The organism is Olivibacter sp. XZL3, assembly GCF_004368405.1.
Taxonomy (GTDB): domain Bacteria; phylum Bacteroidota; class Bacteroidia; order Sphingobacteriales; family Sphingobacteriaceae; genus Olivibacter.
In genome coordinates this window covers 1-53,999 of record NZ_SBJH01000107.1, presented here as the reverse complement: position 1 = coordinate 53,999, position 53,999 = coordinate 1, and the positions used below count along the sequence as shown (strand labels likewise).

At 42.4% G+C, this 53,999-nt stretch carries 56 protein-coding genes, 1 tRNA gene and 1 pseudogene; 17 read left to right on the top strand and 41 right to left on the bottom strand.

Features of this window, described 5'->3' with window-relative positions; genetic code table 11:
- Nucleotides 1-310 precede the first annotated feature (310 nt).
- The 7 genes from EPX21_RS19960 to EPX21_RS19930 all read right to left on the bottom strand — a co-directional run bounded on the left by EPX21_RS19960 (nucleotide 311) and on the right by EPX21_RS19930 (nucleotide 7,256).
- Nucleotides 311-1,672, bottom strand: coding sequence for a pyridoxal-phosphate dependent enzyme (locus EPX21_RS19960; protein ID WP_134091422.1), 1,362 nt, complete (start codon nucleotides 1,670-1,672; stop codon nucleotides 311-313).
- 115 nt (nucleotides 1,673-1,787) lie between these two features.
- Nucleotides 1,788-2,606: an AMP nucleosidase gene (locus EPX21_RS19955; protein WP_134091421.1), complete on the bottom strand. Its 819-nt coding sequence runs from the start codon at nucleotides 2,604-2,606 to the stop codon at nucleotides 1,788-1,790.
- A gap of 275 nt (nucleotides 2,607-2,881) precedes the next feature.
- Nucleotides 2,882-4,126, bottom strand: a complete 1,245-nt coding sequence (gene clpX / locus EPX21_RS19950; RefSeq protein ID WP_134091420.1) for an ATP-dependent Clp protease ATP-binding subunit ClpX — start codon at nucleotides 4,124-4,126, stop codon at nucleotides 2,882-2,884.
- 1 nt (nucleotide 4,127) lies between these two features.
- Entirely contained in the window at nucleotides 4,128-4,823 is a 696-nt protein-coding gene (clpP, locus tag EPX21_RS19945) for an ATP-dependent Clp endopeptidase proteolytic subunit ClpP (RefSeq protein WP_134091419.1), read from the bottom strand.
- Nucleotides 4,824-5,076: 253 nt separating this feature from the next.
- A complete protein-coding gene (gene tig / locus EPX21_RS19940) occupies nucleotides 5,077-6,420 on the bottom strand; it encodes a trigger factor (protein WP_134091418.1) in 1,344 nt (447 codons plus the stop codon).
- Between the two features lie 61 nt (nucleotides 6,421-6,481).
- Nucleotides 6,482-6,563 (bottom strand) — tRNA-Leu (locus EPX21_RS19935).
- A 117-nt stretch (nucleotides 6,564-6,680) separates the two neighbouring features.
- Nucleotides 6,681-7,256 carry a chemotaxis protein CheB gene (locus EPX21_RS19930; RefSeq protein ID WP_134091417.1) on the bottom strand — a complete coding sequence of 192 codons (576 nt, stop codon included), beginning with the start codon at nucleotides 7,254-7,256 and terminating at the stop codon, nucleotides 6,681-6,683.
- Between the two features lie 874 nt (nucleotides 7,257-8,130).
- Here EPX21_RS19930 and EPX21_RS19925 point away from each other — a divergent pair.
- The 3 genes from EPX21_RS19925 (at nucleotide 8,131) to EPX21_RS19915 (ending at nucleotide 11,303) form a co-directional block, all read left to right on the top strand.
- The gene (locus tag EPX21_RS19925; RefSeq protein WP_134091416.1) at nucleotides 8,131-9,045 is read left to right on the top strand and encodes a hypothetical protein; all 915 of its coding nucleotides are present in this window, start codon (nucleotides 8,131-8,133) and stop codon (nucleotides 9,043-9,045) included.
- Between the two features lie 145 nt (nucleotides 9,046-9,190).
- Nucleotides 9,191-10,702, top strand: coding sequence for a catalase (locus EPX21_RS19920; RefSeq protein WP_134091415.1), 1,512 nt, complete (start codon nucleotides 9,191-9,193; stop codon nucleotides 10,700-10,702).
- Between the two features lie 58 nt (nucleotides 10,703-10,760).
- A complete protein-coding gene (locus EPX21_RS19915; RefSeq protein ID WP_206106117.1) occupies nucleotides 10,761-11,303 on the top strand; it encodes an ankyrin repeat domain-containing protein in 543 nt (180 codons plus the stop codon).
- Nucleotides 11,304-11,328: 25 nt separating this feature from the next.
- Here the strand turns inward: EPX21_RS19915 and EPX21_RS19910 are convergent, their stop codons facing one another.
- From EPX21_RS19910 to EPX21_RS19880, 7 genes are all read right to left on the bottom strand, one after another.
- Nucleotides 11,329-13,668, bottom strand: a complete 2,340-nt coding sequence (locus tag EPX21_RS19910) for a mechanosensitive ion channel domain-containing protein (RefSeq protein WP_134091414.1) — start codon at nucleotides 13,666-13,668, stop codon at nucleotides 11,329-11,331.
- Between the two features lie 154 nt (nucleotides 13,669-13,822).
- Complete coding sequence (locus EPX21_RS19905) at nucleotides 13,823-14,644, bottom strand: helix-turn-helix domain-containing protein (RefSeq protein ID WP_134091413.1); 822 nt, start codon at nucleotides 14,642-14,644, stop codon at nucleotides 13,823-13,825.
- A gap of 53 nt (nucleotides 14,645-14,697) precedes the next feature.
- Entirely contained in the window at nucleotides 14,698-14,874 is a 177-nt protein-coding gene (locus EPX21_RS19900; protein ID WP_134091412.1) for an SDR family NAD(P)-dependent oxidoreductase, read from the bottom strand.
- A 5-nt stretch (nucleotides 14,875-14,879) separates the two neighbouring features.
- Nucleotides 14,880-15,422, bottom strand: coding sequence for a hypothetical protein (locus EPX21_RS19895; RefSeq protein ID WP_166670834.1), 543 nt, complete (start codon nucleotides 15,420-15,422; stop codon nucleotides 14,880-14,882).
- 85 nt (nucleotides 15,423-15,507) lie between these two features.
- Nucleotides 15,508-16,503, bottom strand: a complete 996-nt coding sequence (locus EPX21_RS19890) for an SDR family NAD(P)-dependent oxidoreductase (protein WP_134091410.1) — start codon at nucleotides 16,501-16,503, stop codon at nucleotides 15,508-15,510.
- 257 nt (nucleotides 16,504-16,760) lie between these two features.
- Entirely contained in the window at nucleotides 16,761-17,282 is a 522-nt protein-coding gene (locus tag EPX21_RS19885) for a PD-(D/E)XK nuclease family transposase (RefSeq protein ID WP_166670833.1), read from the bottom strand.
- Nucleotides 17,270-17,743 carry a hypothetical protein gene (locus tag EPX21_RS19880; RefSeq protein WP_134091408.1) on the bottom strand — a complete coding sequence of 158 codons (474 nt, stop codon included), beginning with the start codon at nucleotides 17,741-17,743 and terminating at the stop codon, nucleotides 17,270-17,272. The genes EPX21_RS19885 and EPX21_RS19880 overlap by 13 nt, the downstream gene beginning before the upstream one ends.
- A 607-nt stretch (nucleotides 17,744-18,350) precedes the next feature.
- Between EPX21_RS19880 and EPX21_RS19875 the strand changes: the two genes are divergently transcribed.
- Both EPX21_RS19875 and EPX21_RS19870 read left to right on the top strand, forming a co-directional pair.
- Complete coding sequence (locus EPX21_RS19875) at nucleotides 18,351-18,767, top strand: helix-turn-helix domain-containing protein (protein WP_134091407.1); 417 nt, start codon at nucleotides 18,351-18,353, stop codon at nucleotides 18,765-18,767.
- A 196-nt stretch (nucleotides 18,768-18,963) separates the two neighbouring features.
- A complete protein-coding gene (locus EPX21_RS19870) occupies nucleotides 18,964-19,239 on the top strand; it encodes a helix-turn-helix transcriptional regulator (RefSeq protein ID WP_134091406.1) in 276 nt (91 codons plus the stop codon).
- 212 nt (nucleotides 19,240-19,451) lie between these two features.
- Here EPX21_RS19870 and EPX21_RS19865 read toward each other — a convergent pair whose 3' ends face one another.
- Nucleotides 19,452-20,462, bottom strand: coding sequence for a YhcG family protein (locus EPX21_RS19865; protein WP_134091405.1), 1,011 nt, complete (start codon nucleotides 20,460-20,462; stop codon nucleotides 19,452-19,454).
- Nucleotides 20,463-20,924: 462 nt separating this feature from the next.
- Nucleotides 20,925-21,263, bottom strand: coding sequence for a nucleotidyltransferase domain-containing protein (locus tag EPX21_RS19860; RefSeq protein WP_134091404.1), 339 nt, complete (start codon nucleotides 21,261-21,263; stop codon nucleotides 20,925-20,927).
- Nucleotides 21,264-21,483: 220 nt separating this feature from the next.
- On the opposite strand from EPX21_RS19860, the gene EPX21_RS19855 reads away from it, so the two are divergent.
- Complete coding sequence (locus tag EPX21_RS19855; protein ID WP_134091403.1) at nucleotides 21,484-21,678, top strand: hypothetical protein; 195 nt, start codon at nucleotides 21,484-21,486, stop codon at nucleotides 21,676-21,678.
- 22 nt (nucleotides 21,679-21,700) lie between these two features.
- Here EPX21_RS19855 and EPX21_RS19850 read toward each other — a convergent pair whose 3' ends face one another.
- The 3 genes from EPX21_RS19850 to EPX21_RS19840 form a co-directional block, all read right to left on the bottom strand.
- The gene (locus tag EPX21_RS19850) at nucleotides 21,701-23,080 is read right to left on the bottom strand and encodes an exonuclease domain-containing protein (protein WP_134091402.1); all 1,380 of its coding nucleotides are present in this window, start codon (nucleotides 23,078-23,080) and stop codon (nucleotides 21,701-21,703) included.
- A gap of 67 nt (nucleotides 23,081-23,147) precedes the next feature.
- Nucleotides 23,148-23,288, bottom strand: a complete 141-nt coding sequence (locus tag EPX21_RS19845) for a hypothetical protein (RefSeq protein ID WP_206106116.1) — start codon at nucleotides 23,286-23,288, stop codon at nucleotides 23,148-23,150.
- Between the two features lie 158 nt (nucleotides 23,289-23,446).
- A complete protein-coding gene (locus EPX21_RS19840) occupies nucleotides 23,447-23,998 on the bottom strand; it encodes an AAA family ATPase (protein WP_134091401.1) in 552 nt (183 codons plus the stop codon).
- 388 nt (nucleotides 23,999-24,386) lie between these two features.
- Here EPX21_RS19840 and EPX21_RS19835 point away from each other — a divergent pair, with 388 nt between their 5' ends.
- The gene (locus tag EPX21_RS19835) at nucleotides 24,387-24,812 is read left to right on the top strand and encodes a DUF1810 domain-containing protein (protein WP_134091400.1); all 426 of its coding nucleotides are present in this window, start codon (nucleotides 24,387-24,389) and stop codon (nucleotides 24,810-24,812) included.
- Between the two features lie 123 nt (nucleotides 24,813-24,935).
- Here the strand turns inward: EPX21_RS19835 and EPX21_RS19830 are convergent.
- The 6 genes and pseudogenes from EPX21_RS19830 to EPX21_RS19805 all read right to left on the bottom strand — a co-directional run bounded on the left by EPX21_RS19830 (nucleotide 24,936) and on the right by EPX21_RS19805 (nucleotide 28,706).
- Nucleotides 24,936-25,208, bottom strand: a pseudogene (locus tag EPX21_RS19830) (type II toxin-antitoxin system YafQ family toxin).
- Nucleotides 25,208-25,402, bottom strand: coding sequence for a hypothetical protein (locus tag EPX21_RS19825; protein WP_134091399.1), 195 nt, complete (start codon nucleotides 25,400-25,402; stop codon nucleotides 25,208-25,210). Before EPX21_RS19825 ends, EPX21_RS19830 begins: the two are co-directional and overlap by 1 nt.
- 34 nt (nucleotides 25,403-25,436) lie before the next feature.
- Nucleotides 25,437-25,709: an RteC domain-containing protein gene (locus EPX21_RS19820; protein WP_134091398.1), complete on the bottom strand. Its 273-nt coding sequence runs from the start codon at nucleotides 25,707-25,709 to the stop codon at nucleotides 25,437-25,439.
- Nucleotides 25,710-25,838: 129 nt separating this feature from the next.
- Nucleotides 25,839-26,681, bottom strand: a complete 843-nt coding sequence (locus EPX21_RS19815) for a serine hydrolase (protein ID WP_166670832.1) — start codon at nucleotides 26,679-26,681, stop codon at nucleotides 25,839-25,841.
- A gap of 581 nt (nucleotides 26,682-27,262) precedes the next feature.
- Nucleotides 27,263-28,147 (bottom strand): hypothetical protein, encoded by an 885-nt coding sequence (locus EPX21_RS19810; protein WP_134091396.1) that lies wholly within the window; start codon nucleotides 28,145-28,147, stop codon nucleotides 27,263-27,265.
- Between the two features lie 127 nt (nucleotides 28,148-28,274).
- Nucleotides 28,275-28,706, bottom strand: coding sequence for a hypothetical protein (locus EPX21_RS19805; RefSeq protein WP_134091395.1), 432 nt, complete (start codon nucleotides 28,704-28,706; stop codon nucleotides 28,275-28,277).
- Here EPX21_RS19805 and EPX21_RS19800 point away from each other — a divergent pair.
- Both EPX21_RS19800 and EPX21_RS22820 read left to right on the top strand, forming a co-directional pair.
- The gene (locus EPX21_RS19800; RefSeq protein WP_134091394.1) at nucleotides 28,699-30,804 is read left to right on the top strand and encodes an ABC transporter permease; all 2,106 of its coding nucleotides are present in this window, start codon (nucleotides 28,699-28,701) and stop codon (nucleotides 30,802-30,804) included. The genes EPX21_RS19805 and EPX21_RS19800 overlap by 8 nt on opposite strands.
- 3 nt (nucleotides 30,805-30,807) lie before the next feature.
- A complete protein-coding gene (locus EPX21_RS22820) occupies nucleotides 30,808-30,969 on the top strand; it encodes a hypothetical protein (RefSeq protein ID WP_166670829.1) in 162 nt (53 codons plus the stop codon).
- Nucleotides 30,970-31,647: 678 nt separating this feature from the next.
- Here EPX21_RS22820 and EPX21_RS19795 read toward each other — a convergent pair.
- Genes EPX21_RS19795 through EPX21_RS19785 form a run of 4 tightly spaced genes read right to left on the bottom strand, consistent with a single transcriptional unit; the run spans nucleotide 31,648 to nucleotide 33,635 of the window.
- Nucleotides 31,648-31,971, bottom strand: a complete 324-nt coding sequence (locus EPX21_RS19795) for a nuclear transport factor 2 family protein (protein ID WP_134091393.1) — start codon at nucleotides 31,969-31,971, stop codon at nucleotides 31,648-31,650.
- Nucleotides 31,972-31,991: 20 nt separating this feature from the next.
- Complete coding sequence (locus tag EPX21_RS19790; RefSeq protein ID WP_255502242.1) at nucleotides 31,992-32,543, bottom strand: SDR family oxidoreductase; 552 nt, start codon at nucleotides 32,541-32,543, stop codon at nucleotides 31,992-31,994.
- Nucleotides 32,528-32,785 (bottom strand): SDR family NAD(P)-dependent oxidoreductase, encoded by a 258-nt coding sequence (locus EPX21_RS23330; RefSeq protein ID WP_255502241.1) that lies wholly within the window; start codon nucleotides 32,783-32,785, stop codon nucleotides 32,528-32,530. Before EPX21_RS23330 ends, EPX21_RS19790 begins: the two co-directional genes overlap by 16 nt.
- Before the next feature lie 22 nt (nucleotides 32,786-32,807).
- Nucleotides 32,808-33,635, bottom strand: coding sequence for an SDR family oxidoreductase (locus EPX21_RS19785; RefSeq protein WP_134091392.1), 828 nt, complete (start codon nucleotides 33,633-33,635; stop codon nucleotides 32,808-32,810).
- Between the two features lie 145 nt (nucleotides 33,636-33,780).
- On the opposite strand from EPX21_RS19785, the gene EPX21_RS19780 reads away from it, so the two are divergent.
- A complete protein-coding gene (locus tag EPX21_RS19780) occupies nucleotides 33,781-34,161 on the top strand; it encodes a helix-turn-helix domain-containing protein (RefSeq protein ID WP_134091391.1) in 381 nt (126 codons plus the stop codon).
- Between the two features lie 628 nt (nucleotides 34,162-34,789).
- On the opposite strand, the gene EPX21_RS19775 is transcribed toward EPX21_RS19780, so the two are convergent.
- The gene (locus EPX21_RS19775) at nucleotides 34,790-34,972 is read right to left on the bottom strand and encodes a hypothetical protein (RefSeq protein WP_134091390.1); all 183 of its coding nucleotides are present in this window, start codon (nucleotides 34,970-34,972) and stop codon (nucleotides 34,790-34,792) included.
- Nucleotides 34,973-35,417: 445 nt separating this feature from the next.
- Between EPX21_RS19775 and EPX21_RS22815 the strand changes: the two genes are divergently transcribed.
- Nucleotides 35,418-35,609, top strand: a complete 192-nt coding sequence (locus tag EPX21_RS22815; protein WP_166670828.1) for a hypothetical protein — start codon at nucleotides 35,418-35,420, stop codon at nucleotides 35,607-35,609.
- A 266-nt stretch (nucleotides 35,610-35,875) separates the two neighbouring features.
- On the top strand, nucleotides 35,876-36,415 hold the full coding sequence (gene mog, locus EPX21_RS19765) for a molybdopterin adenylyltransferase (RefSeq protein ID WP_134091389.1): 540 nt from the start codon (nucleotides 35,876-35,878) through the stop codon (nucleotides 36,413-36,415).
- 334 nt (nucleotides 36,416-36,749) lie between these two features.
- On the opposite strand, the gene EPX21_RS23180 is transcribed toward mog, so the two are convergent.
- On the bottom strand, nucleotides 36,750-36,971 hold the full coding sequence (locus EPX21_RS23180) for a hypothetical protein (protein WP_240768745.1): 222 nt from the start codon (nucleotides 36,969-36,971) through the stop codon (nucleotides 36,750-36,752).
- A 134-nt stretch (nucleotides 36,972-37,105) separates the two neighbouring features.
- Between EPX21_RS23180 and EPX21_RS19755 the strand changes: the two genes are divergently transcribed.
- On the top strand, nucleotides 37,106-37,486 hold the full coding sequence (locus EPX21_RS19755) for a hypothetical protein (protein WP_134091388.1): 381 nt from the start codon (nucleotides 37,106-37,108) through the stop codon (nucleotides 37,484-37,486).
- Between the two features lie 95 nt (nucleotides 37,487-37,581).
- Entirely contained in the window at nucleotides 37,582-38,418 is an 837-nt protein-coding gene (locus EPX21_RS19750; RefSeq protein WP_134091387.1) for an HD domain-containing protein, read from the top strand.
- A 342-nt stretch (nucleotides 38,419-38,760) separates the two neighbouring features.
- Here the strand turns inward: EPX21_RS19750 and EPX21_RS23325 are convergent, their stop codons facing one another.
- Nucleotides 38,761-39,108 (bottom strand): SDR family oxidoreductase, encoded by a 348-nt coding sequence (locus tag EPX21_RS23325; protein WP_166670827.1) that lies wholly within the window; start codon nucleotides 39,106-39,108, stop codon nucleotides 38,761-38,763.
- 46 nt (nucleotides 39,109-39,154) lie between these two features.
- Complete coding sequence (locus tag EPX21_RS23320; RefSeq protein ID WP_166670826.1) at nucleotides 39,155-39,571, bottom strand: SDR family NAD(P)-dependent oxidoreductase; 417 nt, start codon at nucleotides 39,569-39,571, stop codon at nucleotides 39,155-39,157.
- A 1,201-nt stretch (nucleotides 39,572-40,772) separates the two neighbouring features.
- On the opposite strand from EPX21_RS23320, the gene atpG reads away from it, so the two are divergent.
- Nucleotides 40,773-41,669: an ATP synthase F1 subunit gamma gene (gene atpG, locus EPX21_RS19735; protein WP_134091384.1), complete on the top strand. Its 897-nt coding sequence runs from the start codon at nucleotides 40,773-40,775 to the stop codon at nucleotides 41,667-41,669.
- 132 nt (nucleotides 41,670-41,801) lie between these two features.
- On the opposite strand, the gene glgP is transcribed toward atpG, so the two are convergent.
- From glgP to EPX21_RS19705, 6 genes are all read right to left on the bottom strand, one after another.
- Entirely contained in the window at nucleotides 41,802-44,351 is a 2,550-nt protein-coding gene (glgP, locus tag EPX21_RS19730) for an alpha-glucan family phosphorylase (protein ID WP_134091383.1), read from the bottom strand.
- Nucleotides 44,352-44,385: 34 nt separating this feature from the next.
- Nucleotides 44,386-46,122 carry an alpha-amylase family protein gene (locus EPX21_RS19725; protein WP_166670825.1) on the bottom strand — a complete coding sequence of 579 codons (1,737 nt, stop codon included), beginning with the start codon at nucleotides 46,120-46,122 and terminating at the stop codon, nucleotides 44,386-44,388.
- 151 nt (nucleotides 46,123-46,273) lie between these two features.
- On the bottom strand, nucleotides 46,274-47,017 hold the full coding sequence (locus EPX21_RS19720) for an SDR family oxidoreductase (RefSeq protein WP_134091381.1): 744 nt from the start codon (nucleotides 47,015-47,017) through the stop codon (nucleotides 46,274-46,276).
- A 284-nt stretch (nucleotides 47,018-47,301) separates the two neighbouring features.
- Nucleotides 47,302-48,366, bottom strand: coding sequence for a DUF1269 domain-containing protein (locus tag EPX21_RS19715; RefSeq protein WP_134091380.1), 1,065 nt, complete (start codon nucleotides 48,364-48,366; stop codon nucleotides 47,302-47,304).
- 65 nt (nucleotides 48,367-48,431) lie between these two features.
- Nucleotides 48,432-48,995 (bottom strand): HdeD family acid-resistance protein, encoded by a 564-nt coding sequence (locus EPX21_RS19710; protein ID WP_134091379.1) that lies wholly within the window; start codon nucleotides 48,993-48,995, stop codon nucleotides 48,432-48,434.
- 75 nt (nucleotides 48,996-49,070) lie between these two features.
- Complete coding sequence (locus EPX21_RS19705; RefSeq protein ID WP_166670824.1) at nucleotides 49,071-49,403, bottom strand: MarR family winged helix-turn-helix transcriptional regulator; 333 nt, start codon at nucleotides 49,401-49,403, stop codon at nucleotides 49,071-49,073.
- Nucleotides 49,404-49,701: 298 nt separating this feature from the next.
- Between EPX21_RS19705 and EPX21_RS19700 the strand changes: the two genes are divergently transcribed.
- Both EPX21_RS19700 and EPX21_RS19695 read left to right on the top strand, forming a co-directional pair.
- Complete coding sequence (locus EPX21_RS19700; RefSeq protein ID WP_134091377.1) at nucleotides 49,702-50,568, top strand: phospholipase A; 867 nt, start codon at nucleotides 49,702-49,704, stop codon at nucleotides 50,566-50,568.
- A 339-nt stretch (nucleotides 50,569-50,907) separates the two neighbouring features.
- Nucleotides 50,908-52,713, top strand: a complete 1,806-nt coding sequence (locus EPX21_RS19695; RefSeq protein ID WP_134091376.1) for an SIR2 family protein — start codon at nucleotides 50,908-50,910, stop codon at nucleotides 52,711-52,713.
- 686 nt (nucleotides 52,714-53,399) lie between these two features.
- On the opposite strand, the gene EPX21_RS19690 is transcribed toward EPX21_RS19695, so the two are convergent.
- Both EPX21_RS19690 and EPX21_RS19685 read right to left on the bottom strand, forming a co-directional pair.
- Complete coding sequence (locus EPX21_RS19690) at nucleotides 53,400-53,615, bottom strand: hypothetical protein (RefSeq protein ID WP_206106115.1); 216 nt, start codon at nucleotides 53,613-53,615, stop codon at nucleotides 53,400-53,402.
- Nucleotides 53,612-53,977 carry a hypothetical protein gene (locus tag EPX21_RS19685; RefSeq protein ID WP_134091375.1) on the bottom strand — a complete coding sequence of 122 codons (366 nt, stop codon included), beginning with the start codon at nucleotides 53,975-53,977 and terminating at the stop codon, nucleotides 53,612-53,614. The genes EPX21_RS19690 and EPX21_RS19685 overlap by 4 nt, the downstream gene beginning before the upstream one ends.
- Nucleotides 53,978-53,999 lie beyond the last annotated feature (22 nt).

The window sequence follows — 53,999 nt, the reverse complement described above, 5'->3', positions numbered from 1 at the left end:
AAAACTCCTCTGGAGTTTCCCACATTCCAACATCTTAATCAACAACAATAAAAGTGTCTACTTTTTTTAGGACATGACATAACGCTTATAGCCTAATGCCTACATAAGATGTAAGGCTTAGGGGCACTGACAACGGGCAACTGACAACGGGCAACGAATAACAAACAAGGGCCTAGAGCTGGAGGGTATAAGATATAGGGGCTTAGGGGCACCGACAACGGGCAACTGACAACAGGCAACGAATAACAAACAAAGGCCTACAGCACGTATACGGTCCTTAAACCTTATGCCTCCCTGCCTTATACCTTCATCACGCCGAAATGGCGTTAATAATATCGTATTGCGTAATTATCTCCAGTTTTCCATCGGCATCCTCTACCAATACCGCATTGTTGTCTTTATTAATAAGCGAGGAAAGGCGATCGATCGACGTATTTAAATCGACAAAAGGAAAAGGTGCAGTCATAATCTGCTCTACCTTGCCTGATTTAACAACCGGATTTTCCAATAAGGCATTTAATATATCCGATTCCGTCACTTTACCCACAACCATTCCCTGTTGTGTTATGGGAATTTGCGATATATTAAGTGTTTTCATGGTATTAAAGGTTTCGATGACTGATTGCTCGCCGTCCACCGTTACGATTTCCTGCCGCCCTCTTTTTCTGAGAATGCGTTCTGCTGTGAGCTTTTCGTCTTTAAGAAAACCGCGTTCGCGCAGCCAGTCTTCATTAAACATTTTCCCCATATAACGGGAGCCATGATCATGAAAAATAATCACCATCAAATCTCCATCCTGCAAGCTATCCTTTAACTGCATTAATCCGGCAATTGCTGCGCCTGCGGAATTACCCACAAAAATACCCTCCTGCCGGGCAATCTCCCGTGTCATCAAGGCGGCGTCCTTATCGGTGACCTTTTCGAAATGATCGATTACGCCGAAATCTACATTTTTAGGTAGAAAATCCTCTCCAATCCCTTCGGTGATGTAAGGATAAATCTCGTTTTTGTCAAAGACGCCAGTCTCTTTGTACTTTTTAAATACAGAGCCATAGGTGTCAATTCCCCAAACCTTAATATTTGGATTCTTTTCTTTTAAGTACTTTCCCGCACCACTGATGGTTCCGCCCGTCCCCACTCCTACCAATAGGTGCGTGATCTTGCCTTCTGTTTGCTCCCATATTTCAGGGCCGGTTTGCTCGTAATGCGCCTGGCTATTTGATAAGTTATCGTATTGATTAGGTTTCCAAGCGTTGGGAATTTCCCGCTCGAGCCGACTCGACACCGAATAATAGGAACGCGGATCTTCTGGTTCTACGTTGGTTGGACATACAATAACTTCGGCACCAAACGCGCGCAAAGCGTCAATTTTTTCTTTCGATTGCTTGTCCGTCGTTGTAAAAACGCATTTATAGCCCTTGATTACTGCCGCAATGGCCAAGCCCATCCCTGTATTCCCCGAAGTTCCTTCGATGATCGTCCCCCCAGGTTTAAGTAAACCGGCACGCTCCGCATCTTCTATCATCTTGATCGCCATACGGTCCTTAATCGAATTGCCCGGATTCGTCGTTTCCACCTTTGCAAGTATGGTTGCCTTTATATCCTTCGTCAGCTTATTCAACCTCACCAGCGGTGTATTACCAATGGTTTCCAAAATATTATTGTACCACATTCTCTACAAGTTTAATAGATTATACACAAACATAGCAATTTACAACAGCTAACGGAAATCGGCCTGCAGCAATCGGACTAATACCAACCGCCGATAGCGGATCGCAACCAGCAAGCTAAAACTTCAAATGCTTGACAGTCAGCCCATTATTAATTAATTGCTTTAATGAATCGATACCGATCTTTAAATGCATTTCCACATAATTGGCGGTTACGGAAGAATCGCTTTCCTGCGTTTTTACCCCCTCAGGGATCATCGGTTGATCCGACACCAACAATAGCGCACCGGTCGGTATCTTATTAGCAAAGCCTACCGTAAAGATGGTTGCTGTCTCCATATCTACAGCCATCGCGCGTAAAGTTTTTAAGTATTTTTTGAAATCCTTATCATGCTCCCATACGCGTCTGTTTGTGGTATATACCGTTCCCGTCCAATAGTCCAAGCTGTTATCACGGATCGTCGTAGATATCGCCTTTTGAAGCGCAAAAGCAGGTAATGCAGGCACTTCGGGTGGTAAGTAATCGTTCGAGGTTCCTTCTCCCCTAATGGCGGCTATCGGCAGGATCAGGTCGCCTATACTATTTTTCTTTTTCAAGCCACCTGCTTTTCCCAAAAATAAAGCGGCCCGCGGTTGTATGGCCGACAATAAATCCATAACAGTAGCTGCTACGGGGCTTCCCATCCCAAAGTTTATAATGGTGATACCCGCTGCCGTCACGCTTTGCATGGGTTTATCTAAACCGTAAATCGGCGCGTTGTCATGCCACTCGGAGAACAATTTCAAATAGTTGGAAAAATTCGTCAATAAGATGTATTCGCCGAATTCATTAAGAGGACGCCCAGTGTATCGGGGCAACCAGTTTTTTACAATATCTTCTTTATTTTTTAATCCGGATTTTACCGGTGATTCAACTTCTTTTACTGTTTTTGCCATAGTTTATATTTTTAGGTATAACCTTAGCACATAGCCTTCCCTTGTTTGTTATTCGTTGTTAGTTGCCCGTTGCCAGTGCCCTAAGCCTTACACCCTACACCTTATGCCATATCCCCTTACACGGCTATAGGCTCCCTACACCCTACACCTTATACCATTTAGCCTTACCCGGCTATAGGCTCCCTACACCCTACACCCTATACCATTTAACCTTATCCCTTACACCTCTCCTCACAATATACAAAAAATCCCCCGTTTTGTGCGGAGGATTTTGTTTAAGCTACATGCAGCTTCTTTAAATCTGATTTTTCGAACTTCTGTTTGGCGTAATCGAGGTTAATGAACAGCTCGCCGCCTTCATCTTTGTCGTGGGACGGTATCTCAAACATCGCGTCAAGCATAATCGCTTCGCATATTGCTCTTAGCCCCCGGGCGCCCAATTTAAATTCATTGGCTTTATCGACAATAAACTCAAAGACCTCCGGATCGAACTGTAGATCAATATGCTCGTAATCGAACAGCTTCTTATATTGCTTAACCAAGGCATTCTTGGGTTTCGTCAGGATATTCAATAAAGCGTCTCGATCCAATGGATTTAAATAAGTTATAACCGGCAAACGTCCTATAAGCTCCGGAATCAATCCAAAGGCTTTCAGGTCCTGTGGCGTGATGTACTTATAAAGGTTGTTGAGATCCACCTCGGCATGCTCGCTATTCATCTTATAGCCCACTGTCTGCGTGCGCATACGATTAGCAATCTTCTTCTGTATTCCGTCGAAAGCACCGCCGCAGATGAATAAAATGTTGCTCGTATTGACAGCGATCATCTTTTGATCGGGATGTTTTCGTCCACCTTGAGGCGGTACATTCACCACCGTTCCTTCTAATATCTTCAATAAGGCCTGCTGTACCCCTTCTCCGGAGACGTCCCTGGTGATGGAAGGATTATCGCTTTTACGCGCGATCTTATCGATTTCATCGATGTATATGATCCCGCGCTCCGCTGATGCCACATCGTAATCGGCCGCCTGAAGAAGTCGGGTAAGAATACTTTCCACATCTTCCCCCACGTAACCTGCTTCGGTTAGTACTGTAGCGTCGCAGATACAGAACGGTACATTCAACACTTTAGCAATGGTTTTAGCAAGAAGTGTCTTACCGGTTCCCGTTTCACCAACCATAATGATATTGGATTTTTCAATCTCAATCTCGTCCTTTTCAACCTTTTGATTCAATCGTTTGTAATGGTTGTAAACCGCGACCGACAGCACTTTCTTCGCATCATCCTGTCCGATTACATATTGGTCAAGATGAGACTTTATCTCAGCAGGCTTGAGCAACTTCAACGCTGCCTGTACGCTCTTGTTTTTACGTAAGGTAAGCTCTTCCGCTAAAATCTCGTTGGCCTGGGCAACGCAACGGTCGCAAATATGCGCATCATTGCCTGCAATGAGCATTAAAGTTTCGGATTTACGTAAACCACAGAACGAACAAGTAACTTCTCTTGGGTTCTTTGCCATGTTATTTATCTTTCTTTCCTAGTAACACTTCATCAATCATGCCGTTTTCCTTCGCTTCACCGGAAGTCATCCAGAAATCACGGTCGGATGCTTTTTCTACCCAGTCGTACGGCTTCCCGGAATGATCAGCAATTATTTGATAGAGTTCTTTTTTAAGCTTAAGCATTTCACGCAGATTGATCTCCATATCGGCGGCCACTCCCTGTGCTCCACCGGAAGGCTGATGGATCATTACCCGGGAATGTTTTAATGCGGCTCTTTTGCCTTTGGCGCCGGCAACTAATAATACGGCTCCCATGGAAGCTGCCATACCGGTACAAATGGTAGCCACATCCGGCGAGATATATTGCATGGTATCGTAAATACCTAAACCGGCATAAACGCTTCCGCCGGGCGAATTAATATAGATCTGTATGTCTCTATGGGCATCCGCTGATTGCAAAAATAACAACTGCGCCTGTATGATATTAGCTACCTGATCCGTTACGGCGTCTCCTAAAAAGATGATTCTATCCATCATCAAACGCGAAAAAACGTCCATCTGTGCGACATTTAACTGGCGTTCCTCGATGATGTAAGGGGTAAGCGAAACAGGCATCTGCTGCTCAACTCTGTTGATAAAACCATCTACATGTTGACTTCCTATACCGTGATGCTTAATAGCGTATTTTCTAAATTCGTTTTTATCTATACTCATGATATTTGCCTTTTGCTTTAGCTAATATATAAGATTAATTCTAAAATCTCTAATGATAGCTTTGAGTGAATATTTTTTTTACTTTCACTTCATCAAAGAATGCGCCAAGTCCGCCTCTAAGGACAAAGGCCTTAAAACACCTGACAGAATGCCGCATAAAGTCCTAAAAAACTGACAGCGTATAAACTGACGTCATAAGAAAACAAAAAGCCACCCGCTGAAAAGCGGATGGCTAAAAAAAATCAAAAAAAAGCTATTTCAGTTCTAAAAACTTATTGTAGTCTATTTCCTTTTTGTTAAGCTTTACCACCCCTTTCAAGAAATCGAAAACCTTTAAGGCTTTCACTTCTTCAAAGAGTCTGTTTGCCTGCTCTTTATCTTGAAGAAATTGAACCGTATATTGAGCGAGTTGTTCCTCATTGATAGGCTCTGGGCTGTACATTTTAAATTGCGCAGCGATCCGTTCCTTCGCAAGTTGGAATACTTCCTCGTATTTTATCTCCAGCTTGTTCTCTGTAATAATTTTGTTTTCAATCAAGGTCCACTTCAAATTCTTCACAAAATCATCGTATCCCTCTGCAAGCTCCTCGTCGGTCAATTTTTCATTGGTCGCTTTTAACCATTTTTTCAGGAATTCGTCGGGAAATTGTACATTCACTTTTTCCATTCCCAAATTATAAAGGTCTTGTTGCAAACGCTGGTCAGAATTTTGAACGAGCATCGACTCTACTTCCGAAGTAACACGTGCTCTAAACTCTTCTTCCGTTTTCACCTCGTCTTTACCAAAAAGCTTATCAAAAAGCTCTTGATTTAAATCCGCCTCTTCTAAACGATTCACGTTCTTTACCGCCAACTTAAATGTGCTATCTGTCAAAGCTGCCGCTTCTTCGTCGCTTATATTCAAGATCCGTGCGATCGTTTCGTCTTTGAAAGCCTTTTTAAGATCTATTTCTACTTCATCGTCCTTTTTAAGTCCGATTAAAGATTTTTTGATTTCCTTATCGTCTACCAGGTCGGTGCGCACAGAAGCTGTATTGGATATACCGCCTTCTAAAACACTTCCGTCGGCATTTAATTGGGTTAATGTGCTGTATAAAACATCCCCATCTTCGGACACTTCAGGATTTGTCATTTTACCATAGCTCTTACGAAGATTTTTTATACGGGATGCGAGGGTCTCATCATCTACTTTAATATCATATTGGGTCACCTTATCTTTTTCGCTGAACGGAACATCGAAAGCAGGCGCCAAGCCAATCTCGTATTGAAATTTAAATTCGTCGTTAAAATCCCAGTTATAAGACGATTCCATCTCTTCTTTAGGAAGCGGTTGACCAAGCACTTCAATCTTATTTTCCGTAAGATAGGTATTTAAGCTGTCACTCACAAGCCGGTTGATTTCATCAAAAAGAATCGCTTTACCGTAAGTCTTTTTAATGTGCGAAGCAGGCACCATACCTGGACGGAACCCTGGAAGCTTTGCTTTCTTGGCTTGTTCTTTTATTGCTTTGTTGACACGTTCAGTGTAATCTGCAGGGGTAATTTCTACATTGATAACTGCATTCAGGTCGTCTACTTTCTCCTGTGAAATGTTCATTAGTTGCGTTTTAATATGCTTAATACAAAAATTCCTCCCGATATTGTCGGGAGGAATCAAGTGCGGAAGAAGGGACTCGAACCCCCACGCCTCTCGGCGCCAGATCCTAAGTCTGGTGCGGCTACCAATTACGCCACTTCCGCAGTACTTAGTGTTATTTTGGACTGCAAAACTAATACATTAAGGCATTCCCTCCAAATATTTTTTAAAGAAATTCATGAAAAAACGCTAATAGCTTGATAACAGGACGATTAATTTGTTCAATCGAGCTCACGACAGTATTGCTTCAGCTGTTCGTCCGAAAGAATGGACACCACCGCCTTGGTTTCAATAGCCGCCCGCGGCATCATGTCGATCTCAGCATCGGCCGGATTCTGCACCAGCGTTATACCTCCATACTTATACACAGCGCGCATCCCGTCGGCTCCGTCTCTATTAGCGCCCGAGAGTAAAATTGCTATCACCCCGCTACCATACACTTCGGCTGCACTTTGCATGCTCACATCGATCGATGGCCTACAGTAATGAACGGGTTCGGAAGCGTCTAGAGAAACGGTTCTGTTCCTTTCTATCAACACATGATAACCCGCCGGAGCAAAGTACACGACCCCTGGCTGAATTACTTCTTTCTCTTCGGCCGATTTCACCCGTAGTTTACATTTCATCTGCGCCATTTGCTCGAGGGAGCTTTGGTATTTATCATTCCTGTGGACGATCACCAGTACAGCGAAGCCTACATCGCCCTTCAAATTAGCCAACAAATCAATCAAAAGCAGCATTCCGCCTGCAGAACAGGCTATGATTAACAGTTCTGTTTTTGTTTTTTGATTCTTCATAATTACTACCGTAAAACTAAAAAGTATCGACCGAATACTTCAAGACGCTACCCTTTTTTACCAGCCCTCTTACAACCTTTTCTTTTGTGCCGCTCACCTGTCAGCATAGCAAAACGGCCGCCGTTTCGACCTGCTTACAGCACACTTATATTAATCTATAAACAGGAAGTAATTGCCAGGACTTTCTGATCCTAACACGGGACTGACCTTAACCTACAACTTTTCTGCCAAACCATAACAATGCGCAAAAGAAAAGCTCAGTGAAAGAAAAAACGATCAACGATGATCCTCCACGGGAGTTTCCAGCTTAACATACAAATACCAGTTTGCCTATTTAACCATTAAAGGGCTTCACCGAAAAAAAAGACTATAAAAAGACCTTTCGTACGGCAAAAAAACCTTTTAGTGTAAGGAAAACACCTTTCTGTGTAAAGTTTTCTTTATCATGAAAAAAAAGGCTTTACTTCGTATCAGTTTTTATATCAAAAGGCGCTTACTTTCATTTTACACATTAGGTTAGGTTGATTAAAAAACAGTAGTTTTACCTCACTTCCCCAAAGTGAGGTTTTTTTTTGTCTTCTACTTTCGATAAAACAGCCCCGCCTTCTGCAATCAGTAAAATTAGCTTCTATTAACCATACTATTAAAACGCAAACATACTTACCACATTAAAACGACAGCCGGGAGCCAACAAGAAACCAAAAAGGGATCAACTTAACAATGACTCCGTAGTGAGTCCGTTATAAGTCCGCTATGAATCCGTTATTTATATATAAATACGGACTTAATACAGTTTAATATTAGGATAACTACTTAGAAACTGTTAACTTGGTATTAAATTGGTTCCCAGCTGGTCTAAACAAAACTAAACGCAATGGCAATAAACGACAAAAAAGGACACATTCATGGAAAAGTAGCTTCCTACGTATACCGCTCAAGTCGGGGCAAACAAATTATCCAAAGCGCACCGCGTCCGTTCAAGCAGACGTTGGCGACCACGTTAACGAAGCATGAATTCGGTTTAGCGAGCACACAAGCGGCATTGATACGAAGAGTCATCAATACATTAATAGATGCCTCCGATGGACGTATGTACAATCGGTTGACCAGTGCAATCCGAAACTGCTTGCATTACTCGGAGCAAACGATCGGCAATAGAGACTTACACAATGTCGATCTGCAACATCTCCACGGTTTTCAATTCAATTTAGATGCGCCTTTTGAGAAGGTATTAAAAAAGCAGCCCTCCTGTAAGATAGATGATCGAGGCGATCTTTCCTTTGAACTTCGCATCGATGATCCCTATAAGGATTTTGCTTACTTTTCAACCAAAAGAAGGTCTGTTGTGGGCATAAGGATCTCCACAATTGCTTTCAATTTCAAAGAAGAGTACTATCAGGCTATTGACTCACAAGAGTTCAGGATAGACCGCCAGGGAGAAACAATAAAGTGGGAATCCAAGAAAAATCTGCCGGCAGGCTCTGTTATTTTTGCGATCCTGTCGTTACATTACTATCAAGCAGGTTGGTTAGCGGACTTCAAGTCGGCTATCGAACCCAAATACAGTGCCTCCGGCATTTTGAGCGCTTTCCACGCTACAGAAGACATGTCAGATAAAGGAAGCGAACCCGAGCGGCTACCCCTTGCAAATCCTGTTATAGCGTCAACTGCCACAAATAATAAGTTAAGAGACATCCAATACGAGATCAATAAAGAAGAGAAAAAAAAGAACAAAAAGCACGAACAATCAGCAAAAGGGCGACTGGTTATGAAGGACTCGACAACCTGATCACCAAGAAAGGTTGACGACTAAAATCGAAGCCGCTCGGCACCTGTTGTCTAAGTGTAGAAATAGAATATCCTTATATTCAGATCAACTTTTTCGATTTGCTTTCGGCTGTATAGCGGTCCATATTTGCAGAAAAAATACAAATATGCAGACACGTAAACTATTATTTGCCGTACTTTTCTTAGCGCAAACGGCCGTAGCTCAACAGCTAACGACTAACACGGGAGCTCCCGTTGGGGACAACCAAAACTCTAAAACCATTGGTCAGAACGGCCAGGTATTATTGGAAGACATTGTATTGATTGAAAAGCTTGCCGCCTTCGACCGTGAGCGTATTCCGGAGCGCGTTGTGCACGCCCGCGGAGCCGGAGCTTATGGTGAGTTTGTAACATCGGCATCCTTTTCTGAGTACACCAAAGCGAAAGTGTTCTCAGAAGTCAATCTCAAAACACCGGTTTTTGTTCGCTTTTCAACAGTCGTCCATGGAACAGGATCGCCCGAAACACTTCGAGATCCCCGGGGTTTTGCCGTCAAATTCTATACAACGGAAGGAAACTATGACATCGTAGGCAACAATTTTCCTACCTTTTTCATTAGAGACGCCATTAAGTTCCCCGACATGGTGCATGCGTTCAAGCCTTCACCGGTAACCAATAAACAAGACCCGAGCCGGGTATTCGACTTTTTCAGTCATATACCGGAAGCGACCTTAACCCTTTCCCGCTTATATTCCGATTACGGCACGCCGAAAAATTATCGGCAAATGAACGGTTCCAGTGTACACGCCTTTAAATGGGTGAACGACCAAGGGAAAGTTAGCTATGTCAAATATTTTTGGAAAAGCAATCAAGGCGAAGAGAACCTGACAGCGGAACAGGCCGGCCAAGTACAGGGGATGGATTTTCAACATGCAACGATCGATCTATACCAAAGCATACTTGACGGAAAATTTCCTAGCTGGGATTTATATGTACAAATTATCCGCCCGGAAGATCTAGACTCTTTCGATTTCAACCCCCTCGATGCGACGCAGGACTGGCCAGCGGACAAAATTGAACGGATTAAGGTTGGAACGATGACTTTAAATAAAAACGCGGTCGACTATTTCCAGGAAGTGGAACAAGCCGCCTTTTCCCCAGGCACCTTGATTCCCGGTGTTGAACCTTCCGAGGATAAATTGCTTCAAGGGCGTCTCTTTTCTTACTTTGATACGCAACGTTATCGCTTAGGCATTAACTTCCAACAGTTGCCTGTTAATGCACCAAAGGTGGAAGTGCATAATAATTACCAACATGGGCAGCATGCCAATAAGTCGACCAATGGGGATGTTAACTATCAGCCGAGTCACTCGGGATATGAAGACAATGCCGCTTACAAATACAGTAGCTCTGCCGTTGCTGAGGCAAAAACGGTACAACAAAAGATCACCAAAGCGAACGACTTTAAACAAGCGGGCGAATTCTACCGAGCCTTAACTGAACAAGAGAAAGTTAACCTCGTAAAAAACCTCAGCGCCGATTTAAAGTCTGTAAAAAACAAGCATGCTGTTAACAAAATGGTAGGTTATTTTTATATGGCCGACAGAAATTACGGTATTGCATTAGCGAAGGAGCTCAACTTAACCAGAGAAGAAGTAGAATCAGCCTTTATGGAATAATACCAACGGGAATCCCGACCGGCTAAAACGGCTCGGGATCCTTTTTTACAAAAACTTTATGCAGAACAAAACCTTCTTATTATCGGCCGTTCTCAATTTTGTCGCTTTTATGGCATTCGGGCAGACCGACATCTTCGATGCCGCCCGGAACAACGACCTGGCAGCTATCAAAAAACTCTTTGAAGCGCCTGTTAACATCGATACGGTAAACCATAAAGGCTTTTCTCCCCTCATATTGGCCTGCTATAACGGCGCTTACGAGACATCCGCCTATCTCATCGCAAAGGGCGCCCGTATCGATTTGACAGATGCAGCCGGAAATACGGCACTGATGGGCGTTTGCTTCAAAGGCTATACCCCTATCGCTAACTTGCTACTTACACACGGAGCTGCTGTACAACAGCAAAACCTCAACGGCGCTACCGCACTGCACTTCGCGGCAACTTTTGGCCACCAGGATCTGGTGGATCTGCTATTGAAACATGGCATCCCCGCAGACATAAAAGACCGATTGGGAAAAACCGCTTTAGATTATGCGCTGATACAAGGGAATGAAGGCATCATATCGATGCTTGTGGGAGATAACAGTTCAACGATGTAGAAGGACAAAAGCTATCCGAGTCGAACTAGCCGCTGGCCAAAGTTATGCCTTCCGCAGACGCGCGTTTATCTAAATTTTCAAGTAACTGACTTCTAAAAATACGCTCATTATAGATATTAATGATCCAGCAATCTACCCAAATGGTAATGGCATCTGCCGACAGATCCTGATAGCGGATGGTCACATCCATTTCCTTCATGGTGTATTCAATACGATGTACTTCTTCCAAAATGATGGTCTTGACCTTTTCCATATCCACCGGCCTGCCTACTTTTAAGCTAATGCTGGTTTTACTGTACGACTTACTCAATGTCCAGTTTACCAAACGTCCGGAGAGCAAATCTCCGTTCGGAATAATAACTTCGGCGCCTTCCTGCGTCAGTAAAGTGCTTGATCGGATACCGATTTGCTGTACTTTCCCTTTCCTGTCCGCCAACTCAATATAGTCGCCTATACGGAAGGGTTTCTCAAAAACGAGGATCACGCCCGAGACGAAATTGTTGAAGATATTCTGTAAGCCCAGGCCAATTCCCACACTGAGCGCACCGATAATAACGGTTAACTTATCCAAACCGATTCCTAAAGCACTGATACCAAAAAAGAAGCCCAGAACAACAATAATGAGTCGAAACAAGGGAAGTAAAGTTTGGGGTTCTTCGACCACTTTTTCATAACTGGTTGGAGATCCCATAAAAAAAAGTGCAAGATTCTTTTGCAGCCAATTGGCAGCACCGATAACCAGCACGCAGCTTAGGAGATTGCCGTAGGTGAAGGTGATACTTCCAAGCGAATGGTTTGCTCTAAAAAAACGACTCAAAACCTCTTGCACAGGCTGAAGAACATGCAGATTGATGGCAAAAACAATGACGATCAATACCAAACAGAACAACTTCAGCAGTCGACCCAACATTCTCAGGGTCTTCGCCTGATTAAACCGGCTGAATAATCCCTTAGTTAGTCGACTCTTATTAAATTGTTGAACAAAGGCTTGCCTGATCATCCTCGAAAACCCCCTTAACGAAAAAAACTGCAACAGGCCTACCGCCCCGGCTATGCTACAGTACCTTGAATATTCCACAAATCCCAACACGTTTAAAAACAAAGCAAGTAGGTTGATGAAGATAAAAGCAAGCCTTATCCCCTTTTCCAGTCGACTTCCAAAGAACAAAGCCAATACATTGAGGGATAACGAAATTAAACGGAAAACAAGGCCTTCATTGACGATGGAGTTTGCTAATATCACCAACAAATAAAACACCAGCAAAGAAGTTCCATACCGCCATTGTATTTTAGTAAACCTGTTTCTCACGAGCGGTATAAACAACAAAAAAATAATCGGCTGTGTAACCTGTATCAATAAACTTGGAATAATAGAAGAAAACAGCGGCAATAAGGTCAATAAAAAAATGCCGGCTCGCAGCATGTCTTTAAAAGGTTTATAAGGTTGCTGCGGCGCATTGCCGGGAAGCTGCCTCTCCCATAAAATTTTCCCCGTCCTGTAAATCCAGCAAAAAAAGCCTACACTAAGCAGAATCAAAAATATCCGTCCCGACCACTCTGTCTGCAATACGTAATGTTTAATTGCATCGGTTTCCTGATATCGATTGCTTAAGCTGCCCATCACACGTGTTGGACTGATATCCTTTGGGGCAGCCCAGATAAACTGGGCGTTGTTTTTTCTTTTTGCGCTTGTATACTGCTGTTTAACACCGGCAAGCTCCGCCTGAAGGTTGTTTGCTGCGTTCCATACCGTATCCGATTGGTTGGCTAAAAACTGCAATGAGTCTAATTTTTGCTGAGACTCCGCCGCGGTACGGCCGATCTGTGACTGCAATTGATGAAATACTGCTAATGCAGAAGAGGCCTCCTCCCGATTTAAACTGTTAAAAAAGCTGTCTTGTTCGAGCTGCTTCAGATCTGCCGTTGTGCTGGCCAAGCTTTGCTGATACACGCCAATGGTATTCCGCAGCCCTTCCAGACGTTTTACCAACGCTTGATGCGCCTGCGCGATATGAAACAGCGTGTCAGACGGCTCTGCGGTCTTTACGCTATCTAAAAGCGATGCTATCGCAGCGTTTTCTTGGTTAACACGGGCAAGTTCATCCATAAGTTTGCGCACCTCTATGGTTTGCAAAGCACCGGTACGTAAAGTCTTATACCGTTGATTAATGGAGTCGCCCCGATGAACAACCACGCGTTCGATATCGGTTCTGCTCGCTGGAATAGAATCCTGAACAGCCTTCGCTTCGGGCCACAGCAGAAATAGAAATGGAAGCCAACTTAGCTGCTTCCACATTAGAAAAAGAATATCTCGCTTTTTAAAGTAGCTATGGTGTGGCGGTGTCTCAATAAATGCTATCTTCATGTGTCTTTACCTTATACAAGATAAACAGCTCGATGGGCCTGTAAGTTTTACGGCGAGAAGCTGGGCAAATACGGTACGGAACTGTCGCCCCTTATATGGCAGAACAGCATCGATAATGGCTTAAACAACAATATTAAGTTTAAGCGGGTGATGTTTAACTTCTACCATTTTCTACCTGAAATGCACTTGGCGAATAACCAAAATGCTTTTTGAAAGCATACGAAAAATGCGATAAGTTTTCAAACCCGGTCTCGTAGCACACTTCAACAGGCTTCTTCCTTTTTTCAGAAAGCTGATAATTGGCCAATTCTAATCGCTTTCTTGTAAGCCATCTCTGTGGCGTAATGTTAAATGCTTTTCTAAAGTCCCTGTTGAATGTGGCGATACTGCGCCCTGTTAAATAAGCGAACTTTTCCAAAGGCATATTGAACATAAAGTTTTTTTCCATAAAACTTGACAAATCAATTTTATAAGGCTCTTCAAAGTTGGCTAAAATGCTGTCAATGCCTTTGTCTGTCGTCCTTAAAATACTGATGGCTTCGGTAATTTTTAAGGACGCGATCTCTTCAGGGAAAGCTTCCTGCATATTAAAATAAGGAATCAATGAAGCAAGGCAGCTTTCCAATAAGGGATGTTTATCGAAACTCCGTATTTTGTGTGAGGGAATTATCTTAGGCTTTATATCGAGTTTAGCGTAAAACTTCCTAAGCCTATCGGTACACAAGTGCATCACAACCGACTGATGCGGAAGTCCGTCTTTAGGGTAATTGATGATCGTAGCCAACTGGTTCCTCGGGATAAGAAAGATATCTCCTTTTCTGAATATATAGCTTTCATCCGCCTGAATTATTTTTGTTTCACCTGAAATGAACCATACCAGCATATGGTGTTCAAAGACGTTCTCTGATTTAAACAGCTTATCTTCATAGCAGGAAAGCTTAATGTCCGGCGTTATGTATTTTAATTGAAAGTCCATATTCCTTTTATGATATAAAGTTACAAATATCAAAGAGATTTTATAATTACCTACTAATGGAGAGCGAGCGCTAAGCGCTCAAGTTCACCGGCAGCTTTTTCAACCGCTTCTTCACGTCTTCCCGTTATGATAACGGTTGCCCCTTTTTCTATTAGCTCTTTTGCTGCAGCATAACCTATACCGCTGTTGCCACCCGTAATAAGGGCCACTTTCTTTTCAAAATTTGCCATTCTATTTATTGGATCGATTGTAAACCACCTATCTCAACAGGCTTAGCTGCATTTTCCAGCAAGAGCCGGTTCCATTGCTGCAATTCTACCCTCTTAAGCACATTATAGAGCCGGTCTGAAAAATCAGTGACTAGCTTATCCTCCTTTTGCTTGGCGTTGGCAAACAGTACCCAAGTCCAGACATTTATCCTTTTGTATTTTTTGAAACCGGTCTGTTCTGAAGAAAGCCATAGGCTGGAACTCACCATGTTCCTGGGAAAGTAGTTGAAAAGCAAAACTCCCGGAACTCCGGCCATGAAGCCCACAACAGGAGCTATGAGCATTCCAAAAAAGTTAATTGCGTAAGCGATATTTTTGCGCCTTTTGTCTACGAACTTTCCTTTCGAAAACTCAATTTTCAGGCAATTGGAGTCGCTATCCTCTTTTTGCTGAAGATGCAGGCTGTTGCTGTCGTTGTTAAACCGGGCGATCGCAATTTTTACAGCATCATGTAATTTTGGCCTTAGTTCAGCCTGGATCTTATCACTAAAGCTCCATGTGATATTCATAACTCCAAGGTTTGTTAACGTATTGTGCAAAGAGCGCTTTGCATTAGTGACTGTGGTATTGTCCATCTCAATCGTTTTTTTAAGGTTATTCTACATTAAAGGCTATGCCTGTCATTTCTTCACTTAATGTCCACAGGCGTTTTGCACTGGATTCGTCAAGTGAATACGGTTTCACTCCACTGGAAAAGGCATCTCCATACGCCAGTTCAGCGATATCTACATCATTGCAATACACTCCTCCTATATCATTGAGCAGGGGGCTTGTTGCACACCAAACGGTTGTTGCCGCTCCCTGCGGAATGGTTTTTAGGGATGCCGCCACTTCCGGCAAGATATTGCCCTCAGCGTCGCAAAAACCCATCTGCTGAAATAGTTCCAAAGGGGCCTCTCTAGCCAGTTCGGTCCCTCCAATGGAGCCTGGGTTCAAAGAATAGGCTCTTACATGAAATGCCTTGGCCCGATTGTCCAATTCGAGAGAAAATAAGTTAACCGCTGTTTTTGATTGCCCATATCCCTGTAGCGTTTCATATTCCCGGTTTATAAAATTAGGGTCATCAAAATTGAAAGGCGCAAACTGATGCCCCTGGGAAGACACATTAACAACCCTGGCGCCATTAGCCTTTTTAAGGGCAGGCCATAATCTGGAGGTAAGCTGAAACTGTGATAAATAATTAGTAGCAAGTTGCGATTCAAAACCCCGGCCGTCTCGCCGCAACGGAACCCACATGATTCCCGCATTGTTTATAAGCAAATGAAGAGGCCTTCCCGACATTAAAAACGTTTCAGCGAACCTGTCAATAGAAGCAGGCTCCATGAGGTCCATGGTCTCTATCTCTACATTGGCAATCGACTGTAGGTTTTTTTCTGCTTTTTTCACATCTCTTGCAGGAACTATTACGGTTGCGCCTGAATCTGCAAGTGTTCTTACTGTTTCCAATCCGATACCCGTACTGCCGCCTGTTACAATGGCGACTTTTCCCGAAAGATCAATTCCTTTAATTACTTCTTCTGAAGTTGAAAGTGCATTGAAGCCCGAACCTATTGGTTTCTGCAAAGCTCCCTGATAATTGTTTTGTTCCATTTTTTTTTATTTTATAGAACCAAAGGTAGATCAACTTTATCAAGAAGATTTTGTTCAGAATATCAATTTTACTTTGTTCAAAGCATCATTATATTGGTCAATTAACTGTTGCTTGTTTTAGGTCTGTCGAAAGGATATCAACCAGTGGATTAGTGCATATCGGCTAAATCTGTTTTTTGTGTATTGCAGATTTTGCGTCAACAAATCCAAGTAAGTACTCAATACCCACCTATTTAATCCACTACTTTTTCGTACTTTTATTTCAATTTTTTTACTACTTCCAATGGGAGTTTCAAACTTTTGGCAATCTGCTCATTTGTCAATACACCGATCCCTTTTAAGGAACGGGCAGATGTTAACTGCATATTGTATTTCTCCTGTTCTGCCTTGGCACGCTCTTTTTCAGTGACATCCTTTGCTGCTTTTTCAGCAGCCTTTTTCTCTGCCATAGACATGGCACTGTCCCATATCCATTTATCCTGTAAACTTGCTTCGTAAGCCATAAATTCCTCCTTGCTTAGATTCGATACTTCGGCTATCTTAAAGATCCGCTGGAAAATCCGTTTGTTCATAAACGCCGATATCTTGTCCGCCTTACTTAGGTTCTTCAATATCCAGAACCGACGATCCATATCCGTCCTGATCTCCTCGTCCGGCTTTACAAAATTAGGGAGTTCCAGGAATATAAAACTAAGCTTTTTGCATTTGAATAAAAATAGAGGAAGAGCGAAAGCCCTTTTGAGTTGTAAGTTATAAGTAGTACGTTTTAAGTGCAGCAAGGAAAAGTAAAAAGCATTAAAGTCGATTTACTGTGCGGAATATTTTTGCTGCTTTTAGTTGACAGGTCTTCGGGAAACCTTCCACCAAGCTTCGCCGGTTTTTCCGGAATTAGCTGCATTTGCGTATAACTTTCTTCGACATTTCTTCGACTGTTCTTCGGGTGCGCTTCGGGAAGTCTTCGGGAACGAGTCGAAGCCGACCCGAAGCGTTGTCGAAGCCGACCCGAACAAGTCTCGAACAGTTCCCGAAGAAATAGCGAACCATTGCCATACAATAGTGGAATACTTGCCGAAGGTAGCCAAGCCTGATCTTGTTGATTTTTCTGCCGCCGGGAAGGCTTTGAAAAAGCGTTTTTTAATTGTTTTTTATGATGATGACGGGAGTAAGCTGATAGCCGGTAGCTGATTTCTGACGGCAAGCCGTCAGGCCGTACCTCTCCCCTTACGTATTGATCGTTCATTTTATAGATTTGGTTGAGAAATAAATTGGAATTACTACGCCGTCATTTCGACTGGAACGCAGTGGAATGGAGAAATCTCAACAACCCTTATTCGGGCGCACAAATCAGAACCTTAAATAACTGCTTTTTGGAAACACTACACTTATAAATAAGTGCATCGCAAGCTGGTTCTCTTAACAAAGAGACAGGGTTAAGCTTTTGGTTTTTGGTTTGGTTGTTCATTTGCTCGCTATTTATTTAACGAGTCTTTCGGAAGAAGTTAATGCTTAATGCTATCAGCACAGGGCCCCAACCTATGGTTCTGGAGGGCTAGCACACCCTGGTCACGCATAAGAAGGGAACCCCATGCTTATAACATGGGTTTCTCACCCCTCATCTTGTGACCTTTGAAAGTGCTAGTTTCCAGAACAAGACTCGAAGCAGAACTCCAAATTCTCAGAAATTCTGCAAATTTACTAAATCAAGTAAACTTTTTATTCATTCAATGTTAATTGACATTGTTTATCAGTAATAACCACGAATTTCTGCAAATTATTTCACCTTTGCTATAATTTTTAGTAGTTTTACACTAAGAAATAGTTGTTTTACTTAACCGAAGCATTGACTGATGACAGAACCAAACGAAGACAATCACTTTACTGTATTAGAAAATAAAACCATAGGCCGTAATTTAGCCCGTTTCCGTAAATTTCGGGAAAAGAAAGCATTGGAAGTAGCTGATTATCTGGGATTGTCTGAAGCAGCCTATACCAAATACGAACGTGGGGAAAGTAAAATTACCATTGAGCTGATTCAAAGAGTTTCGGAATTTTTACAGGTTGATCCTTTGCAATTGGTAGCATCCAATTCCGGTCATGTAGTAGAAAACAGCAATTCTCCCAATTCTCCTATCGCAATTCAGGAAAATAGTAGTTTTCAAACAACAAATGAGGAGCAGACTAAACTTATCACCAAATTAGTGGAAAACGTGATTGCCATGAATGAGAGGATCATGAAGCTGTTGGATAAGACCAATGACGAATAAGTAAACTAAACAAACTAAGCTATTTTGAAATTAACTTAAAAGTGAATAACTTTGTATTGGAGCTCTGGGATGATGAAGCTTCCCGTTGTACATTTTACACCGTAAGGTGGGATGGTTCGTCGGACACGGAGACTGATAGGTTCTTTAAAAAATTAATAAGCTACTATAATGGCGATTGCGAGATTTTTTTATAGACATGAGAAGTAAGGTAACACAAGAGATATTAAAAGAAACTCCGGAAGAAACCCGGATTTTTGTCAGGCAATACGCGGATATTATTGTTCGTATCCATGAGTTGCTGAAACAGAAAGGATACACGCAAAAAGATTTGGCCGAAAAGATGGATAAAAAACCATCCGAAATAAACAAATGGCTTAAAGGCACGCATAATATCACGTTGAAAACTTTGGCCAAAATGGAAGCCGTGCTGGGCGCACCGATCATATCTGTGCCACAGGATCGTGCTTTATAGTTTTATTTTAGATTTCGTTTTAACTTTTTGATATCTTCTACACAGAAGAACCTGTAACTTTGATGTGTCGTTGAAGGAACGATAAAACTAAAATCGACATAATAGCGTCCACTAAATTTATTTAATATGTCATGGCAAATAGCTAATGCACCAGAAGTAACATCAAATGATCTTTTGGATTTTAGTAAATTAGATTCTTAAATTACGCCTTTCTATTCTTCTTCCCTTAAAGTCTCTTCTATAACAGCACGTAGCTCTTCCTTATTGGGTAAGTATAATTGATATTTGCTCACAAACAATTGAGATGAAACGTTATGCATAGCATATTGAATTAACAAATCGTCTTTTTCTCTTGCCAATACGATACCTATCGGCGGATTATCCCCTGTAGTATTCTCTTCATTTTCAAAATAACCCAAGTACATATTCATTTGACCAACGTCTTCATATCCGGCTTCTTCCCTTTTCAAGTCGATCAGCACGAAACATTTCAGGATACGGTGATAGAATACCAAGTCGACATAATGGTGTCGGTTTCCCAAAGTAATACGATATTGTCTGCCGATAAAAGCAAAGCCTTTTCCTAATTCCAATAAGAAATGCTGTAGATGTTCAATGATCCGGTTCTCTAATTCGGACTCTGTATAATGATGAGGCTCCGGTATTTTTAGAAAATCCAGCACATAAGGATCTCGGATAATATCGTCGGGTTTGGTTATGGATTGGCCTTGCTTGGCTAATTGCAAAATCCCTTGCTTGTCCTTCGATGCAGCTAAATGGAGAAAGAGAGAAGATTTCTTTTGACGTTTTAGTTCAGTAGTACTCCAATTTTCGAGAATAGCTTGCTTTTCATAAAAAGAACGTTCTAAGGGATCATCTATCTTGACTAACTCACATAAATGAGTCCAACTCAATTTGTGAGGAAGTTCCTCACAAATTGGATAATAACGATAAACCAGCCTCATGTAATTCAGGTTCGATCTACTAAACCCCTTGCCATGGCGTAACGTTAGATCAGAAGCCAAGTGCTCTAATAATGCTTTACCATACTTTGCTCGGTTTGCTCCTTCCTGTTCAAATTCTATAATATAACGACCAACCTCCCAATAAGCCTCTAATAACCGCGTATTTACAAACTGAGCGGCTTGCTTTCGCCCCTCTTCGTATCTAACGGATATCTGCTGTACAAGATTTCTATATTCCTGTTGGCTAGTTAACTCCATAAAAACGACTTAAATTCCTCCAATTCAAAACTATCAATTTTCTCCTTACAGATCCTCTCCACAATAGTCTGCATTCTAGTTACCTTATCAATAAGCGCTTGTAACTTTTCAGCAGTAATATGGTAATCTAACTATAACGAGCATCAATGTAACTCCGTTTTAACAAATCAAATAAATGAACTCCCTTTCGTCAGAAGGTGGTGTACGAAAAATGGTATACAGATCGATCGAAATAAGTTTGGCATAATTCCTTAATTTTTGAAGATTATGCGTTTTAGGTTTGTAACCCGTAAAAACTAACAAAACGGTCATAGAAACATTCGGCTGCTTGGTGCAACGTAAACGCGCCAACTCTTAAATGCTCTTTCGACTTGTGGAAACTAGCACCGTCGAGAAATTCACTTCCTTGAGGAAACCAAATATCAAAATATCCCTGGGCTTTCTGCTTCTCCTCTGCAGGGGTTAATGCCCAAAGCGCAAGCCCTCGTTGATGTAATCAATATCATGAACAACAGGGCTTACCGCATTTTTAATATGGTTGGTTCGGTTTTCAATATGACTGATTATCGCATGTTCTTTCTCCTGCCCTTCCCCCTTTTTGATCACAACAAGAAAATCATAATCAATGATATAGCTGAACGTAATACCATCTTCTATATACTCATCTTCTACCCACTTATTCCCCGCATGGCTACCAAAAAGTATGACCTTCTCAGGCTTAACTTCTTCCTTTATGATTTCCAGTATCTCAGCTATCTCTTGTTGCTTTTGTTCAGGTAAGTGCGATAGCCTTGTGTTCATAAGGTAAAGATAGTATTTTTTCCATTTCGTCGAAACAGACGCTTATATGTATAACAGATAATACTATAAAACATATTTTAGACACAACAAATTCCATATAGCGATACAAAACACGTGGCGTGCCGTATTGATAGTATTATCCGTTTTGTTGATATAAGGGCTTACTGATTATCGACAAAGCGCACCACAATTCCTTCAATAAGCTTTTAGACGAATTTCCGTGCGCGCACATATCATCGGTGTCACGGCAACTCCCTTAAGTTCCAATGCGGAAACACCCATGCATCAAATTTACGAAAAACTGATAGTAGGTGAGAAAATCCAAACGCTCATTGCTGATGGTTACCTCGCAAAACCGAAATCCTGGTTTCCTGATGTAGAGCTCAATTCCCTCCAAACCGGAGAATATGGTTAATTTAACCGACAATCTTCAAGACTTAAACCTCCAATATCTTATTGGGGTAACGATTTGCATAATCGTAGATCAACTGCATCATATAATGGTTGGCATAACACCTTTTGAGACTATCTTTCATTTCTTCCAATGTGTTAATTTGCGTGTCCTGTGAGATATAACCCATGGCATAAAGATTCCCCCGCTCTACCCAGATACAGCTCTTCTCCCCCGGCTCCCTTCCCTTATCCAGGATCGCAAAGCTTTTCTTTTCCTGGGCCAAATAAGCCAAAGCCTGATCGACCAATACATTGTGCGCCTCCTTTTCTGGCATAGTGTCCTGTGAAGGATGAACCGCACCAAAATAATTTTCGCGCACCTGCCCAAAGGAGCATAGACGCTGGTCCAATGCAAACCTGAACATCAGTTCTTTTAGCAGGACAACACTTTCATACTCCCGGTTACATACCTGTACGCACTTGTCGCGCTTGTCCAAGCGCCCAACGGCCAAACGTTTATAGCCTGCCTGATCTTCATACAATACGAGCCCATATTTGGGTTCAAAACGTTTCAGCGCACGGTTGAAAGGCGGCCAGTGCCGCTTGATCTCCATGCACTCCAATAAAAGGGCCATCAGCTCCGTAGCGCATATTTCATAAGAAATCGAATAGATATGCCGCATAAAATGCTGACGCTGCGGGTTGATATTGTGCCCCGTAAAGTGCTGCGCCACTCTTTTTTTGATATTGCGCGCCTTGCCCACATAGACAACCTTGCCCGCCTGATTGTGAAAATAATACACCCCGTTGCGCTCAGGAAGCGATTCATACTGCTCCCGTGGCAGGTTTGGCGGAAGCTGCTGTTCCTTGGAGCAGTGTTTGAGCATATCGGGTACAGCCTGACCTTCGTCCCACTCCAGCAATCGTGAAAATAAAATGGCAGTGGCTTCCGCATCCCCGCCGGCCCGGTGACGGTTACTGAGGGGGATGCCGAGGCTGGCGCAGAGCTTGCCCAAACTATAGGAGGGCAGTCCCGGCCTTATCCGGCGCGCCATCCTTACCGTACAGAGCTTTTTCGCTGTCCATTCAATACCTACCTCTTCCAACTCGTGCCGGACAAAAGAATAGTCGAAATTGACATTATGGGCCACAAAGACCCTATCTTTCAAGAGCTCGTATACTTCATCGGCGATGCATGGAAAGGGAGGAGCATCCTCCACCATTTCATTGGTGATTCCGGTAAGACTGACAATGGATGGCGGAATATCCCTTTCCGGATTGATCAGTGTTTCGTAGCGTCGGGTTACTTCCCTGCCGTTATGGATGCATATAGCAATTTCCGTAATGCGGCTACTGGCGGCATTCCCTCCCGTGGTTTCTATATCCACGATGGCGTATTCGGTATTTTTCTTTTTCTTACTCACTCCTTGGATCGGGTTTAAGCGGCGGTATAGACTCCTCGATAATCTCGGTAACGGTACGGCGCGCCTCCTAACTGCAGCTGGCCACCACACCCCGATCACCACTGCCGCCAATGAGCACGGGACACCCTACCAGGGCACTATGCTGCAAGCGCTCTACCGATACAAAGAACGTATCGAGGTCGCAATGAACGATATGCCTGTTTTCCATCTCCAATACAAACTAACTTTATCAGTAAAAACAAAGGTAGATTATACTAATTTTATCAGCAAAATAAACAGCTAAAAAACACATCACGGACTGGAGGAGAGCAGAGAAAAAACAACTGCATCCAAAACATATCTTATTAAACACAGGGCCAGGTAGACCTAGATCGGATCGGCTAAATGGTTCGTAATAAATTGCACCCTATCGGCAATACCGCCCCTGGGCACCTCGATGACCTGATACCCGAACCGGAGATAGGTCTCCCTCATTGCCTCAAAGGTGAGTTCCGCATCCTCCCAAGACTGCTTACGCTCCCGGTCTGTGCCGTAGATTTCTTTCCATGGCGGAAGGATAAAGACGTGTTTATGGTAGGGACGTGAATTGACGTGATCAATAACCGGTTTCGATATCGGGATCTGCTCCATGGTCATGTAGCAGATGGTATCTAAAATTCCGCGGTCAAAAAAAACCGGATTTGAGGTATCGGTTTTACACATTTCATCATAACTTTTTAAAGAAGCTTTGAGCATCAGCCTTGCATACCGCTCCTTGTTTCTCCACGGAAGTCCGTCTCCTCCCGTAGCCAGCTGCTCCCGGATGATCGGTCGGGCATCCTCCGGCACGGTTAAAAAACCTTGGGACTTCAGTGCATCGATCACACCGGTCTTACCCACTCCCGGTCCACCGGTTATGACATAAAAATTTTGTTTCATGTGCTTCTCGCTATTAAAATGTTCTAGGAATTTTTTAGGATTATGGATGGTGTCGGCGATGGAGATCGTGTTTACAAGTATAGCAATAATTTCTTTTTTAATCTATGCTTCGATCTGCAAATCCTCTTTTGTCTCTGTGTTTTTTGTTAAATTCACGTTGCGCCTGCGTCTACCTCAATCTTGGAAATTAGTTGGCCTGTCTGCGCCTTATTTTTCAAAATTCAATACGTGAAAATGGCAGATCTAAAAAAATGTACAGCAACGGGAAAGATTAGCTTCGCCACCATGGCAGAGGCAAGAGCCCTTATGCTCATGCTGAAATGGCGGCATAAGCTGGTTCGTATTATTTCTGAACGATGTAATTGAAAATTTTACTATTTAGCAAAAGATGAAACAGGACAAACTTGAACGTTTTTTAAAGGCGCAGCAAAATGATTTTCCAACAGCGTTGCAGGAAATCAGAAATGGTAAAAAGCGCAGCCATTGGATGTGGTATGTCTTCCCGCAGATTCAGGGACTCGGATTCAGTGATATGGCAAGATTTTATGCCATTAGAGATCGCCAAGAGGCCATTGACTACCTTGCCCATCCTGTTTTAGGTAAAAGATTACTGCTCATTTCCGGCGAATTGCTTAAACTCGAAACCGACGACCCTACCGAAGTGATGGGAACACCGGACGACCTCAAACTAAAATCTTCCATGACGCTGTTTGCTGCCCTTTCGGAAACAGATCCTGTATTCCAAGATGTTTTGGATAGGTTTTATAGAGGTGCGCAGGACACGAATACGCTGCGATTGATCAATGCGATCTGAGGCTGGAGCCCTAAGCATCAAAGCTATTACAGCCCGCAACTACCGTCAGCGTGTCCACCTGGACAGCCACAGCGAATCATTCTTTAAAATTAGGGGGTTCTTTTTAGACAACCAAAGTGAGGCTTAAAATAAGTCGCTGTGTGTTCCTGTTCTTGTTAAGGTAATAAGACGTATGGTGTCGTCCTGTTCCCAAACTAACAACCAATCGGGTTGGATATGGCATTCCCAAAACCCTTTTTAATTACCAGTCAACTTGTGCGGTTTGTTCTTTGGTGGGAGTGAGCCTTTTTCAACCAATTGGGTAACGACTTCATCAAGAAGTCGCATATCCAAACCACGCTTTTTTGCGAGTTTAATATCTTTTTTGAACTTTCCTGTCTGTTCAAGCTGATACATTACGAATAAAGTTCTTTTCTAAAATCTTCAAGGGTGGTTTTGGTCGCCTTGCCCAATTTAGCCTCTTTTATTGCCTTTTCAGTATCTTTATTGTAACGAGGTTCTTCAAGCTCCACAAAAGGAAGTGTTTTAAGGTATTCATAGAATACTTTTGCCTGCTTGCTTCGCTTATCTATTTTTATCGTGATTTCCATATCTGCACATCTTAATGATACTACCCCAAAGTTACTAAAAAATAGAATTGTTCGCTATGGCTGACAAAAGAAAGAAGAAAACTCCGCATGGTACGAAAGAAAACATCAGCTGATTTGATTCAAAAAAAGCATTAATTTTTTTTAAGCGTAATTCAAGGAAACTCTTCTTGAACTCATCAGACCAAGTCGGCATATCCATATGAAGCTTCTGTGCTTTTATCGCCAGTATAAGCTGCGCGGAAAAAACCGGTTTAATGTGCTTGAAAAACAACAGTTCCTCTTCTTTAGAAGAAAACTCATTTTCCAAGACACATTTTTAAAGCTCATACCAAATATAGGGACATTAAATGGGTCGAAGAGTGTAGAGTACACAACTAACTATTTTAATAATCAAGATTTTAATTGAGGAGATAAGGCCAACCTTAATACAACAACTTCAACCAAGGCCGATGCCTGTACTATCAAATCTCGTAAATGTTGGTTCGTGCGCGAGTTTGATTGCTGGATCGATTTCACGTACGTTGGCAATAACATACTTTAACATGTCGTTCATGGTTGAATTCATGCTCGGCCCTCCGGGATAGAAATAAATCGTATTGATTTCTTTTTTTGCACGATCGACATGATCGAGCCACCGAACAGGTTCATATGAGCTCTTATACCCTAAAAGAAAACGATCGAGTTCATTTTTCTGAATTTTTGTCTTAGTATCATAAAGTTTGAGATTGCCTTTGAGATAAGCAGTTACCAAATTTTCATAAGGCTTTTCAAAAATACGTTCAAGCAATAAAATTAAAATGGTCATAGCATTATTATTGTAGTCGTATTTGGATCCGGGGATTGTATCCAATTGAAAGTTATGCATATCTTTTAATAGGCTGTCCTGATTATATCGGTCGTAAAAATCAAACTGTGCAGCAAGCGGAAGGTTGTCAAGACTATCTAAAGTTATTTTCGGAAACGTCCTTGATGATTTGGGAAGAGCCGATGTGTGATTCGCTATATCTTTTAATTTTACCGGATGCCCCTTGTATTCAAGATTGGGGTATTTACCTGGAAGATATTGGCGAATGTCATCATCTAGATTTACTTTCTTTTCTATTACTGCTTCTGCCAACATTAATCCAACGAATGTTTTGGCTAAAGAACCAAGATTAAATATCCTATCTTCGCTGATCAGCATCCCTGTACCCTTTTCGAATTCTCCGTAGCTATAAATATAATTTTTTCCATTTTCATAAATGGCTATCGATAGGCCTACGGCGTTGGAATCTGACATATAGACTGTAGAAGCCTGATGTACTGCAGAGTCCAGATTGCTTTCGAGGGGATTGTTGTGTAGAATATGTAGTTTATTTTGACAGAATACGTAAAAGGGCATGCCTATTAATAGCAATACTAATGCAAATAAAATGGAACATAGCTTATCCATAAAAGGAACTGAGTTTCTAAGTTGGACTTTTCAAAACGTATTTAGTTACGATAATTTATGCTTTACTCTGTCGCAGCGAAGTATATGCAACATTCCCCGCTGACTGAAACAGTTCCCTTAACATCCGATTTCGCTTTGTGCCCACTTTCGAAATATAAGAAAAGGACCACTTTCTTGAACAACAACTGCGCAGTATTCAATAGGCAAAATTGTACAATCGAAAATGAAGCAGGGCTAGACTTGACATTTTATAGCCTGCCTGATCTTCATACAGTACAAGTCCATATTTAGGTCTGTAGCGTAGCGTCGGGTTACTTCCCTGCCGTTATGAATGCATATAGCAATTTCCGTAATGCGGCTACTGGTGGCATTCCCTCCCGTGGTCTCAATATTCCACGATGGCGTATTCAGTATGCTTGCTTTTTGTCTTACTCACTCCTTGGATCGGGTTTCAGCGGCATCTTGCCGCATTTGCTTATCTCTAAAGACGGACAACCAAAATCGACCACCACCCTGCCCTCCAGCAGGTAAAGGCCATTGCCCTGAAGCGGGTATTTTTGCAAACTGGGCGGAAAGTGCACCGTATCGAAAAACAACCCCTTTTCATCCAGAAAGGTACCGAACTTCATCAGCTCCCCCCGCCGGGTCTTCACATGCTTCTCGGTCACCAAGTCGCCCACCATCCGTACCGTCTGCCCTTCCCTGCTTAATAGATCGGCGGCCAGCGCATCGCCACGGTATCCCGATCGCGCCAGATCAAAAAGATTGCCCGAAACAGGAAAACCTATGAATTCCATTTCATCGTATAGGTCTTCGATCACCGAGCTTTCCAGTTTGGGCAGTACAGGTTTACGGCTCATCCCCTCAAACAAGGCAGGGCCGTTTTTGCGTTTTTTATCCGTTCCCAACAACATATGTACCTCCCATAAGAGCTCCTTCTTGCCTGTGCCCGTAAAACGCATGGCCCCTATACGGATCAGGATAATCAATTGTTCCAGTGAGGCGCCCGTGCGCACTGCGAAATTCTCCAGACCGGTGTAGTCGCCATTGAGGTGTCTTTCCTGCGGAATCAGCTGCGCCAGCGTTCCCTCCAGGTTCTGCAAACAATCAAAACCCAAAAAGATGTCATCGCCACAGATCGTGGCATTGAACAAGCTTTGGTTCACGCAGGGCAGGTTCACTTTTGCTCCGGCCAGCCTGGCCTCATTCACATACACCTTACGGTTATAAAAGCCACCGTAGTTGTTCAGCACGGCCACCATAAACTCTTTGGGATAATAGGTCTTGAGGTACAGGCTCTGGTAACTCTCCACCGCAAAACTGGCACTGTGTGCCTTGTTGAAACTATAGCCCGCAAAACATACCCCTTCCGCTTGCAGTTATCAAAAAACTTGGATTCGATCTCAACGAGATGCTCTTTACTACGGTACTTGCCGCTCATCATCCTGCGCAGCACATCCGCATCGGCCATATCCACCCCCCCCCATAGGCATTGGCTATCTTCATTACGTCCTCCTGATACACCATTACCCCATAAGTCTCTTCAAGCTCCTGCCGGAATACCGGGTGCAGGTAGGTCACGCTCTGCGGATCATGACGCCGCCTGATGTATTCGGCCATCATCCCGCTGCTGGCCACTCCTGGACGGATAATGGAAGAGGCGGCTACCAGCGTCAGATAATCCTCGCAGCGCAATTTGGTAAGGAGCTGCCGCATGGCAGGACTTTCAATATAAAAACAGCCAATCGTATTGGCGCTCCGTAACTGCGAGGCAATATTGGGATCTTCAAAAAAACGTTTGGGACTAAATAAATTATTTACCGGCCTGAATATTCTCGGACTTGCCATCGGCTTGGCCTGCAGCATGTTCATTTTTTTATGGGTGCAAGATGAACTAAGCTACGACAGGTTCAATGCAAACGCAGATAAGATATACAGGATCACCGCCAAGCTGTCGGACGTTGAAGCGGCTGTAACGCCGCCGCCACTCGCGGCAGCCATTGACGCTGAAATACCCGCAATTGAAAAGGCTACAAGGCTCATCCCCCTGCACAAAATGATCACGGCAGGAACTGAAAAATTTAATGAAAAAAATATCTATTGTGCGGACACGAACTTTCTGAAAATATTCAGTTATCCGCTGCTAGAAGGTAATCTGTCTGTAGCGCTTTCCTCGCCTGAAGCTGTGGTACTGACGGAAGCAACCGCCAAAAAATACTTCAGAAGTGCGGAAGCCGCGATGGGGAAAACAATTTATATTGATAACGACATAACCGGAACCTCGCTGACGGTAACAGGCGTTTTGAGGAATATCCCTTCCAACTCGCACCTGCAGTTTGACCTCTTGTTGTCTACCAAGCTATATGACAGAATGGGGAATGCGGGAGTATGGGACAATTATGCGGCTTATGTTTATTTCCGGCTTGATGATAATTTCAAAGCTACCCCCGATGCAATTAATGCAATGGAACGGCAAATCAACGCCATAAAAAATAAAAGTGATCAATCCGGCACCCACTCTTCCCTATCCATACAAGCGCTTACCGATATTCACCTCCGTTCGAATTTCATGCTGGATGTCGGTGGACAGGGAAATAGCAGGCAGGTAACTATCTTTTCGCTTGTGGCCGTCTTCATTTTACTGATTGCCTGTATCAATTTTATGAACCTGTCCACGGCGATCTCATCCCAGCGGGCAAAAGAAGTAGGAATGCGTAAAACCGTGGGGGCACAAAAGCGCCAGCTTATTTTCCAGTTCATGAGCGAATCAGTGATGCTTTGTTTTATTTCGCTGGCGGTAGCAGTTACGCTGATGGTCTTACTGCTTCCGGTCTTTAACCAGCTGGCATCTAAATCCATTTCCCTTCACTTGCTGGATATGAAAACGGTGGCTGCGCTGCTTGGAACTGCGGTTGTCGTCGGTGTGATTTCCGGCAGCTATCCAGCTTTTATTTTATCGTCTTTCGAAATACAAAAAACGCTAAAGGGTGTACAGGCTTCTGCCAACGGGAAAAGATCTTACATAAACGGACTGATCGTGCTCCAATTTGCTATATCGGTTATTTTAATGATAAGCACGCTGGTTGTATACCTGCAGCTTCAATTTATAAAAAACAGGAATATCGGTTTTGACAAGGATAACCTTTTATATGTGCAAATGCCGCAGGTAGGCGATCTGAAAGACAATAAAGATGTATTGAATGCCATGCTGAGCCAACACCCTGACCTTGGTGATTACACGATCGCCGACCATCTGCCCACTTACCTAACTACCGGAGCACCCCTGCAATGGCCCGGTATGGATCCGCAGAAACAAGTGATGGCTTCCCGGCTGAGAACCGATGAAAACTTCATAAAAACCTTCGGCATGCAACTCATTGCTGGCCGTTTTTTCTCAGACGACTTTAAAGCCGATGACAGCAGCTATGTCGTAAACGAAACTGCATTAAAATCAATGGGCATGCCAATGGCGGTGGCCATTGGCAAAAAGATTATTATGAATGAAAGTGAAGGGACTATCATAGGCGTAGTAAAAGATTTCAACTTCAAACCCATACAGCAGCCCATCGAACCGCTGCTAATAAGAAATAATTTTGTCGGCGGATATCTGGTCATGCGCACCTCGTCGGATAACGTTCCCCACGTAGTTGAACAGATAAAAGAAGTTTTTGGGAGTATCTACGGCGATTATCCTTTCTCCTATGGCTTTGTAAATGAAGATTTATCCATGCTATACGTGACCGAGCGGCGGATGGGGAAATTATTTACTGTTTTTTCTGTTCTTTCTATCATCATCGCCACTTTAGGGCTATTTGGTTTGACAACCTATGCTGTGCAGAAGCGCACCAAAGAGATCGGTATCCGTAAGGTTTTGGGTGCCTCAGTTTCCGGCGTGATTACCCTGTTGTCCAAAGACTTTATCAAGCTGGTTTTGATAGCAACTGTGATTGCCGTCCCTATCGCCTGGTAAGCCATGAACAGCTGGCTGCAGGATTTCGCTTACCGGATCGAGCTCAGGTGGTGGATGTTCGCTCTGGTCGGGCTGCTGGCCGTGGTTATCGCCTTTATGACGGTGAGTTTTCAGTCCGTGAAGGCCGCGCTGGTGAACCCTGTGAAGTCTTTAAGATCGGAATAACTTAGCCTTTCCATAGCTGTAAGTTATGGAAACGATGTCTATGCATCACACACCTTAAAACATCGAATAAGATGGAAATCCCAGATCCTGTGGGGTTTCCATTTTAAATTAATGTATCCCCTCTCCTGTTTTTGGAATATTTATCGTCAAAGTCGAATCAAGGGATGGTGAAATGGGATTTGATTCTCTGAGTACCGTTAATAAATCACGAAGCTACCTAAATTTGTAAAAAGATGGTTCAAAATTCCCCGATCATCCCCCTTTGTACCAAATGGGTTAGGCAGGAATATTTTCAACACACTTAAAATATGGGAGAACGGTGATTTAATAAAAAAAACCGGACTTTGAGGTGTTCAAAGTCCGGTTAATACCTTTAGCAGGCTATCTTTCAACTGTACTCCAAACAGGATTATTGTCAAATGAATTTTTAACAGATTTAAAGAAAATCGCCTTTTTAGGAGCTAATGAGCGGGATTAAAATAACAAGGCCGGATTATTGTCAAATTGGGTTGGAATTTTTGACTAATTAACTGAATCTTTTCCACTCATCCAAGGCTTAAATTCAGGGAACCAAGGTATCCTAAATGGATGCGGTATCCATTTAAGGTACTTTTGGCTAATCTTCACTGCAAGCTGAGCAATGAATCTTATCCATTACGATTTTGCAAACTTTTATCATCATCCCGTTATACGCAATGAGCTTATCAAGACGTTTTCCATCCTGATGTGATACTTAAGGATGGCAGGGCTTCCCGGAAAATCGCCGGAGACTTCTGCCGTCAATAAATTTTCCGCCTCGCTTTCTGAATAATCAAGCGGCTTCATTACCGCATTGTATTCCCTGTTTGCTTTTTCTATCCACTGCCTAATCTCTTCTTTGCCCTTGTAGGTTTTGCCCTCGTCATGTGCAATCGCCGTGTCTGTGAAACATTCCGCATAGGCTTTGCTGTCGTGGTTGTTCTGCGCTTCAACCAAGCTCAGTAATACTGGTTGTAAATTCATGGTATTTTTATTTAAGTGTATTAAACAGTTGGTATGGTGCCTCCGTCTATCACAAATTCGGTTCCGGTGAGATAGCTGGCCCTTGGTGAAGCCAGGAAGCCCACCAGTTCTGCCACTTCTTCAGGCCGGGCCGGCCTGCCATAAGGAATACCTCCCAGGGCATCCATTACGCTTTGGGTAGCCGCTTCGACAGAGATATTAGAGCTTTCCGCTATCCGTTCCATCATCCGACCCGATGCCTCAGTCATGATCCAGCCCGGAGAAACGGTTAGTACACGTACGCCTTTCGATGAAACTTCCTTCGAAAGACCCTTACTGTAATTAATCAGCCCTGCTTTAGCCGCCGCATAAGGCAAGGTAGAATCATGCAACGGCAACTTAGCCTGGATGGAAGCGATATGAATAATAACCCCACTTTTATTTTTGAGCATCCGGGGTAAAAATGCCTTGTCAAGACGTACGGGTGCTAAAAGATTGGTTTGGATCGTTTCTTCCCAGTCGCTATTGCTAAGTGCCGCAAATCCGCCGCCCGGCGTTTCAGAACCGCCCATGTTGTTCACGAGAATATCCACACCACCGAATTTTCCAACTGCTTCCGCAAAGAGATTTCTGCACCGTCTGGTCTACTCAGGTCGGCAGCTACAAAATGCAGGTCGCTATCGGGAGATTCCGGCGGGTTTCTTGCCGTAATGATCACTTTTGCACCTGCATTTTTCAAACGCTCGGCAATTGCCCTTCCGGTTCCTTTTGTACCGCCCGTTACGAGTGCAACCTTGCCGAATAGTTCATTCTGATAATCTAAATTGTTGCTCATGCTCTGTTATTATGATTGTTGTTTATCCGCCAAAGGTTTCGCGCATCACCTGCATATAGGTCTCGTCAGGGGCACCGCCGTTACGAATGTCGAATAATGGTTTGAGATCATCTCCCACGACATAGCGAAGTTTAACGCTGTTATCTGTAGCAGCTTCATAGATTACCGCGGCAACGTCTTCTGCGGAAGCTGATGCACTGTTATTATAGATTCCCTTGAATACGGCATCGATCTTTTCAAGATATGCACTGTAATCCCCGATGTCATGCCCACCTGCATAATTCTGCCTGGTCGTATCTTCAAAATTGGTGCTTATGGTGCCGGGCTCGATCAGCTTTACTTTGATATTCTGTGAAGAAAGTTCAAATGATAGTGATTCGAAGAACCCCTCTGCTGCAAATTTGGAAGCGGCATACACAGAAACCAGTGGAACGGTCACCCTGCCTACGCCGGAAGATACGGTCACAATCGTTCCGCTCTGCTGTTTGCGGAAATGGGGCAGTATCGCTCTGGTCAGTTCCACGGCACCGAAAAAGTTAACGGAGAACTGGCGCTGGATCTGTTCGGCAGGGGTTGCTTCGAAAAGCCCGTGCTGGCCATAGCCAGCGTTATTGAGCAACACATCAATTTTTCCGAATTTCGCGATCGACGTTGCGATGACTTCATCAAAGGTTTCGGGCTTCTCCACATCCAGCGGCAGCACCAGCATATGATCATTATCCTTCAGATTATCCTGATTCTCCGGGCGGCGCATGGTTGCCACAACGTTCCATCCCTTTTCTGAAAAATGCCTGGCTGTTGCCAATCCGATACCCGATGAAGCACCGGTAATTAAAATGGTTGATTTCATTTCTTTTAGTATTAATTTCTATTGTAATCCTATTTCATTGCAAATCTCATAAGTATGAGACTAACTTACAATTACGGGTTAGCGATTCATATAGGGATAAATTTATCCGTATTGTTTGCGGAAAGTAATGCCCTATATTTGTAATATGTACGAAAGAAAGACCTTACCTCATCTGAATTGCGGGCTTGACCTGGTTGGAGAGGTACTTTATGGAAAATGGAAAATAAGGTTATTATGGTTCATTTATGAGGGACATAAACGCCCCAGCGAATTACAGCGTCAGATCCCGGATGTTTCCAGGAGGGTCTTGAATATTCAGCTGAAAGAGTTGGGAGATCATGAATTAGTAACCCGTACGATTTACCCGGTTATGCCGCCAAAGGTGGAGTATGACCTCACTGACTTTGGTAAAACATTGATCCCAATGATCCATAGTATCGACCTTTGGGGCGATGAACATCAGGAACAGTTAAAAAGGGTAATATTAAACCATTATGCGGAAAATGTCACACCCCTTGAACAATAATCGACCCTTTGCAGAACGGACATTCACAAAGGTTAAATTATTTTTGATTCGACTACTATAAGTGGCCAGATCAGTTACAAGTAGCCTAATTGCTATTAGTAGATGTTACTTAAGCCCAATGACAAAAAATTTGATAGCAAGTTGAGTGGACTGAATTAAGTCATAATAAAAAAACCGCAAGCTCAACATACGTTGGACTTACGGTAAGTGATTTCGTACTCCCAGCAGGAATATTATTGAATGACCTCATAGACAGTTTGAAGAAAATTGCGGCTTTAGGCAGTATGGAGAATGGATTCGAAAAATGAAATCGGGATTGTTGTCGAATGTTTGAATTCTTCCCTTTCAGTTACTTTTTTATTTAAACCGTTCTATTTTAAGAATTGATAAAATAGAACGGTTTTTTATCGGATTCAGGACTAGGAATGCCATAACTCTCTAAACACTTTATCATACTCCTCTATCCAATAATTGAGGTGAAGATCTTGATAAATAAAGGTGCCTTAAATTTGTTTACGACGGCGATGGAAAAGTATAGTCCCAAAAAATGCAGATATTCAGTTTCGTGCCCAAACCAGATTTTTCGTACCGCTGAATGTATCCCATCGCACCCGAATACCAGTTCATATCAATTTTTAAAGCCGTCTTTAAAGGCGACTTCTATATGATCCGCCTCTTCATATAGCGATGTAATGCTGTTATTGAAGATAAAGTCTACGTCGTTCTTTACGGTTTCAAACAGCATATTGAGTAAAACATATCTCTCTATTTCAAATTCGGTATCCGGTAATTCTTGACCAGGCTGCTTCAATAAAACAGTATGTTCTGTGATGTCGTCTGCACTAAAATATGGAAATTATCGTCTGGTTGTCCCCAATATCTCCAATTTGTGCATTTGAGGTCTTCCCCTCTCCTCCGTAATGAGGCTTTGAAATACGGTACATATTCGTCCTCTGTAAAAGAACTTTGACGCTCCTTTAAATGTAAGAAGCCAAAATCGCCAAGGAAAAACTCTATCTTCGTAACGGATATAGCAAAATTAGTTTCTAAGCAGTATAATCTTCATCTTTTTGTGTCAAATTGAAAAACCGTTTGCTTCTTTCGCTGCACTCACTGCCTGATCGTTCAGGATCGTTACAGTGCCATATCTCTAAACCTGCTCCTTAGGTTTTCTGCTGTATAAGCGGGATTTTCACCATCGTGAGTGATGAAGTTATGCGAATGAGGTGCTTGCCTGTTGTGGGGCAGAATTAGGGGTGAAACGCATATCAAAAGGAAGTGAGGATGCCAGTTCTCAGCACTATAATTGCGGCGGCTTTCTCATTACATTGAAAAAATGGAGTTACTTCAAGCTGGAGACAGCCCTTGTCTATCCAAACGCGCGGCTTACAACTTACGGGCCGCTAAAGGACGGCATGCATGAGCCCGCGCCACTCGGTTTGCCCTAGAAGAAACAAAATCGCAATAATTTATTGAAAAGAAGTGTTCCGTATATAATATTCCCATTAATAAAATGAAAATCGCAAACGTCATTGTATTTGCAGAAATATAAAAGCATCTTTGTTGTAATAAATGCACATAACTGCATGTCCCAAAAAATAAAATCTTATTGTATTTTTTGTCTCTATGTCTGTCTAATACTTTTGAGTCGACCATCACCCCTATATGGACAGCAGATCAATGTAATCAGAGGTAAAAATTAAAAAGCTTATATATGAAAGAAAAGACAATAAAAATCGGTATCATTACCGTTTCCGACAGGGCCAGCAACGGAGTCTATAACGACATCTCCGGTAAAGAAATCATCCGTGCGCTTCGCAGCTTTATTGTTCAGGAGTGGTCACAAGTGTACCGTATTGTTCCTGATGAACAGGTTTTGATAGAAAAAAATCTGATTCAGCTTATTGACAAGGAAGGATGTTGCCTCGTCGTGACCACCGGAGGCACAGGCCCTTCACTGCGCGATGTAACCCCTGAAGCCACGGAAAGTGTCTGTAATAAAATGCTCCCCGGGTTTGGGGAGCTCATGCGCAAAATCAGTCTTAGAAAGGTCCCCACTGCGATCCTTTCACGTCAAACTGCAGGCATCCGCAACAATTCGTTGATTGTGAACTTACCCGGAAAGCCGTCTTCCATCCTTACCTGCCTTAGGGCTGTGTTTCCGGCCATTCCATATTGTATTGAGTTACTGGGAGGACCTCACATCTCCCATAACGAGAAAATCGTCAAGGTCTTCCGGCCTTCTGGCGGATAAACTTATTTCTGCTACGTCTGCATCCGATTTTCTCCTGCGGAACTCCTACCGGAAACTTTTATTCTCAAACAGCTGAAAATCGGTGGAGATTTTGGTCCCCTGAGCGATTTACCTTGTATGGATCTCCGTATACCGGATTATTACCCCGGCTCCATAATTCCTGCCGGGGTATACTTTCAACGAGATTATCAGCTCACTATTTAATACCGAGAACGAACTCGTCCTCACGAAGAGCCACTGACAATCCCCACCGAGCCGAAGGGCTCCGGCTTGATGGACGTGGGATTGTACAAAACTTAGCTTAGAAATGGTCATTAGGTATACCTACAAGGGCTTAGAAAAACTTAAAGTCTCGAATTTTAATGGCAAAGGAGGTCGTATTTAAATAAACAACGAAATGAAGAGGATTATTACGAACTTTATCGAACATATCGGTTTCACTATGGGAAATCAACTGCAATATGGACTGTTCTGAGAAAATTTTGTCCCCGCCAATGGGTGTGATGAGTCCGAAATCCTTGGTTTCATTGATGAATTTAACAACTCCTTCTTGCATGGTAAAAAATAAATTACGGGCGCCGCACATTCTGAAGCCTCATACAGGTTGAGCGTTAAAATGAAAAGCCCGGACATTTTGGATTGCCGGACTCTTCTAACCAACCTAGACCTGCTGCTTTATATACAAAAGCTATGCCACTCTCAGAAACGTTGCACTTTATGCCCACAAGGGTAGCGAGGGAAGAATCACCAAAAGCCCTTTTATCTATGATGGTAAAAAGGGCTTTTAAAGATATTGCAAGCCTCGGTTGGGCTAACCTAATAGGGCATAAAGGAGCTACGAGAAGAATAGTCATTAAAGAGCATCGCGAAGTGGCTGTCGAGGAACGAGACTGCCTCTTGCTTCATCAGGCGAAGCGTCCCAAAGGAGCGCAATCGAGGGAGGAGCCCGGAATCACAATACTTTTTAACAATGCTTTAAATACTAAATTTATTAGCATATATTTGCGCTATGGTTGGGAAATTTCAACAGCGTACAACGCAAAATTGTCGGGGTTTCAAATCCCCTGCTGAGGATTATTTGTGGGAAAACCCACACCGTATTTTCTATTTCCATATGGCCGGCAAACCTATTTAAGGCTTATTTTACCCTCGATATTTAATTGCACATGATACTACACGACGCCCTATACGGCAAGTTTGAAACAGTCCCGGTTATTGAAGCACTGATTGAATCGGCTCCTATACAAAGGCTTAAGGGTATTCATCAGGGAGGCGCCATCTTTTTGGTCGACCCATCCATTGCCCATACCCGCTACGAACATTCCATAGGCGTCTTGTATCTTGTGCAGCAGATGGGGGGAGGCATCGAAGAACAGATTGCCGCCCTATTGCATGATGTATCGCACACGGCCTTTTCGCACGTGGCCGACTATGTATTCAACCGAAGGGGAGAGGACTACCATGAACATATTTTTGAGGATGTCGTACAAAGCTCTGTGATTCCGGCTATCCTGTTGGAATATGGCTACCGTACCGAAGACCTCTTCCATAAGCAATACCCCTTACTCGAGCAGCCCTACCCCTACCTCTGCGCTGACCGTATAGATTATACCCTTCGTGATTCCCACGCTGCCGGATTAATGGAGCTAAATGAAATTCGCTGGTTTATAAATGAGCTTACCATAACGGATGGGCGTATTACCTGTAAAGACCAAGTACCAATGGACTGGTTCAGAGAGCGCTTTAAAGCGCTGAACAAGGAATATTTTCGCAAACCGGGACACCTGTTTGCCAACCACCGCCTAGCAGAACTGCTGGAGCACGCACTGTATTGGAATATCATCCGTGAGCAAGACCTAATGGGCAGTGATGATGAGGTGTTAGATACCCTGCGCGGGCATAACCTTACCAACGGAGCCCTTTCGGCTATCAAGCGCTTTTCTGGTTTCGGTTCCTTCAATGCCGAAGAGGCATCGGCAAGACTGAAAATACGGGCGCTGTAGCGTTGAATTTAACAGCCAACTTTACAGGTAAATGTTCATACTGAGGCAAAGTCTTTAGATTATATAGATTTACCTACTACATTTTATAGGTTGTTATGATGTGACGAATTGATAATATATTGTTTGCTAAGAACCTCTATAATTTTTTAGTTTTATAACTATGACTGTCGACCAAATTCTTACTGCAATAGGTTTATGGGTTTCGGAACCTTAATTAAAAGTTTAGTGGATTTTTTAATCTCAACCAGAAAAGCAAAATAAGAGGCGAAACACGCTTTCAAGCAAATTCGATATAAAGCAATTTTGTTTCTCGGATTTCCGGCCGAAAAAGTGGTCGAATTGTTATTCCCTTTTGACTGTTTTCAGGAAAGCGGTCACACCACCGTCTACTAGAATATCCGTTCCCGTAATAAATCCAGCTCCAGGTCCCATTAGGAATTCTACCATTGCGGCAATGTCTTCTGGATTACCTATACGCCCTACAGGAGTGTTATGAAGCATGAATGCCATTTCACGAGAAACTTCTTGTTCCCTTATACTCATTGGAGTGCTTATGATTCCTGGGCTTATTGAGAGAATTCGAGCGCCCTTCTTACCCCAACGCGGAGCGGCCGCGACCACTTGCAGATGATTAGCGAGCTTGGATACGACGTAGGCCTCACGAGCAGTAGATACGGACCAATTCTTCACATCGTTTTCCAGGTCAACAGCAGATAACGTTGTTACAGACCGCTGCTCATCCCCCAGTCAACGGGCGACCCAAATAGGCGGAGTTACTCGAAATGAATATACCTGTGGTTCCCCAGGAGACATGTGGTTCAAATGCTTCCATAAGCCTCGCTGTACCGATCAGGTTGATTTCCATGATCTGTGCAGCATTTCCCATCGTAGGCGAGATGCCCGCCGTATGGACTACCGCAGCAAGTTCACCCTCCCAGGCAGCGACGTTAACAAAAGTGTCCACTGATTCTTTGCTGCAAATATCCAGTAGTACCGGCGTTACATCGTATCCAGCCTTGGTCAAGTCTCTGGCCACTTTTTTCAACTGACCCTTGTTGGAATCCCCCAGTACCATTTTAAACCCCACGCCAATCCTTCTAGCGCAGGCCAGGCCGATACCCCCTAATCCTGTTATTGCAATTACTTTTTTCATGGTCGACATATATATATTAAAAACAATTACCCGTTAATTACTGTTCCGTCCTCCCTTTCACCTTTCTAACAGACAAGGCTATAACAATATTGATGATTCCCGGGATAAGTCCGAAAACGATCCATACCGCGAAACGAGCTCTAATAGAAACGGGTTCCACAAGATCACGAAAGAGAAAGAGATTTCCAGGAGGCAAAAAACGGGCGTCCGCCCAAGTCCTTCAGACCTTTCCTTCATGCGTAAATATAGAGAAAATAGTTAGAAATCTAACCATATAATATCATTTCTACTTAACCGGTTAAATGCTTTGTCGATCTTATAACAAAAGCGGTATTTCCTTGTGATATACAGTACTCAGAGACCGCCAGCACATCTGATTAACGATCTCCCGCGTTAATGATTTCTTCGACAATTAAAGAAAAGGATCGGCCAACGTGACTACCTAATCAGGATGATATTAGCCAATAGTATCTCCTTCCTTGGCAATGAAGCATGAAGACGAGACTAATACGGTTTCTGTTAAGAAGAAATAAGTTTGAATCCTAACCTTTTTTAACTATTTTCGTATTGCGGTCCGATTGATGCGATCAGACACCGCTAAAAGAAATAAAATATTTAACGTAAAAAATTAGCACTATTCATTAATGAAGGGTCTTTAATGACTTCGGCTCTTTCTTTAATGATAAAAAAGTAAACACATCGAAGATTGAGAATTTATTCGGGAATGCTCCCCTTATTGCTGACAATATTTGGCATCGCGAATTTATACAGATACTGTAAATTAAAGCTTTACTGACATGAATTTACCAACTCCTGAGATTAACTTAGCTTTTTGCTATACGTTATCCTTCTCCCTTTTATCGTTCGTATTGGCCAAATTTGCCCGGAAAATAAAAGGTGTTCGGAAGGAAATTGAATGATTGAGAGTACATTCCTCGATATCGGCAGTTGGAAATCAATTAATATGACGGATGTAAAAGATCGGGTATCCAAGCTTTCTTTGAGATTGTTCTTCAAGCCTCGCCGCATGACATGCCGGATAAGGCAGACTAAAAGCGTTGGTTGAAAAGCCTTTAAGAGTTATAAAAGCACATTATAATGTAAATTCTTGATATATTAAATATACATGCATATCTATTTTCAATCAGATTTCTGAATCCTTACTTATATACTGGGAACACACATTATAACTTCAAAATATATGGCTAATCTAAAAGAAATAAGAAATCGTATTGCCTCAGTAAAATCTACACAGCAGATAACCAAAGCGATGAAGATGGTTTCGACCGTAAAACTGATTCAGGCGACAAAAACGATTAACCAATTAAAGCCCTATGCCGAAAAAATGAAGGAGATAGTGGCGCATTTATCTACATCCCTAAAAGGAAAGGGATCCTCGCCATTTATGGTAGCCCGGACGCCAAAGAATATTTTGTTAATTGTGGTTACCTCTAACAGGGGCCTCGCCGGCGCATTTAATGCGAATGTAATTAAGGAAGCGAACTTAACTATTTCCGGAAAATATATGGAGCAGCACAGAAAAGGTAATTTGAAAATAGTTCCTATTGGCAAAAAAGGTCGTGATTCTTACAAAAAGAATGGGTATCCATTAATAGATGATTTTGTTGATCTGTTTACCGACTTAAACTTTGAGAATACTTCCAAACTTGCTGAATTTATCATGGATGGCTTTTTGCGGGCGCACTTTGACAGGGTGGAGATTGTATATAATGAATTTAAAAATGCAGCCGTTCAGTTTCTAAAAACAGAACAATTACTGCCTTTATTAATCACCGATAGCTTCACTGAACCCGTCGATAATGATGACATGCCATATGACTACATTATGGAGCCATCAAAGGAGAAGCTATTTGAAACGCTGATCCCTAAATCTATCAAACTCCAGTTGCACAAAGTATTAGCAGACTCACATGCTTCCGAGCATGGAGCACGCATGACAGCCATGGATAAAGCGACCGAAAATGCCGGAGAATTGATAAAGTCATTAACACTTTCATATAACAGGGCACGTCAATCAGCTATTACAAATGAAATAATGGAAATTGTTGGCGGTGCAGAAGCTTTATCCCGCGGTTAGGCAATCAAGACCAGCGAGCTTATGCCAGAAGTTTGAATACCTGTCCTTTCTTAATTTTTTAAGAAAGAACAGGTATCACTCACAAGCTGTAGCATAAGCCAATAAAATGTTCGCTCCGTAAGAACCGTGCATTTAATCGTTCCAGGTAATTAACGACACTTCCAGTTTATTCGGCAATACTATTTTTTCACTTGGGACAACTCTAAGCGTGTAGTCGCTAAGCGGTCTTTCTGAAGAGAATCGCAAAGAAAAACTCGCAGTAGAAGAGGCACTATCCACTTCGGACAATAACATTTCGCGGCACTCTTCATCGAAACCATTTGCTTTATCAGCGTATATCTCTACACTTATTAAATATGGCGCCACCTCACCCAGCAGGATCGATGCCGAGAACGTCAGGTGACCATCCTCAAATCTTGATTGTACGTGGCCGATGGAAATACTCCCCCAGTCTGCTTTTAACTTTTTAATCAGCAAACACTCTGCCCGCAGTGTTTCCGCCGTTTTTGAAGCGCGTGTTAAATAATTTTTCGTTAGTGGCAGATAGAATCTCTCGGTGTATTCTTTGACCGTTCTGGTAGCAGAAAACCGGTAGGTAAGATCGGTCATGCTTGCTTTAATTTTTTTTACCCATTCCAAAGGAGTGCCCCTTTTATCTCTTTTGTAGAACAGCGGTAAGATTTCCTCTTCCAAAAGGTCGTACAATTCATGTGCTTCGACATAATCAGTATGATCGTTATCCGACGACTCCAATCCGTTTCCTATAGACCATCCATAAGCCGGCTCATAAGCTTCCGCCCACCAGCCATCGAGCACCGAAATATTAAGTCCGCCATTTGCCAGTATTTTCATCCCGGAGGTACCGCAGGCTTCCCACGGCCGTCTGGGTGTATTCAGCCAGACGTCTACCCCGCTCACCATCAGTTGGGCTAATGCGATATCATAATCGCTTAAAAAAATCACCTTTGTTTCCAAATCATGGGCACGAATAAAATCGATCCAGTGCTTAATCATATCGTTCCCGCCCCCATCAAAGGGTGGCGCTTTCCCCGCCACAACAATCTGGATCGGTGCGTTATGATTTCTCAGTATATTCAGTAAGCGTTGTTCGTTATACAATAGCAAACTGTTACGTTTATACGGAACAAAACGCCGGGCGAAGCCGAGTGTAAATACGTCTGGATCAAAAAACTCTTCGGGCTTTAAATTCTGCTGCTTTATTTTATCTATGAGATAAAATTGCTTAGGGGCATGCGTGCGTATCGCTCTCACCAGGTCCGCGCGCTGTATGTTTCTTAAATTCCACAGGTCGGCTGCCGAAATCTTTGACACCTTCGACAGATCATCGGACCCTCCGGATCCCAGATTGCTCTTACCTACATTTTTTTCCCAGCTCACCTTGGCCGGTCTACCTGTCCAGGTTGGCAGATGAATGCCATTGGTGACATATCCGATCGGAATTTCATTTTTCGGTAATCTTGGAAACAAAGGAGCAAATAAATTCTTACTGACATCGCTATGTAAACGGCTCACCGCGTTTACAGCACCGCAACCACGCATTGCCAGATAGGCCATACCGAAGGTCTCATTTGGATTATCCGGATTGACTTTTCCCAAATTCTCAATAGTCGATAAATCCGTTTGCAGCTCCTGCTCGACATATTCTCCCAAAAATAGTTTCAGGAGATCAGATGAATAATAATCAAAGCCAGCTGACACCGCAGTGTGCGTTGTAAATAAGTTCCCTGCCCTTGTCGCATAGAGCGCTTCTTCAAAGGAACACTTTTTACTGCTCATGAATTCTCGCGCGCGTTCCAGTACAAGAAATGCGGCATGCCCCTCATTCATGTGACAAACCTGTGGATGGATATCCAGCTCCTTTAAAACGCGGTATCCCCCGATTCCCAAAACGATTTCCTGCTGTATGCGCAAGTCCATTCCTCCCCCATAGATTTCGCCGGTAATACTTCGAAGGATGGGCGAATTGGCCGGATCGTTTGTATCCAGCAAAAACAGCCGCGAATGGCCTACCTGTGCCTGCCAAACCCTTATCCAAAGCTCATCATTCGGAAAATTCAATTTTATACGCAGCCATTCCCCGTTCTCCTTTCTCACAGGAACTACGGGTAACTGGCTGGAGTCATTTGAAGGTTTTAACACCAGCTGACGCCCATCTAGTCCCAGCTCCTGACGGAAATAGCCCTGTTGATAAAGTAAGCCTACAGCTACCACCGGAACACCCAGATCATTTGCAGCCTTTAACTGATCACCAGCAACATTGCCGAGGCCACCTACATAGATCGGAAGTGATTCCGTGAGCATGTATTCCATGCTAAAATACGCTATGCAATCCAGTGCAGAGTTCTTGTGTGCGGATTCAAACCATGTCGTATACGTATTCCGCTTAATAGCTTCTGTTGCAAGCTGCTGTGCGTGATTCCAAAATTCTATATCTTTCCTCCGGGCCTTCAGTGGCTCTACAGAAAGAGATTGCAACATGAGCCATGGGTTATGTGTTTTGTCCCATAATACAGGATCCATTCCCTTCCAGATTTCATCGGCATGGTGGTTCCACGACCATTGCAGATCGAGGGCCAGCTTCGCGAGGCTTTTAACAGTTGGCATTTTCTGTGCGGACAGTGCTAATGAGATATCCATAACGGGTAACTTCATTTTTGCCATTTAATTACATTTTTATAGTTCATTAAAAATTGTGTTAAAACTTCAGTATAAATGCATCAGTAGAAACCACCTGCATGGCGATCCCATCGCCCAACCTTGACGTATAAATATTTTTTTCAGAGAGCAGGTCTCTCAGCTCAAGTCCTTCATGCTTATCAAGCCCGAAGTAATTCAGCACCTCATCCGGCAAAAAAACGCGCACCTGTTTATTTCTACGCTCAAAATTCGCCACAATCAGCAAACGCTCCCTTTGCGTGTACCGCAAAAAAGCATACGTCTTTCCATTAAAGCCTTCCGACCAGCTATTTCCTTGCAGCAGCTCAAAGAAAGCGCCCTGTAGAACGGCCTCCTGATCGCGCGCTATCCAAAGCAACCGGTTATAAAACTTTCTCAATGCTTTCTCATTTTCATCCAGCCCGGCCCCATCGAAAGCACCGCCATTCATCCAGCGTTGATGGTTGGGGACGGCAGTATAGTCATATATCGTTGTCCGCCCATCATCATTGCTATAACCGGTAGCGCCAGCTGCCGGTTCATCGATTTCTTGCCCAAAATAGAGCATCACCGGTCCCGAAGAAAAGGTCGTTGCAATCACCATGGCAGCTTTCGCAAACCACGGGTTTCCGGCGAAAAAACGCGAGGCAATACGCTGCTCATCGTGGTTTTCAAGAAATCGCAACATATGCTTTGAAAAACCGTTACATTGGTGTTTCCATACTTTCGTAATATCGTCAACATGAGCATCATGATGATCTTCGATCAATCTCCGCAAGCTGTCGTACAGCCCTACCTTATCATACAAATAATCAAAATTGCCCTCTTCAATATATGCCCTGTATACCGTTGGATTATAAATTTCTGCTATGAAGATCAACTCCGGGTAATGCTCTTTCAATTTTGGAATCACCCATCCCCAAAAGGCCAATGGAACCATTTCAACCATATCACAACGAAAAGCGTCCACTCCATTAGCCGCCCAGTACTGTAAAACATCGTACATTTTATACCAAAGGGGAGGAATCGGGTCATCATATAATTTCCGGCCGCCCAGATAGTCCACGCCATAATTAAGCTTTACCGTATCAAACCAGTCGTGCAAGCCTGGATTCGCGACAAAAACATCATTCCCCGTAGCTTTTGCTGGTATTTCCTCAAACACAGGCCCTTCTTGGCGATCATTCCCATCTGATTTCAAGAGCGGAGAACGGAATGCCTCGCCTGTCACATAATAGAAGTCGTTCGTCGGACTGAATGACTTCGACGTATTGTCTTCGGCTCCGATCGCAACGATACCACTCGGAGCTTCCTTCCCCGAATAGTTGCGTGAGACGTGATTTGGAACGAAATCCAGCACAACTTTCAAGCCCTGCGCATGTGTGCGTTCAATTAATGCTTTAAACTCCTCAAAGCGCTGATCAACAGAAACTGCCAGATCCGGGTCTACGTTGTAATAATTTCTTACCGCATAGGGCGAACCTGCTCGCCCTTTCACGATATTCGGATCATCAGCAGGCAGATCAAAGGCGCTGTAATCTGTTGTCGTAGCATGTTCAATAACACCCATATACCAGATATGGGAGACACCCAGTTTCTTAATCCCATTCAGTGCCTTAACACTGATGTCATTAAACTTTCCACATCCATTTTCTTCCAAGCTCCCGTTATGCTTGCACATTTCTGTCGTATTACCGAATAATCTAACAAACAATTGATAAATGATCAGTTTATGATCAGTTAGATGCTCGTTGGTACTATTTTCAAAATCCAGCAACCTAAATTGTTTATAAAGTGAAACCATAGTAATACCGCCCGACAATCTATAACTTCAAAAGCTGATCGCAAGCAACTTACTGTATGGAGAAAAAACTCACACTTCCAAAAAAGACTAACTCAATAAGCCTGAAATCTATCGTGAGTTGTTATTAAAAACCCGCTAAGGACCCTCCATCAACTACGAATTCGCTTGCTGTACAAAATGCACTATCATCCGATGCTAAAAGCAGTACTATACTGGTCAGGTCGTCAGGCTGGCCGATTTTACCCAAAGGGATCGCTTTTGACAAAGCTTCAACCAGTTCTTGGGAGTCTTCCTGTTCAATCATAGGTGTAGCCACAACACCGGGGTGTACGGAATTTACACGGATATGAAAGGGCGCAAATTCCAATGCCGCTGTTTGAGTCAATCCCCGAACGGCGTATTTACTGCTGCTATAGGCCGCATTTCCTTTTGATCCAGCCAAACCCGCTATAGATGAAATGTTGATTATGGATGCATTTCCGGATTTCTTCAGTAAAGGCAGCGCGTACTTCATACCCAAGAATACCGATATTTGGTTTACACCAATAACTTTTTTATAAACATCAAGACTCGTTTCACTGATAGGACTAGCCATTACTATTCCTGCATTATTGACTAAAACATCTAACTTTTCTTCGTTTTTTTCGATAATGCCGATTACTTTTTTCCATTCATCTTCCGAGCTTACATCGTGGGTGATGAAGATGGCGTTTGGCCCTAGGCCTGCAGCGAGTTTCTCACCTTCTTCGGAAAGAATGTCTGTAAAATAAACTTTCGCCCCTTCTTCTATAAAACGCCTAACATGTTGACTACCCATGCCACGGGCTCCGCCTGTAATAAGTGCTATTTTTTTACTAAGTTTTGTCATTTCAAAGTTTTTAAATGAAGATATAACAGAAGTAATCATCGCTCTGGAGATTATATTCCCATGTAGGTAATATATTGCCTGATCCGGTTAGCATATACTCCAGATATTGCTGTCTTTTTTCGATAGTATCCAGAAATTATTGAATGTCTACACCAGTAATCAGATTCTTGTTGCGGTTGTTTTTTCATCTCGTCTCACCGATTACTTGTCTTACTGAATTAATTATGCCCATTTAATGCATAGATAAATACTGCCCTGTTAATTCCTTTCCATTACCCTATAGTTTAATAGTTTTTAAGCTCACCTTCTGTTTCGTCGATCCAGCTCTGAAGTTTTTCCTTATGCTTTTCAAATTCTAGCTTTGCTTTTGCAATCAGGTTATTTCTTTTTTCTTTGAGGCCGGTCAACCTAGTCTGCCATCTTTCTTTGCTATTTGCCGAAAGCTTGTTAATCTCTTTCTCCAGACCACTTATATCTTCATCTAATTCCGATATTTTTTTTCTGATATGATCGACTGATTTTTTGAAAGATTCTTCGGTACCATAATTCAACAGACTTAAAGAAGTTTTAATTTTCTTCGAAAGTTCCTGATAATCTTCTTTGATATCTTCATAATCGTCAATAAGGTCTTCTTTTTCCTCGTCGAACTGATCAGCTACATCGTCTTTCCAATTGGAAAACTTTGTTTTCATATTACCAAACCATGTGGCAATCTTCCCCTTTTGTTCTACTGCATTTTTCTTGACTTCTTCTTTAAGCTCATTACGCTGCGTTTTTAAGGTGGAAAGCCGGGCATTTAGTTTTTCTTTTTCTTCTTCCGTAGCCTTTTCGAGTTTACTGCTGATTTCCTGAATTTCCTCATTCAGTTCTCTTTGCTGCCTTATAATAAATTTTTCCACTTCCTCATTAACATTCAATCTTTTAATTTCTACGTTGTATGGCTGTATAACAGTATTGAGCGGAGTCTCCCAATATTCATTGATATTCGCAACAATCGCGGTTTTTCCTACAGGAATGGATTCTGAAGCTTTTTCCAAAAAGCGTGACGACTTTGACGATCGGATCAGATCCCCTATCCCGCCGGCAAACAGACCGGTTGTCACACCAAAGAGCACACCCAGAGGACCGCCTAACAAACCTAAAAAGCCGCCTGCGAAAGCTCCTGATGTAGCATAGGAGGTAACTTCGTTCTTGGCATTTTTCAGGGTAACTTCTCCTGTTTCATTTTTACTCAACACATAAAATTCGTTAATGCTGATGTCTCCGTCCGCAGCTAGTTGGTTGATCGTTTGAGATGCTTTGAAAGCATGCTCTTCCGAGTCGAAAAATACAGTGATGATTTTTTCCATTTTATATTATTTAATGATTATTTTTTAGTCAATGATGGCACATTCATTATTAGCGGCTTATCCGATTAGAAATTCGTCTGTGTCTTTATTAGCTTCCTGAGCGAAAAACCTAATATGATATTAATAATTCCCAAAGCAATCAACCCGAAACCGATCCAGAAAACAAACCCGACTCCGGTAATAAGCGGATTCCAAAGCAGTATAAATGAGAAGATTGTTCCGAGAACTCCCATAACAAAGATCCATCCCCAGCTTTTGGAACCATTATCTCTTAGTTCTACCGATGTCATTACATACATAATGGAACGGAACAACAGCCAAAATCCTATATACAGCGAAAGCAATATTGCAGAAAGATCCAGCCGGATGCTCAAAAGAAGCCCTAAGAGAAATGTAATGATTCCACCAGCGAAATACCACCCCCAATTGCGGAGGGTTTTCCTATTCGACAAAGAGTAGGCCATCTCGACAGTACCCGAAACGATAAATCCAACACTGAACATGAAGGCTACCGTTAAAAAAGTGTTGACCGGCGTAGCGATGGCAAAAAAACCTAGTCCAAGAAATAGAATACCAAGAATTAACGGTATGTACCAATACTTTACATTTTTGTCGATTGAGCTTTTCATGTTCGTCCTGTTAATTTTTTAATGATACTACCTAGTTTATGCTGTTTTGAATTAGTGAAAAACACATGTTTAATGTTATTTTATTCTTCTGTTCATCTTTAAAATGATCTGATTCATTAAGCCGATTTCTTCCTCCGTGACGTCCTTATACAATGTACTGAAGATGTCTTCGAGCAGAGGCTCCAAAAGAGCTGCGTAGTTATTTCCCTGCGTCGTAAGGGCTACGATTTTACTTCGGCGGTCAGCCTGGTCATTCGTTCGGGTGACAAGTCCCCTCTTCTGCATATTATGAATGAGCGAGGAAAGGCTCGCTTTGTTCCTGGAAGTAATATTCGCGATCTGCTGTTGATTCAGACCTTTACAGACCTTTATGACGTGATAGAAGCACCAGTATTCCAGCCATTTCATAGGTAAGATCAACATTTAACTTGGATAGGGACGCAGCGAAAGCATTCCTGATGTTAACACCAAGCATATGCATATTTTCTAATACTTCATTAATATTTTCTATCAAATTCATAAGCCATTATCTAATAATGTAAATATAGATGAATATTGTTAGAATTCAAACTATATTTGCACAAGTTGAAGATAAAAGCATGAAAGGCTTCTGACACTTAATACCGTTACCAACAAAATTGCAGTTTCCTGTCAAGCCCTCCCCGGCAAGATAGTAAACTGTTATTTAACAATATCAAACAGGACAATGAAAAATACCTTAACTGAATACGCCCAATTTCTCCGAAGATGGCCTTTATGGTACATTTTAATATTTATCTTTTTGCTGCGGCCAGCGATTATAAAAGCACAGCTTATCGAGCGCGACAGTGGATTTGTTGCATCTCAAGCGATTAAAGAGCAGGCAGGTTTTGCAATTCACCGGGATAATTATTTTATCACCGGCATACCATTAAACGAACAGCCGACAAAAAACAATTCAGACGTAAAATATCAGATCAGTTTTGAACAGCGGTTGAGAAGGACATCCCTTCCCGGAGGGTTATTTCCCTATCTTACTTATACCCAAAAGGCATTTTGGGATGTATATAGGGACTCCAAGCCTTTCGATGAGATCAATTTTAATCCCGGTATTGCTTTTGTACGACCATTTTTTGTAAAAGGTCATCGGTTGGTTTATGCCGCCCTTTCTCTAGAGCATGAATCGAATGGCCGTGATTCCATATATTCACGGAGCTGGAATTTCGTTGCATTTTCTTTACGAGCTCAAATCCAAGAGCGTTGGATAGCGGGTCTCAAATTTTGGCTACCGATGTCTTATAAAGATGAAAACCCCAATTTAATGGAGTATATAGGCTTTGCAGAAGCCTCAGTCAACTACAGCATAAAGCCCAATAAGTGGTCATTTGACATTACCGCAAAAAAGGGAAAGGGCTGGAACAAAAAAGGATCCATGCAAGCGCAGTTAAATTGGAGACCCTTTAAAGATGAAAATCAACATCTGATGCTACAGTGGTTTCAGGGCTACGGAGAAAGCCTAATAGACTATCAGAAACATACCAGTATGATACGCTTGGGATTTGTCCTGAAATCTACTGCGTTAGGTTTTTTTTAACAGCTTTAATTGTTGGCCTAACACTTGAACCATACTACTATTTGAGTGAATCTGAGATGAACGCGCTATACTCGATAGCATTCTTGTACATTATCCTAGTACTACTATTCAATGAATCCACAGAACGACGGATTCTTTTATGCTACAAGTTGAATCCAGCGAAAATATTAATGCCACCAATTATCAGATAATTGTAGCCAAAGTCAACTTCCTTAAGTACCAACGCAGCTTTTAACAAATTGTTAAAACGAAAAGACCTGTGAACCAATATTGTGGGCTTTTGCTGAAACTAACCATCGAGCTTTTAATAATACCATTGTATAAACAAGTCAACCTATTTTGGAGAAAAAGAGTTTGAACGTCATTAGCTATTACAATTTTCGTATTTTAGTAACAATGGATAGCGTCATCAATCTACTTATCTTCTCAATATACTCCAACAAAGGAGTATATGCCCTACTATTGGGTTCGGGAATCTCAAGAAATTCCGGAATACCCACAGGGTGGGACATTGTGATCGATTTAATCAAGAAAATCGCTCACTTAGAAAAGGAAGATTGCGGCGATCATCCCGATCAATGGTACAGGCAGAAATATAATGAAGAGCCGGACTATTCGAATTTGCTGGAAAAACTTGCGACCACTCCTACAGAAAGGCTCAACATCTTACGCACCTATTTTGAGTCAACAGAGGAAGAGGATGAAGCTCAACTAAGGCGTCCCACAAAGGCCCATGATGCTATTGCCAAACTAGTTAAGAGAGGATATATAAAGGTAGTGATCACCACCAATTTTGACAGATTATTAGAAACTTCGTTAAGAAATGAGGGAATAGAGCCAGTGGTGATTAGGCATCCAAGCGATATAGCGGGAGCTGCGCCGCTGGTACACAGCCCTTTTACGTTGATAAAAATCAATGGAGATTATCTGGACAGTAGATTTTTGAATACCAAAGACGAATTAGAAAGCTACGATGATATCCTTTCGAAGTACATAATCACCATATTAGATGATTTCGGCATTATTTCCTGCGGATGGTCTGGAAAATGGGATAATGGATTAATAAACACGTTGAGGGCAAGCGCCAACTATCGGTATTCCAGCTTTTGGACACACATAAGCGACAAAAGCTCGGAACTACAAGATGTCGCGACCTTTCGGAAAGGGCGCGTTTTAAAAATAAGGAGTGCCGACAGCTTCTTTGAAGAACTTGTAGAAAAACTGGAAGCACTAGAAAGAAGTGAAGAAAACAACGTCATCAGCATTGAGATGGCTACTGCGCGAGCAAAAAAATACCTCTCTAAAGCTGAATATTTCATCCAACTATCCGATCTTTTGGCGGCCGAAAGTAGGAGTTTAGAAAAATTAATAGCCGAACACTTTGATCCTGCACTTTATCCGTCAAAAGATAATTTGGCCCCAGTATTACAAAATTTTACAGCGGCAGCACTGCATTCACTGCCATTATTAATGACCTGTACGTATTGGAGTAAACCAACACATCATAAATTAATCACTGATTTTATAACCAGAACAAGTCGACCTCGACCGATATCTGCATCCTATGACGAAACCAGAAATCTGTACTATTTTCCGGTATTACTCCAGCTATATGGCGTAGGTATTATTGCATTAAAAACCGAAAATTATCCGTTACTCGACAAATTATTTAGGACAAAAATAGCCTTTGATTACGATGGATACCGGGCGAAGGAATATCTTATCTCAAAAGTGAACAGCGCACTAATCGCACAAGGAAAGTTTAACGAATTTATTGGAGAGAGGCATTCTACACCTATTAGTACATATGTCAACCAGCGTATCGCCGATTTATTTACAGAATATTTTGACTCTCCAGCGGATTTTACTGAAGCGTTCGACCTATTTGAATATTTGCTTGCATTAAATCACGTTTATCTTATTGGCAAGAAATTTGGATTTTATTCGGCTCCATATGGAGAGTTTAAATGGAGAAGCCCCCTTAGAAATGGAAATACGCTTACCAGTGAATTTCTAGCTTCAGCTAAGGTGGAAAAAGAGTCTTGGCTACCACTTAAAGCGGGTATGTTTGATAAATCATTCTCCAAATTTGAAGAAGTGCACAATGACCTTCAGGAATATTTGGCAAAAATTTATCTCCGTTAAAGGCGAATATTAAAGCCACTAGTGCTTCATTTCGCTTACACTAATTCTTACAATAGCTTGAACTGACCAAACCCCATAAGTTTTTTCTTATCTTGGCTGTTTAGCACGAGACGTCGACAATGAAACCGGTTGAAGCACAAAATTCAGACAGCAGACCAGACGATGGAATCAGGTGGAGAATTTGATCATTGGAGCTGTGTCCCTAGGCAGTCAAATGTCATTTGTGGAACTTGACGAATTTGACCTTGGATCAGAAAATATGAACAATCAGGTTGTTCTTTTCTTTTTTCGAATAAAGGGCGTTACCTGTGGAGTGATACGCTTTTCCGTTTTAGTTTTAAAGAAAATAAGCTCATTATTAATCCGCCATATGAGCTACCATAGATCTGTAGGTTCTATTACAATCGGCATCTAAACTGACTAACGGATTGTACTGATCTACCGTGTCGGTTTTCTGAAATTGCTTGCTGAGCTTGATGAATAATTTAATCCCTTTCAAAATTGCTTTTTTTCTCAATATGGAAAAACTCTTTTTGCTTTTGTACCTGTGCAAGCACACCATCAGGCGTAGCAATAATCAATAGCAAAAAAAAGCATGTTAACAGGGATAAATCAGTCATTCTCATTCACTTTATGTAATTTTTATTCTATTTTTAGTTAGGAATTCGGGGTTGCTTTTTATTGATTTATTCCAACTTCTCACAAATGTGGTTTAGGTTCTCTATCAACTCTTGCACCGCTTCAGGTGAAAAGTGTGTGCCTTCGACACGTAAAATTTTGTCGCAGTCGTCTAAATCAAAATTAATTTTTGCATCCGGGAATTCTATCAAAAGTATTGACAGCACAAATTCCGCCTGTTTTTGATATTTGACATCTGTTTTAAAAACTGCAACCATTTTCATTTGTTCTTTTTAATAAACGGATTAAACGACAAACCCACATTGGCATAAAAAGCTGGCTTGGGTTTCGTTTTTATTTCGGCATCTTCAAACGATTTTTCTTTCTCAAAAAATCCGCTGCCTATTGCTATACGCATTCCTGTTTTGGCAGTTAAAACAAAATTTTCGCCCAGAAGTCGCTCGTAAACCAAACCGTTGTAAATATCGATTTGCCGGTACTCAAATTTTTGTTTCGGGTTTGCAGGATTTAGGTTATACAAATAAAAATCGGCTCCTTTGTTAAGCTCAGCTCCTACGGAAATCCGGCTGTAAATCGTCAGCAAAAAGTGGACACGATATTTTAAAAACTTAAGGAGTGTTTTCATCAAAAACGTTAGATTTAATTAT

Bases quoted from the DNA above. Each gene is read 5' to 3' on its own strand.
- EPX21_RS19920 (WP_134091415.1), top strand. From the start codon at position 9,191: ATGCAGACACGTAAACTATTATTTGCCGTACTTTTCTTAGCGCAAACG.
- EPX21_RS19930 (WP_134091417.1), bottom strand. From the start codon at position 7,256: ATGAAGAATCAAAAAACAAAAACAGAACTGTTAATCATAGCCTGTTCT.
- glgP (WP_134091383.1), bottom strand. From the start codon at position 44,351: ATGGCAAAAATGAAGTTACCCGTTATGGATATCTCATTAGCACTGTCC.
- EPX21_RS19800 (WP_134091394.1), top strand. From the start codon at position 28,699: ATGTTCATTTTTTTATGGGTGCAAGATGAACTAAGCTACGACAGGTTC.
- EPX21_RS19785 (WP_134091392.1), bottom strand. From the start codon at position 33,635: ATGAAATCAACCATTTTAATTACCGGTGCTTCATCGGGTATCGGATTG.
- EPX21_RS19690 (WP_206106115.1), bottom strand. From the start codon at position 53,615: ATGAAAATGGTTGCAGTTTTTAAAACAGATGTCAAATATCAAAAACAG.
- EPX21_RS19715 (WP_134091380.1), bottom strand. From the start codon at position 48,366: ATGGAAAAAATCATCACTGTATTTTTCGACTCGGAAGAGCATGCTTTC.
- EPX21_RS19825 (WP_134091399.1), bottom strand. From the start codon at position 25,402: ATGGAAATCACGATAAAAATAGATAAGCGAAGCAAGCAGGCAAAAGTA.
- EPX21_RS19710 (WP_134091379.1), bottom strand. From the start codon at position 48,995: ATGAAAAGCTCAATCGACAAAAATGTAAAGTATTGGTACATACCGTTA.
- EPX21_RS19955 (WP_134091421.1), bottom strand. From the start codon at position 2,606: ATGGCAAAAACAGTAAAAGAAGTTGAATCACCGGTAAAATCCGGATTA.
- EPX21_RS19780 (WP_134091391.1), top strand. From the start codon at position 33,781: ATGTACGAAAGAAAGACCTTACCTCATCTGAATTGCGGGCTTGACCTG.
- EPX21_RS19685 (WP_134091375.1), bottom strand. From the start codon at position 53,977: ATGAAAACACTCCTTAAGTTTTTAAAATATCGTGTCCACTTTTTGCTG.
- clpX (WP_134091420.1), bottom strand. From the start codon at position 4,126: ATGGCAAAGAACCCAAGAGAAGTTACTTGTTCGTTCTGTGGTTTACGT.
- tig (WP_134091418.1), bottom strand. From the start codon at position 6,420: ATGAACATTTCACAGGAGAAAGTAGACGACCTGAATGCAGTTATCAAT.
- EPX21_RS19720 (WP_134091381.1), bottom strand. From the start codon at position 47,017: ATGACAAAACTTAGTAAAAAAATAGCACTTATTACAGGCGGAGCCCGT.
- EPX21_RS23180 (WP_240768745.1), bottom strand. From the start codon at position 36,971: ATGCAAGAAGGAGTTGTTAAATTCATCAATGAAACCAAGGATTTCGGA.
- EPX21_RS23320 (WP_166670826.1), bottom strand. From the start codon at position 39,571: ATGAAAAAAGTAATTGCAATAACAGGATTAGGGGGTATCGGCCTGGCC.
- EPX21_RS19750 (WP_134091387.1), top strand. From the start codon at position 37,582: ATGATACTACACGACGCCCTATACGGCAAGTTTGAAACAGTCCCGGTT.
- EPX21_RS19910 (WP_134091414.1), bottom strand. From the start codon at position 13,668: ATGAAGATAGCATTTATTGAGACACCGCCACACCATAGCTACTTTAAA.
- EPX21_RS19795 (WP_134091393.1), bottom strand. From the start codon at position 31,971: ATGAATTTACAACCAGTATTACTGAGCTTGGTTGAAGCGCAGAACAAC.
- EPX21_RS19845 (WP_206106116.1), bottom strand. From the start codon at position 23,288: ATGGAAAACAGGCATATCGTTCATTGCGACCTCGATACGTTCTTTGTA.
- EPX21_RS19890 (WP_134091410.1), bottom strand. From the start codon at position 16,503: ATGGAACAAAACAATTATCAGGGAGCTTTGCAGAAACCAATAGGTTCG.
- EPX21_RS19805 (WP_134091395.1), bottom strand. From the start codon at position 28,706: ATGAACATGCTGCAGGCCAAGCCGATGGCAAGTCCGAGAATATTCAGG.
- EPX21_RS19960 (WP_134091422.1), bottom strand. From the start codon at position 1,672: ATGTGGTACAATAATATTTTGGAAACCATTGGTAATACACCGCTGGTG.
- EPX21_RS19835 (WP_134091400.1), top strand. From the start codon at position 24,387: ATGAAACAGGACAAACTTGAACGTTTTTTAAAGGCGCAGCAAAATGAT.
- EPX21_RS19925 (WP_134091416.1), top strand. From the start codon at position 8,131: ATGGCAATAAACGACAAAAAAGGACACATTCATGGAAAAGTAGCTTCC.
- mog (WP_134091389.1), top strand. From the start codon at position 35,876: ATGAAAGAAAAGACAATAAAAATCGGTATCATTACCGTTTCCGACAGG.
- EPX21_RS19860 (WP_134091404.1), bottom strand. From the start codon at position 21,263: ATGAACACAAGGCTATCGCACTTACCTGAACAAAAGCAACAAGAGATA.
- EPX21_RS19865 (WP_134091405.1), bottom strand. From the start codon at position 20,462: ATGGAGTTAACTAGCCAACAGGAATATAGAAATCTTGTACAGCAGATA.
- EPX21_RS19840 (WP_134091401.1), bottom strand. From the start codon at position 23,998: ATGAAACAAAATTTTTATGTCATAACCGGTGGACCGGGAGTGGGTAAG.
- EPX21_RS19905 (WP_134091413.1), bottom strand. From the start codon at position 14,644: ATGGACTTTCAATTAAAATACATAACGCCGGACATTAAGCTTTCCTGC.
- EPX21_RS19880 (WP_134091408.1), bottom strand. From the start codon at position 17,743: ATGAACGATCAATACGTAAGGGGAGAGGTACGGCCTGACGGCTTGCCG.
- clpP (WP_134091419.1), bottom strand. From the start codon at position 4,823: ATGAGTATAGATAAAAACGAATTTAGAAAATACGCTATTAAGCATCAC.
- EPX21_RS19755 (WP_134091388.1), top strand. From the start codon at position 37,106: ATGCCACTCTCAGAAACGTTGCACTTTATGCCCACAAGGGTAGCGAGG.
- EPX21_RS19875 (WP_134091407.1), top strand. From the start codon at position 18,351: ATGACAGAACCAAACGAAGACAATCACTTTACTGTATTAGAAAATAAA.
- EPX21_RS19705 (WP_166670824.1), bottom strand. From the start codon at position 49,403: ATGAAATGGCTGGAATACTGGTGCTTCTATCACGTCATAAAGGTCTGT.
- atpG (WP_134091384.1), top strand. From the start codon at position 40,773: ATGGCTAATCTAAAAGAAATAAGAAATCGTATTGCCTCAGTAAAATCT.
- EPX21_RS19870 (WP_134091406.1), top strand. From the start codon at position 18,964: ATGAGAAGTAAGGTAACACAAGAGATATTAAAAGAAACTCCGGAAGAA.
- EPX21_RS23330 (WP_255502241.1), bottom strand. From the start codon at position 32,785: ATGAGCAACAATTTAGATTATCAGAATGAACTATTCGGCAAGGTTGCA.
- EPX21_RS22820 (WP_166670829.1), top strand. From the start codon at position 30,808: ATGAACAGCTGGCTGCAGGATTTCGCTTACCGGATCGAGCTCAGGTGG.
- EPX21_RS19900 (WP_134091412.1), bottom strand. From the start codon at position 14,874: ATGGCAAATTTTGAAAAGAAAGTGGCCCTTATTACGGGTGGCAACAGC.
- EPX21_RS19915 (WP_206106117.1), top strand. From the start codon at position 10,761: ATGCAGAACAAAACCTTCTTATTATCGGCCGTTCTCAATTTTGTCGCT.
- EPX21_RS19895 (WP_166670834.1), bottom strand. From the start codon at position 15,422: ATGAATATCACATGGAGCTTTAGTGATAAGATCCAGGCTGAACTAAGG.
- EPX21_RS19700 (WP_134091377.1), top strand. From the start codon at position 49,702: ATGAAAAATACCTTAACTGAATACGCCCAATTTCTCCGAAGATGGCCT.
- EPX21_RS19815 (WP_166670832.1), bottom strand. From the start codon at position 26,681: ATGTCAGATTCCAACGCCGTAGGCCTATCGATAGCCATTTATGAAAAT.